Source organism: Pararoseomonas sp. SCSIO 73927 (assembly GCF_037040815.1).
Lineage (GTDB): Bacteria > Pseudomonadota > Alphaproteobacteria > Acetobacterales > Acetobacteraceae > Roseomonas.
Genome location: NZ_CP146232.1, coordinates 4,620,001 through 4,675,727, shown reverse-complemented (window position 1 = coordinate 4,675,727; position 55,727 = coordinate 4,620,001). Strand labels below are relative to the sequence as shown.

Below are 55,727 nucleotides of genomic sequence, written 5' to 3'. Positions count from 1 at the left end.
GCCGGCCAGCACCGATACGGAGCGCCTTGCCGTGAAGCGTACCTACCAGCCCTCCAAGCTCGTCCGGAAGCGCCGGCACGGGTTCCGCACCCGCATGGAGACGGTGGGCGGCCGCAAGGTGCTGGCCAACCGCCGCGCCAAGGGCCGCAAGAAGCTGTCCGCCTGAGGAACCCCTCCGGGGCGCCCTCTCCCATGCCCCGGACACGGACCTCCGCATGAAGCTGCCCCGGATGAAGAAGCGGCGCGACTTCCTTCGCGCCGCCCAGCGCGGCAAGCGCGCCGCCCGGCCGGGGCTGGTCCTCCAGGCTCTGCCGGAGACCGGCGGGCCGATGCGCCTCGGCTTCACCGTCACGAAGAAGGTGGGGAACGCCGTGGTGCGGAACCGCACCAAGCGCCGCCTGAGGGAGGCTGCCCGCCTCCTTCTCGGCGCCACGCCGCCCGAGGGCTGGGACATCGTGCTGATCGGCCGCGACGAGACGCGGGGCCGGCCTTTCGCGCAGCTCCAGGGAGACCTGCGCGGCGCGCTGAAGCAGGCGGGCGTGCCCCTATGACATCCCGTACAGTGGGCGGGCCGGGCATCGCCGCCGAGGCGCTGAAGATCGGCGTCCGTACCTACCAGTTCACGCTGCGCCCCTTCATCGGGGCGCATTGCCGATTCCACCCGCACTGCAGCGCCTACGCGATCGAGGCCCTGTCGGAGCACGGCGCGCTGCGCGGCACCGCGATGACCGCGCGCCGCATCCTCCGCTGCAATCCCTGGCACCCCGGGGGTTACGACCCGGTGCCCGCCGCCAAGACGAGCTGAACGCCGGACCGATGGACAACAAGCGACTCCTTGCCGCGATCGCGATCTCGATCGGCATCCTCCTGCTCTTCGACGTGTGGAACCGCCCCGCGCGCGAGGCGCAGCGACAGGCCGCCCAGAACGTCCAGCAGAGCCAGACCACCGGCCAGCCGCTGCCCCAGGCCAACACCGCGCTGAACCCGGCGGGCGTTGCCAGCACCGGCCCGGGCGACGGCGCGCCCACCACCCCGGCCCCGCGGATCCGGATCGAGAGCCCGCGCCTGGAGGGCAGCGTGAACCTGCGCGGCGCCCGCATCGACGACTTGGTGCTGCGCGACTACCGCGAGACCATCCTGCCGGGCAGCCCGAACGTGCGCGTGCTGGCCCCGCGGGAGGACAACGCCTCCTACTTCGCCCAGTGGGGCTGGACGGCCGCCGATGGCCGCACCGCCGTACCAGGCCCGAACACGGAGTGGGCGGCCGAGGGCACGCTGACGCCGACCAGCCCCGTGACGCTCCGCTGGGACAACGGGCAGGGGCAGCGCTTCGAGATCGCGCTCTCGCTCGACGCCAACTTCATGGTGACGGCCGACCAGCGCGTGGTGAACACCGGCGAGCAGCCGGTGCAGCTGCTGCCTTGGGCCCGGGTGCGCCGGGAGCACACGCCGCAGGTGGCCGGCTACTACATCCTGCACGAGGGCTTCGTCGGCGTGGTCGATGGCCGCCTGCGCGAGTGGAAGTACGACGACGCCCGGACGGAGGCCCAGCGCCGCAACGGGGCGCCCGCCTTCGAAGCGGACGGGCCCGGCGGCTGGGCCGGCTTCACCGACAAGTACTGGCTGACCGCCGTGCTGCCCGCCGACCAGGCCGCCCGCAGCCACGCCGCCTTCCGCGCGACGCAGGAGAACGGGCAGAACCGCTGGCAGGTGGACGTGGCGCCAACGGGTGCCGTCACCACCGCGCCCGGCGCCACCGCCGCCTACGGCACCCGCCTCTTCGCCGGCGCGAAGGAGGTGAAGCTGCTGGACGCCTATACCAACGACCTCGGCATCAAGGACTTCTACTCGGCCGTCGATTTCGGCTGGTTCTGGTTCCTGACGAAGCCGTTCTTCTACGCGCTGGACTGGCTGTTCGGCGTGTTCGGCAACTTCGGCGTGGCCATCCTGATCTTCACGGTGGCGCTGAAGGCCCTGTTCTTCCCGCTGGCCAGCAAGTCCTACCAGTCCATGGCGCGGATGAAGGCCCTGGGCCCGAAGATGCAGGAGATGAAGGAGCGCAACAAGGACGACCCTGCGAAGATGCAGCAGGAGATGATGGCGCTCTACAAGGCGGAGAAGATCAATCCCGCCGCGGGCTGCCTGCCGATCCTGATCCAGATCCCCGTCTTCTTCGCGCTCTACAAGGTGCTGTTCGTCACGATCGAGATGCGGCACGCGCCCTTCTTTGGCTGGATCCGCGACCTGTCCGCACCCGATCCCACGAACCTGTTCAACCTCTTCGGCCTGTTGCCTTTCACCCCGCCGGAGTTCCTGCACATGCCGGCCTGGGCGATCATCATGGGCATCACCATGTGGATCCAGTTCAAGCTGAACCCGACGCCGCCGGACCCGATCCAGGCGAAGCTGTTCAGCTTCATGCCGATCATCTTCACCTTCATGCTGGCCAGCTTCCCGGCCGGGCTGGTGATCTACTGGTCCTGGAACAACCTGCTCTCGGTCGCCCAGCAGTACTACATCAGCCGGCACGACCGTGAGACGCAGCGGCTGGAGAAGGCCGCGGCCCGGTCTTGAAGGAGGGGGTCGTGAGCGAGGGCACGGACGCGGCGGCCGAGGAGGCCGCCCGGATCGAGCGGGGGCGCCTCCTCTTCGCGCGCCCCGTCAACTTCTTCTTCGCCGCCCAGAAGCTGGAGGGGCTGCCCCCGGCCGAGGCGCCGGAAGTGGCCTTCTGCGGCCGCTCGAACGTCGGCAAGTCCTCCATCATCAATGCCATCGCCGGGCACCACGGCTTGGCGCGCGTGTCCCACACGCCCGGGCGCACGCGGCAGCTGAACTTCTTCGCGGCGGGGGAGGGGACGGAGAGCCCGCTCACCATTGTGGACATGCCGGGCTACGGCTTCGCCCAGGCCAGCAAGGCAGTGAAGGCGGATTGGCAGGGGCTGATGTTCGATTACCTGCGCGGCCGCCCCACGCTGCGCCGGGTGATCCTGCTGATGGATGCCCGGATCGAGACGAAGGACGGCGACCGCGCCGCCATGGATCTGCTGGGCGAGGCCGCGGTGCCTTTCCAGATCGTGCTGACGAAGTCCGACGACACCAAGCCCCTGTCGCGCCTGCAGAAGCGCCAGGCGGAGATGGCAGAGATCGTGCGCAAGCGCGTGGCGGCGCACCCGGTCGTCCTCACCACCTCCGCCAGCAAGGGCACGGGCATCCCTGAGCTCCGCGCGGCCCTGGCCGAGATAGCCGCCGGGGGCTAAGGGCGCTGGTTGCGGGCGCTCGGCGCCGCGCTTCCATGCGCTTGCGCGGGTTGACCGCGCCGGGGCGGCCCCCTTACGACCGCCGCCGATGCGCGCGGCCCCGGGAATGCCCGATGGGCTTCCCCGGGCCGGGCGCGACACCACGCGCCGCCTTCCGGGAACCGCCCATGACCGACCCGCACGACCAGATGGCGATCCTCGCCGGCGCGCTGCCCTACCTGAAGCGCTACGACGACCAGATCATCGTCGTGAAGTACGGCGGCCACGCCATGGGCGAGGAGGACACGGCGCTGCGCTTCGGGCGCGACATCGCGCTGCTGGAGCAGGTGGGCGTGAACCCCGTGGTGGTCCATGGTGGCGGCCCGCAGATCAACGCCATGCTCAAGCGCCTGAACGTGCAGTCCACTTTCGTGAACGGGCTGCGCGTGACGGACGAGCAGATGGTGGACGTGGTCGAGATGGTCCTGGCCGGCACGGTCAACAAGCAGGTGGCGGAGGCGATCACCCGGGCCGGCGTGATCGCGGTGGGCATATCCGGCAAGGACGGCAACCTCATCCGCGCCCGCAAGGCGGAGCGCACGGTGATCGACCCCGAGACGAAGCAGCCCCGCCCGCTCGACCTTGGCTATGTGGGGGAGCCGGCGGAGGTGGACACGAAGGTGCTGCGCCTGATGATCGGGGCGGACATCGTGCCCGTGGTGGCGCCCGTGGGCGTGGGCGCGGACGGCCAGACCTACAACATCAACGCGGATACCGTGGCCGGCGCCATTGCCGGCGCCCTGGGCGCCGCGAGGCTGCTGATGCTGACCGACGTAGCGGGGGTGCGCGGGCCGGACGGCAAGCACATTCCGGAAATGACCGTGGCCGATGTGCGGGCCGGCATCGCCGAGGGTTGGATCTCCGCCGGCATGATCCCGAAAGTGGAGACTTGCATCTACGCGATCGAGCGGGGCGTGCAGGGCGCGGTGATCCTGGATGGGCGCGTGCCGCACGCCGTCCTGGCCGAGCTCTTCACCGAGGGCGGCTCGGGCACCCTCATCAAGGCCTGATACCGGGCTTCAGGCGGGGCGTAGGAGCCCGGATACCAGGTCCTGCATCGCTTCCGGCCCCATGGACCAGTCCCCGCCGGGCAGGACCAGCAGCTCCTCCGGCGGGCTACCCGCAAGCCGCATCTGGGCGAAGGTGGCGGCACGGCCGGACAGCCCGGCCTTCCAGCACAGCGCGACGAGCAGCCGGGCGTCCCGGCCCTCCAGCGCGCGGGTGACGACGCCGCCGGGCAGCCCGCTGAGCGCCGCGAGGATCCGCGCGCATTCCGGCAGGCGGGACTGGCGAGCGGCCGTGATGAAGCCGTCCTCGTTCACCGGGCCGGGAAGCGGCCTTGCCGACACCTCGGCGCCCGCGCCCGCCGGCGGCCCCGCCGCCCCGGCCGCGGGGAGGTCCGGCCGGGAGAGGAGAATCCGCAGCGCCTCCCCCGCCACCACCTCCTGCAGCCCGCGCGCGACGGCGGCGCTGAGGCCGGGGCGGCGGACAAGGGCCGATTGCCAGCTGGGATGGGCGCCGCAGCGCGCGGTCAGCGCGAGGAGCGTGGCCTCCCGGATCCGGGCCGTCGCGTTCGCCAGCAGGGCGGCGACCGGGACCTCCTCCTCTCGCGCCGCAATGGCAGCCGAGGGCGCCTCGGGCAGGTGGGGGCGGCGCGCGATCGCGCCCAGCGTCTCGGGCACCGGTGGATCCGCGATGAGGCGGAGCAGGTCCTCCTCCTCCAGCACCGGGGAGCCGCGCAGCACCGGCTCCGCCACGGCCATGGCCGCGTCCCGCGCCAAGCGCAGGATCAGCGGGCGGGGGATATGGGCCAGTTCCGCCACCAGCTCCGTCACCGCCGCGCGCACGGCCACCGCGTCGTCCTCGCTGAGGAGGAGCAGCGCCTCCCAGGTGGCGCGGCGGTGCCGGTCCGTCGTCTCCGGATCGAGCATCGCCGCCTGGGTGGCGAGCTTCCGCGCCAGGACCCGCCGCACCCCCGGTTCCGAGTCCCGAGCGAGGACGTGGTCAGCCAGGGGGGGCGTCGCGGCGTTCGCCGCGATCGCCGCCCGCACCGCGATCGTGGGGTCGTTGGCCAGAAAGAACAGCATCTCCGGCGGGGTATCCGCCCGCTCCGCCAGCCTCGCCCGCGCGGCATCGTCCATGCGGCGGGGCAAGACGGCAGGTTCGGCTTCCATCACGGCCTCCAGCTCCGGGCAGTCCCGGGCCCCCGCTGCGGGAACCCTGCCCGTCACCCAGGCTGCACCGGCAAGGTTAGGGAATGCTGAATCCCGGAGCGGGGCGGGGATGACGTCGCGTTGACAGCCCGCGCCGCCCGCGCGATGGGTCCGCCACCCCTCGCCAGAGACGATCAGGACCTCGCCATGGAACTCGCCGCCCTCCAGCCCCGAATCGAGGCCCTCTGGGAGCGTCGGGCCGAGCTCTCCCCGGCGACGCAGGGCGAGGACCGGGGCGCGATCGAGGCGGCGCTCGAGGCGCTGGATTCCGGCCGTGCCCGCGTGGCGGAGCCGGATGGGGCAGGCGGCTGGCGCGTCAATCAGTGGCTGAAGCAGGCCGTGCTGCTCTCCTTCCGGCTGGAGGACAGCGCGCCGATGGATGTCGGCCTCGGCGCCTACGACAAGGTTCCGCTGAAGTTCGCGGGCTGGGGCGAGAACCGCTTCCGCGAGGCCGGGTTCCGCGCCGTGCCGGGCGCGGTGGTCCGCCGCTCCGCCTTCATCGGCAAGGGCGTGGTGCTCATGCCCTCCTTCGTGAACCTCGGCGCCTACGTGGACGAGAACACGATGGTGGACACCTGGGCGACCGTCGGCTCCTGCGCGCAGATCGGGAAGAACTGCCACATCTCCGGCGGCGCCGGGATCGGCGGCGTACTGGAGCCGCTGCAGGCAAATCCCGTGGTGATCGGCGACAACTGCTTCGTCGGGGCACGGTCCGAGGTGGCGGAAGGCGTGATCGTGGGCGAGGGCTCGGTCCTCGCCATGGGCGTCTTCCTCGGCGCCTCCACCAAGATCATCGACCGCGCGACGGGCGAGGTCTTCGTGGGCAAGGTGCCGCCCTACTCCGTGGTGGTGCCGGGCAGCCTGCCCGGCCGGCCGCTCCCGGACGGCACGCCGGGCCCGAGCCTCTACTGCGCGGTGATCGTGAAGCGGGTGGACGCCCAGACCCGCAGCAAGACGAGCATCAACGAGCTCCTTCGTGACTGACCTGGGGGACCGATGAGCACCGATCCCCTCCCCATCGCGCAGGCGCTGATCCGCTGCGCCTCCGTTACGCCCGCCGACGAGGGCGCGATGGCGGTGCTGGAAGGGGCGCTGGCGCCGCTCGGCTTCCAGTGCACGCGGCTGCGCTTCGGGGAGGTCGAGAACCTCTTCGCCATCCGCCGTTCCGGCGGCAACGGCCCGCACCTCTGCTTCGCCGGGCACACGGACGTTGTGCCGCCTGGCGGCGAGCGCCGCCCTGACGGTAGCTTCGAAGGCTGGACGCACCCGCCCTTCGGCGCCGAAGTGGCGGAAGGCGTGCTCTACGGCCGCGGCGCGGTGGACATGAAGGGCGGGGTCGCCGCCTTCGTCGCGGCGGCCGCCGATGCGGTGGCAGACGGCACCGCGGATCGCGGCACGCTCTCCTTCCTCATCACCGGCGACGAGGAAGGCGTGGCCACGGACGGCACCACGAAGGTGCTGGACTGGATGGCGGAGAACCACCTCGTCCCCGACATGTGCCTGGTGGGCGAGCCGACGAGCAGGGAGCGGCTGGGCGACACGATCAAGATCGGGCGCCGCGGCAGCTTCTCCGCCGAGTTCACGATCCACGGCATCCAGGGCCACGTTGCCTACCCCGACCGGGCGGACAACCCGATCCACCGCATGGCCCGCGTGCTCCACCGCCTGACCGCCGAGCCGCTGGACGGCGGGACGGAGTGGTTCCAGGCCAGCACGCTGCAGGTGACGACGGTGGACGTGGGCAATCCCACCAACAACATCGTCCCGGCCAGCGCCTTCGCGCGGCTGAACATCCGCTTCAACCCGACCCACACGGCGGCGAGCCTGGAAGCCTGGATCCGCGGCATCCTCGCCGAGGAGGCGCCGCGACACGAGGCGCGGTTCTCCTCCTCCGGCGACGCCTTCCTCACCCAGCCCGGCCCCTTCGTGGACGCGCTGCGCCGGGCCGTGTGGGCGGAGACGGGCGAGGAGGGCGCGCTGGACACGGGCGGCGGCACGTCGGACGCGCGGTTCATCACCCGCCTCTGCCCTGTCGCCGAGCTCGGCGCCGTGGGCACCACCATGCACAAGGTGGACGAGCGGACCCCGGTGGAGGAGCTTCGCCGCCTTTCCTCCCTCTACGGTGCCGTCATTCGGGAGTGCCTGGGCTGAGCGCGCCCGTGGTCACCCGCGGGGTCCAGATCGCGGCGGGGCTGCGCGCCGCCTTCCTGCTCGCTCAAGGGAAGGAGGACGGCCTCCGCTTCACCCTCCTCTCCATGGAGGGCGCCGCGCGCTCCTTCTGGGCGGCCGCCATCTGCCTCGTCCCCTTCCTTGCCATCCGGGCCATCGGGGAGGAAGGCTTCCCATCCGAAGGGCTGGGGGTGGAGCTGGTGGGCTACCTGCTGGGCTGGGTGGCCTTTCCGCTCGCCTCCGCGGCCCTGGTGGACGCCTCCGGCCGCGGGCCGCTCTGGCCTCTTTTCGTCGCGGCCTGGAACTGGAGCAACCTCGCCCAGTACGCGGCGCTGATGGCGGCCGTGCTGTTCGGGCGGCTGCTGCCCGGCGGGCTGGGCGGGATGCTCAGCCTGCTGGCCATCGGCTACGCGCTGTGGATGGAGTGGTTCGTCACCAAGTCGGCCCTGCGGATCAGCGGCGCCCGGGCCGGCATGTTCGTGCTGCTGGACCTCGCGATCGGGATCCTCATCGCCACGATGGTGGACCGGCTGTCCTAGCGCCGCGGGCCGATGCCGCGGCCCACCGCCACCGCCCCGTCCCCGAACTTGGCCCGCAGAGACTCCATCGCCGCCCACCGGGCGGCGCGGCGCGGGGCCTCGGGGTCCGCCAGGTCGCCGTGGTCGGCGGCCGCGGCCTCCACAAGCGGCTGGGCGCCGATGCCGATCAGGCGGAAGGCAGTGCCGTCCGCCTCCCGCGCCAGCAGGGGCCGGGCGGCGGCGAAGAGCGTCTCCGGCACCGCGCTCGGGCCGGGCAGTCGGGCGTTGCGGGTGCGCAGGGCGAAGCGCGCCGTCTTCAGCTTCAGGACCACGCCGCCCGCCGCGAAGCCCTTCTCCGCCAGCCGCCGCGCCAACCTCTCGCACAGGCGCCAGAGGAAGGGCTCCATCTCCTCCGGCCGGGCGATGTCGCGGTCGAAGGTGGTCTCGGCGGAGACGGACTTCGTCTCGCGCTCCGGCCGGACAGGGCGGTTGTCCTCGCCGCGCGCACGGGCCACCAGCGTCGGCCCGTCCTCCCCGAAGCGGCGCATCGCTTCCCGCGCGTCGAGGGAGGCGAGCTGGCCGAGGGTGGAGAAGCCCATGCCCCCGAGCTTCGCGGCGAAGGCCGGGCCCACCCCCGGCAGGATCGTCACCGGCTCCGGCGCCAGGAGGGCGGCGGCCTCGGCGGCGCCGATCACGGCCATGCCGCGCGGCTTGTCCCGCTCCACCGCGATCTTGGCCAGCAGCCGGTTCGGGGCGAGGCCCATGGAGACCGTTACGCCCACCTCCCGCTCGACCTGCCGGGCGAAGCGGGCCAGGGCCACGGCAGGCGGGGCGCCGTGCAGCGACTGGGTGCCCGAGAGGTCCAGCACCGCCTCGTCGATGGACATGGCCTGGACCAGGGGCGTGAGGGATTCCATCAGCGCCCGGATCCCGCGCGAGGCGGCCACGTACTTCGTGAAGTCCGGCTTGATCACCACGGCGTCCGGGCAGGCGGCCAGGGCCTTGAACATCGGCATGGCGGATTTCACGCCGCGCGTGCGCGCCAGGTAGCAGGCGGTGGAGACCACGCCGCGCTGCCCGCCGCCGATGATCACGGGCCGGGAGGCCAGCTCCGGCCGGTCCCGCTTCTCCACGCTCGCGAAAAAGGCGTCGCAGTCCACGTGGGCAATGGTGAGGGTGAAGAGTTCTGGGTGGGAGATCACGCGCGCGGAGCCGCAGGCGGCGCAGCGGCGCGGCGCCTCGGCGGCATGGGCGAAGCAGTCCCGGCAGAGGGAGGGCATGAGCCCATGCTAGCACGGAAGGGGAACAAGGGCCCGAGTCGTCAGGCCTTGTCCCAGAGGCGCGCGGCCCCGAAGACGCCGGAGCTGTCCCCGTGCCGCGCCCGGACGAGGTTCACCGCCTTGGCGTCGCCGAAGATGTAGGGGGCCATGAGCCCCGGCACCGCCGCGTAGAGCCGGGCGAAGTTGGAGACGCCCCCGCCGAGCACGATCACCTCTGGGTCCATGAGGTTCACCAGCGCCGCCAGGGCTCGGGCCAGCCGGTCCGCGTAGCGGTCCAGCGCGGCGGCGGCGGCCGCATCCCCGGCGGCGGCCCGCGCCTCCAGCCCGGTCGCGTCCCGCGCACCAGGCCCGTCCGCCTCCGCCGCCAGGGCGGGGCCGCAGAGGAAGGTCTCCAGGCAGCCATGCAGGCCGCACCAGCAGCGCGGCCCCGGGAACTCCTCCGGGCGCATCCAGGGCAGGGGGGTATGGCCCCATTCCCCCGCGACGCGGTTCAGCCCCTCCAGCGGCCGCCCCTCCACCACCCAGCCGCCGCCCACTCCGGTTCCCAGGATGGCGGCGAAGACACTGCGGTGGCCCGCCCCGGCGCCGTCGGCCGCCTCGCTCATCGCGAGGCAATTGGCGTCGTTCGTCACCCGCACCGGGCGGCCCAGCGCTGCCTCCAGGTCCCGGTCCAGCGGGCGGCCGTTCAGCGCCTGGCTGTTGGCGTTCCGCACCAGCCCTGTCAGCGGGCTGATGCTGCCGGGAATGCCCACCCCGACCGTGCCGGTGGCGCCCAGCCCGGCCTCCGCCTCACGCACCAGGGCGGCAATGGTCCCGACGACCGCCTCGTAGCCCGCCCCGCTCGGGCGGCGGCGGCGCAGCAGGACCTGCCCGCCCGGGCCCAGCGCCGCGATTTCCGTCTTCGTGCCCCCGAGGTCCACGCCCAGCCTGATCGTCATGCGGGGATAGATGCCGGTGCGCCGGGGACACGTCCAGCGGAGCATCGCGCGAGAGAGGGGCCGGGGTGCTGGACTTGCGGCGTTCCCGGTGGTGGATTGGCCGGCTCTATGGCAGCGCCGTCCGACACGTCCCCCGCCGGGACCACAAAAGAGACCCTGCTCGACGTCCAGGGCCTGACCTGTCCGCTGCCCGTGCTGAAGGCCAACAAGGCCCTGCGCGGGCTGGCGCCGGGCGCGCGCCTGACCGTGCTCGCCACGGACGCCGCGAGCGTGATCGACTTCCAGGCCTATTGCCGGGAGACCGGCCACGCCCTCGTCTCCTTCAGCGAGAGCGCGGGGGTCTTCAGGTTCACCCTGCGCAAGCGCGACGAGAAGTCCGACGCGCCGGGGAAGGGGGGCTGATGCTCCTCCTCACCCATCCCGCCTGCCTCCGGCACGAGAACGCGCCCTACCACCCGGAGGCGCCGGCGCGGCTGCGTGCGGTGATGCAGGTGTTGGAGACGCAGGAGTTCTCCACCCTCGTCCGGGCCGAGGCGCCGGAGGCGACGCGGGAGCAGTTGCTGCGGGTGCATCCCGAGTCCCATGTGGACCGCATCCTCTCCATCCGTCCGGCCGAGGGGGAGACGGTGCCCCTGGACGCCGACACGGCCATGAACGCCGGCACCGCCGAGGCCGCGCTGCGCGCCGCCGGCGCCGGAGTGGAGGCGGTGGACGCGGTGATGCGCGGCGAGTTCTCCCGCGCCTTCTGCGCCGTGCGCCCCCCCGGCCACCACGCCGAACCCGACACGGCCATGGGGTTCTGCTTCTTCTCCAGCGCCGCGGTCGCCGCGCGCCACGCCCAGGCCGCGCACGGGGTGGAGCGGGTGGCGGTGCTGGACTTCGACGTGCATCACGGGAACGGCACCCAGGCGGCCTTCTGGAACGAGCCTTCGCTGATGTTCGCCTCGTCCCACCAGATGCCGCTCTATCCAGGAACGGGCGCGGCCTCGGAGGTGGGGCGGGGCAACATCCTCAACGTCCCCCTGGCCGCCGGCACGGAAGGCCCGGCCTTCCGCCTGATCTGGGAGCGGGACATCCTTCCCGCCGTCGCGGCCTTCGCGCCGGGCCTCATCATCGTCTCCGCCGGCTTCGACGCCCACCGGGCCGATCCGCTGGCCGGGCTGCGCCTGACGGAGGAGGATTTCGGCCGGGTGACGGAAGCGATCTGCGAGACCGCCAACCGGGTTTGCGGCGGCCGGGTGGTCTCGTTGCTGGAAGGGGGCTACGACCTCGGCGCCCTCGCCCGATCGGTGGCCGCGCATCTGCGCGCCCTGGTCCGCGCCTGACCCGGAACCCGCCAGCCATGCCCGATACGATGACCGATGCAATGAACGAGTCCCTGGCCGAGGTTGAGAACCTCTCCTTCGAGGAGGCGGTGGCCGAGCTGGAGGCCATCGTGCGCCGGCTGGAGGGCGGGCAGGCGAAGCTGGAGGAGGCGATGGACTCCTACGCCCGCGGCACCGCCCTGCGCGCGCACTGCCAGCGCAAGCTGGACGAGGCGGAGGCGCGGGTCCAGGCCCTGGTGCCCGGCCCGGTGCCGGCCCTGCGGGACGTGGAGTAGGGGCGGCGATGAGCGGGACGATGACGGACGCGACCTTCGCGGAAGACCTGAAGTCGGCGATGGCCGAGGCCGCCTCCGAGGTGGACGAGGCGCTGGACGCGCTGCTGCCGAAGGAGGAGGGCGAGGAGCGCAAGCTTTTCGCCGCCATGCGTTACGCCACCATGGGCGGCGGCAAGAAGATGCGCGCCTTCCTCGTGCTGGAGGGCGCGCGGCAGTTCGGGGTAGGCCGCGAATCCGCCCTTCGCGTGGCGGCCGCGGTCGAAATGCTGCACGCCTACTCGCTCGTGCATGACGACCTGCCGGCGATGGACGACGACGACCTGCGCCGCGGCAAGCCGACCGTCCACAAGGCCTGGGACGAGGCCACCGCCATCCTGGTGGGCGACGCGCTGCAGACCCAGGCCTTCGCCACCCTGGCCGCGCCCGAGACGCACCAGGATCCGGCCGTGCGCGCCGATCTCTGCCTCGCGCTGGCCCTCGCCTCCGGCGCGCGCGGCATGGTCGGTGGCCAGATGCTGGACATCATGGCGGAAACCGCGACGACGCCGCCCGACGAGGCCGCGATCGTCCGGCTCCAGCAGCTCAAGACCGGCCGGCTGATCGAGTTCTCGGCCGAGGCCGGCGCCATCCTCGGCAAGGCGCCCGCCCATTCCCGCCAGTGCCTGCTCTATTATGGCCGCGAGATCGGCGCCGCCTTCCAGATCGCCGACGACCTGCTGGACCTCACGGCGACCCCGGAGGAGACCGGCAAGGCCACGGGCAAGGATGCCGGCGCGGGGAAGGCGACCCTTCTCGGCCTCCTCGGCCCCGAGCGCGCCCGCGCCCAGGCCGAGCGGCTGGTGGACCAGGCCAAGGCCCATCTTGAGAGCTTCGACGAGCGCGCGGGCCTTATGCGCGCGCTGGCCGACCACGTCATCCGCCGCCGGAACTAGGCGGCGATCGAGAGAGCACGACGCATGTCCCCACCTGTCACGCCCCTCCTCGACCGCGTCCGTCATCCCTCGGACATGCGCAACCTCTCCCCCGAGCAGCTGAAGCAGCTGGCGGAGGAGTTGCGGGCGGAGACGATCCACACCGTCTCCACCACCGGCGGGCACCTCGGCGCCTCCCTCGGCGTCGTGGAGCTGACCGTCGCGCTGCACGCGATCTTCGACACGCCGGACGACCGGCTGATCTGGGACGTCGGCCACCAGACCTACCCCCACAAGATCCTGACGGGGCGGCGGGACCGGATCCGCACGCTGCGCCAGGGCGGCGGGCTGTCCGGCTTCACCCGCCGCAGCGAGAGCGAGTACGACCCCTTCGGCGCCGCCCACTCCTCCACCTCCATCTCGGCGGGCCTCGGCATGGCCGTGGCGCGCGACCTCCTCGCGCCGCTGGGGAAGGGGAAGGGCGTCGGGCAGAACGTCATCGCCGTGATCGGCGACGGCGCCATGTCCGCCGGCATGGCTTATGAGGCGATGAACAACGCGGGGGCGCTGAAGTCCCGCCTCGTCGTGGTGCTGAACGACAACGACATGTCGATCGCGCGCCCCGTCGGCGCCATGTCGGCCTACCTCTCCCGCCTCATCTCCTCGCGCCCGTTCCTCTCCATCCGCGAGGTGATGGGGCGGCTGGCCCGGCGCTTCCCGCGGCCGCTGGCGCAGGCGGCCAAGCGCGCGGACGAGTACGCGCGCGGCATGCTGACGGGCGGCACCCTCTTCGAGGAGATGGGCTTCTACTATGTCGGCCCGATCGACGGGCACGACCTGGACCACCTGCTGCCCGTGCTGCGGAACCTGCGCGAGGCCGACGAGGGCGGGCCCATCCTGCTCCACGTCGTGACGCAGAAGGGTAAGGGCTACGCCCCCGCCGAGGCGAGCGCGGACAAGTACCACGGCGTGGTGAAGTTCAACGTGGTGACGGGCGAGCAGGTGAAGGCCCCGCCCGGCCCGCCGAGCTACACCAAGGTGTTCGCCCAGGCCCTGATCGCGGAGGCCGATGCCGATCCCACCGTGGTCGCCGTGACCGCCGCCATGCCCAGCGGCACCGGGCTGGACGCCTTCGAGAAGCGCTTCCCCCGCCGGACCTTCGACGTGGGCATCGCCGAGCAGCACGCCGTGACCTTCGCCGCCGGCATGGCGACGGAGGGGCTGAAGCCCTTCGTCGCGATCTACTCCACCTTCCTCCAGCGCGCCTACGATCAGGTGGTGCACGACGTGGCGCTGCAGAACCTGCCCGTGCGCTTCGCCATGGACCGCGCCGGGCTGGTGGGCGCGGACGGCGCCACCCATGCAGGCGCCTACGACGTCGCCTTCCTCGGCTGCATCCCCAACATGACGCTGATGGCGGCCGCCGACGAGGTGGAGCTGGTCCACATGGTCGCCACCGCCGCCGCCCATGATTCCGGGCCCATCGCCTTCCGCTACCCGCGCGGCGAGGGCACGGGGCTGGAGCTGCCGGCGCGCGGCACGGTGCTGCCGATCGGCAAGGGCCGCGTCCTGCGGGAGGGGAGCACCATCGCCATCCTCTCCTACGGCACGCGCCTGGCGGAGGCGATGAAGGCGGCCGAGGAGCTGGCCGCCCAAGGCCTTTCCTGCACCGTTGCGGATGCCCGCTTCGCCAAGCCGCTCGACACGGAGCTGGTGGAGCGGCTGGCCCGCAGCCACGCCGTGCTGCTGACGGTGGAGGAGGGCAGCGTCGGCGGCTTCGGCAGCCTCGTCGCCCAGCACCTCGCCCATGCCGGGCTTCTGGACGGCGGCCTGCGCTTCCGCCCGCTGGTTCTGCCGGACGCCTACATCGACCACGAAGCGCCGAAGAAGCAGTACGACCTGGCCGGGCTCAACGGGCCGCAGATCGCCCAGGCGGCGCGCGACGCGCTGGGGCGCGAGGTGGCCGTGCAGCCGGCCCGGGCCTGAAGCCGCCGTAGACAGGGGGAGGGCGATGGGATTCGCCCTCCCCCTGCTAACCCCGCCCTCATCTTCTCTCCAACGGCTGCTGTGAAACGCGGGAGCTTCGGCTTCCCTGGGGCATGGGCGCCCTGCGCCGGACAGGTCTCCCCGGCGAAAGCCCTAAGAGGGAAATCGGGGTCCGGGCGGTAGACCCTGCCAGCGCCTCCCGGCGTCGCCGAGCCCGCGACTTCCGCACGTCCCTGTTCCCCCACCGGGCGGCTGGGGCTGCTATCCTGGCCGGCCTTTCGCGGAGACGACGCCTTGCCACAGCCCAAGCCCGCCAAGCAGCGCGCCGACGCCGCCCTCGTGGAGCGGGGCCTGGCCGAGAGCCGGACGCGGGCGCAGGCGCTGATCCTGGCGGGGGTGGTGTTCAGCGGTGAGCGCCGGGTGGACAAGCCCGGGCAGGAGCTGCGGGAGGGCGACCCGCTGGAGGTGCGCGGCCAGGACCACCCCTGGGTGAGCCGGGGTGGGCTGAAGCTGGCGCACGGGCTGGAAGCCTTCGGGCTGGATCCCGCCGGCCGGGTCTGCATCGACGTAGGCGCATCGACCGGCGGCTTCACCCATGTGCTGCTGCACCACGGGGCGGCACGGGTCTACGCGGTGGATGTCGGCCACGGGCAGCTGGCCTGGAGCCTGCGGAACGACCCGCGCGTGGTGGTCCTGGAACGCGTGAACGCCCGCTACCTGGAACCGGCGCAGGTGCCCGAGCCGGTCGGGGCCGTGGTCTGCGATGCCTCCTTCATCGGCCTCTCCACCGTGCTGCCGGCGGCCCTGGCCATGGCGGCGCCCAGCGCCTTCGCCGTCGCGCTCATCAAGCCGCAGTTCGAGGCGGGGCCGGGCAATGTGGGAAAGGGGGGCGTGGTGCGCGACCCGAACGTGCATCGCGCCGTCTGCGCGAAGGTGACGGGCTGGTGGTCGGGCCTGGCGGGCTGGGAGGTCCTGGGTGTTACGGAAAGCCCGATCACCGGGCCCGAGGGAAATAAGGAGTTCCTGATCGGCGCCCGCAGGTCGGGCTAGCGCTGCGCGCCCGGTGCGGCGGTGCCCTGGGAAAGGCGGCCGGCCAGGGCCCAGACGCGAGCGGGGTCCATGCGGACCTCGGGATCGTTGAGCAGGCGGTCCAGCTCCTCCTGGGCTCTCTCGATCTCCGCGTCCGTCATGGCCGTCCTCGTTCTCTTGCGGTGCAGCATGGGCCTGAACGAAGAGGTGCGGCCATCGGTTTCCTTGATCCTCCCGTCCTTGTGAGGATCATGGCCGTTCTCTGGCCCGTGCTACGGCGTGGAGACGAGCGCCGGCAGAAGCGCCGTCTCACGCGCATGCGGGCGGGCGGGGTTGCGGAAGCGCAGCTCGCCCTCGGGCACCGAATCCGGCGGCGCCATGCCGAAGAGCTCCATTCGCGACGCGCAGGTGACGGCCGAAACCCGCCGCGCTTCCGGCGTGGTGAGGAAGCGGCGCACCGCGCCCTCGAGGTCCCGCCTGTCCCGCAGGCCGCGCCACTCCTGGCGACCGATGTCGTCCAGGAACATGGCGAGGACGCCCGCCCTCTCCCCGCCGAGCCGGCCGGCGGCGGAGACCATGCGGCGGCAGACGGCGCGGGCGATGTCGCTCGCCTGACCCGCGCGCGCCGCGAGGACGAGCATGTTGCCGCTGCCCTGCTGGGCGACGGCGAGCTGCGCCTCGGGCCCGAACAGCGCCCGCAGCGCCTGGGCCGGCACCGCCGCCTGTGCGCCCGCGAGCACCAGCGGGTCCAGCTTCAGCACGGCAGCGGTGTTCGAATCCTGTCGCCGACGGTCCCGCAGCATCTCCATGATCCGGCGCTGCAGGGCGGGGCCGTCCAGCGAGTCGCCGCCCAGCCCGTCGGGCAGCGTCATCTTCAGCACGTAGCGGCCGGGATGGGCGGCGAGCCAGGTTTGCAGGTCGGGGTTGATCCCGTCCACGAAGGCGCACCAGTCGCCGCGCAGAAGCGGCCGCCCCTCCTCCGCCGAGAGAGTCTCGCAGACCACCTCGGCCTCCGCGCCGCCGCGCGAGATGAGCAGGTCGTGCGGCGTGCCCTCGGCAAGGCCGGTGAAGCGCACCTCGAAGCCCTTGGCACGGTGCAGCTCGGCGACGCGGAGCAGGTGGAACATCGGGATGAGGTTCGCCTCACCCGTCAACCCGGCGAGGACCTGCGCGCAGAGCCGCCGGCGCGGCTCCTCGGGCAGCGTGTCCGCCAGCCGCGCCGCTGTCTGCGCCAGCGCCAGCAGCTCGCGCTCGGGGGCGCCGGCACCGGCCATGGCGCCCGGGGCGGAGAGGCGCTGGAGGGTCAGCTCGAGCGCGTGACGTTCCTGGGCGGCGCGGCCGGTCAGGGTGGCCGCCCGCGTCCGGCTCGCGATCTCGGCCATGCGCCCCTCCCAGGATCCTGGGCCGGCGAGGCCGAGGAAGCCGGTCAGGTTCTCGGCATCGCGGGGTGAGGGCGAGGAGGGGGCGGCTGAGGTCGGCATCGGGCACCTTTGGGCGCCCTAGAAGTAACCGAGTGCTGCGGTCGGATAAAGGAGAAGCCCGTTCAGTTTCTCGGGAGCCGGGTGGACAGCGGCGCGTCCCGCACCTGCGCCCGGTGTCGCAGGAGGGCGTCTGCCAGCACGCAGGCGACCATCGCCTCGCCGACCGGGACGGCGCGGATGCCGACGCAGGGGTCGTGCCGCCCCTTCGTGATCAGCTCCCGCTCCGCCCCGTGCCGGTCCACGGTGCGCCGGGGCACGAGGATGGAGGAGGTGGGCTTCACCGCGAAGCGCGCGACGATGGGCTGGCCGGTGGAGATGCCGCCGAGGACGCCCCCCGCGTGGTTGGCCAGGAACGCCACCGTGCCGTCCGGCGCCATCCGCATCTCGTCCGCGTTCTCCTCCCCCGTCAGGGCGGCGGAGGCGAACCCGTCTCCGATCTCCACCCCCTTCACGGCGTTAATGGACATGAGGGCGGCGGCGATCTCCGCGTCCAGCTTGCCATAGAGGGGGGCGCCCAGCCCGGGCGGCAGGCCCTCCGCCACCACCTCCACCACGGCGCCGACGGAGGAGCCGGATTTGCGGAGGGCCAGGAGGCGCTCCTCCCACCGCGCGGCGGCGGCGGGGTCCGGGCAGAAGAAAGGGTTCTCCTCCACCGCCGACCAGTCCCAGGCCGCGCGGTCCACCTCGTCCCCACCCATCGCCACCAGCGCCCCGCGGATCGTCACGCCCGCGCCCAGCACCCGCCGCGCCACGGCACCGGCCGCCACCCGCACCGCCGTCTCCCGGGCCGAGGAGCGGCCGCCGCCGCGGTAGTCCCGCACGCCGTACTTCAGATGGTAGGTGAGGTCCGCATGGCCGGGCCGGAAGCTCTCGGCGATCTCGCCATAGTCGCGGGAGCGCTGGTCAGTATTCTCAATTATCAACGAGATAGGCGTTCCGGTTGTCACGCCATCGAAGGTTCCGGACAGGATGCGGACCTGATCCGGCTCCTGCCGCTGGGTCACGAACCTGGATTGACCGGGACGGCGGCGATCGAGAAAAGGCTGGATGTCCGCCTCGGTCAGCGGCAGGCCGGGCGGGCAGCCATCCACCACCCCGCCGATCGCCGGCCCGTGGCTCTCGCCCCAGCTGGTGACGCGGAAGAGGTGGCCGAAGCTGTTGTGGGACATCAGCCCCTCTCGCCGGGTGCCTTCTCAATAGCAATGTCCGGCGCCTCCGGGTGCTTCATGCCGACGATGTGGTAGCCGCAATCCACGTGGTGGACCTCGCCCGTCACCCCGCCCGAGAGGGGAGAGAGGAAGTAGAGGCCGGCGCCGCCCACCTCCTCCAGGCCGACGTTGCGGCGCATGGGGGAGTTGTACTGGTTCCACTTTAGGATGTAGCGGAAGTCGCCGATGCCGCTGGCGGCCAGCGTCTTAATGGGCCCGGCCGAGACCGCATTCACCCGGATGCCGGAATCGCCGAGGTCGGCCGCCATGTAGCGCACGCTCGCCTCCAGCGCCGCCTTGGCCACGCCCATGACGTTGTAGTGCGGCGTCCAACGCTCCGCGCCGAGATAGGAGAGGGTAAGGAGCGAGCCGCCCGGCTTCATCATCGCGGCCGCGCGGCGGGAGACGGTGACGAAGGAGTAGCAGGAGATGTCGAGGGCCTGGAGGAAGGCCTCCTTCGGCGTGTCGAGGTAGCGTCCGCGCAGGTACTGCTTATCCGCAAAACTAATGGCATGGACGAGGAAGTCAATCCCGTCCCACCGCTCCGCGACCCGGGCGAAGGCCGCGTCGACGGCCGCCTCGTCCGAGACGTCGCAGGGAACCAGAAGGTCGGAGCCGATGGAGGCGGCGAGCGGGCGCACGCGCTTCTCCAGCGCCTCGCCCTGATAGGTGAAGGCGACCTCGGCCCCCTGCGCGGCGACGGCCTGGGCGATGGCCCAGGCGATAGAGCGGTCATTTGCCACGCCCATCACGATGCCGCGGCGGCCCTTCATCAGGTCGCCCTTCATCGGCAGCCCAGAGGGCAGCGCGGCGGCATCCGCCACGGCTTCGGCGTCATCCATGGGGTGTCCTCCACGCGGCGGGGCATCGGTTGCGACGGGGGCGGAGGGGTGGCACACCGCATGGAACGGAACAAGGGGCCGAACGCATGAGCCTGACCACCGAGGTTCCCGCCGGCGAGGCCCGCTCCTCCGGCATCCCCGACGCCGCCGAGCCCCTCGGCCTCTTCGCGGCCTGGTTCGCGGAGGCGGTCGCGGGAGAGCCGAACGACCCGAACGCAATGTGCCTCTCCACCGCCACGCCAGACGGCCGCCCCTCCTCGCGCATGGTGCTGCTGAACGGGCGGGACGACCGGGGCTTCATCTTCTACACCAACGAGGGAAGCCGGAAGGGCGGGGAGCTGCTGGCGAATCCGCGGGTGGCCCTGCTCTTCCACTGGAAGTCGCTGCGGCGGCAGGTGCGGATCGAGGGCGCGGCCGAGCGGGTGACGGAGGCGGAGTCGGACGCCTACTTCGCCTCCCGCCCCCGCGGGTCCCGCCTCGCCTCCGCCGCCTCGGACCAGTCCCGGCCGCTCCCGTCCCGCGCTGTCTTCGAGGCGCGGATAGCGGAGCTGGACGCGGCCTGGCCCGGCGACGCGATGGTCCGCCCGCCCCACTGGGGCGGCTTCCGCGTGGTGCCCGAGGCGATCGAGTTCTGGCAGGACATGCCCTTCCGCATGCACGACCGGCTGGTCTTCCGGCGCGAGGGCGAGGCGTGGCGGACGGAGCGGCTGTATCCGTGAGGACGGGGCCGTGAGCCTCCCCGCCGCCCAGGCCGGGGCGGCGGCGCTGCTCTCGCGGCTCACCGGCGGGGCGGCGCCCGTGGAGACCCACATCTCCGCCGTCTTCATCGGCCCGGACCGGGTGCTGAAGCTGAAGAAGGCGGTGGGCCTCGGCTTCCTGGACTTCACCGAATCCGCGTCACGCCACCGCTACGCGGCGCGGGAGCTGGAGATCAACGCGCCTGCCGCGCCGGGTCTCTACCGCGGCCTCCACGGTATCGGCGGCGCGGCGGACCGGCTGCTGCCGCCCGACGACCCGGCGGCGGTGGAATGGGCGCTGGAGATGGCGCCGGTCCCCGCGGACGACTTCCTGGACGCGGTGGCCGCGCGCGGCGGCATCGATGGACCGATGCAGGACGCGCTGGGCGACATGGCGGTGGCCCTGCGCGGGACTTACCCGGCCGGCGGGACGGGGACGGACGCGGTCGCCGCATTCCGGGCCGTGCTGCGCGGCAATGCCCGCGCCGCGTTGGGCGCCGGGCTGGAGCTGCACCGTGTCCTCGCCTGGCGGCGGGAGGCGGAAGGGGCGCTGCGGCGTCTCGCCCCCGTGCTGCGGGCGCGCGCGGCGGAAGGGCGGATCCGCCGCTGCCACGGGGACCTGCACCTCGGCAACGTCCTGCTCTGGCGCGGCCGGCCCGTCCCCTTCGACGCGCTGGAGTTCGACGAGGCCCTGGCGACGGTCGACACGGGCTACGACCTCGCCTTCCTCATCGCGGACCTGCTGCACCGCTGCGGCCGGGCGGCCGCCTGCCGCGCCCTGTCCCGCGCCGTGGGCACCGGGGGGGATGCCGGGCAGGTGGCGGGGCTGCCGCTCTGGCTCTCCACCCGCGCCATGATCCGGGCCCACTGCCTCGCCCGCATGGCGGGGCAGGGGGAGGGGGCGCTGGCCTTCCTGGCGGAGGCCGAAGGTTATCTCCGCCCGCCGCCGCCGCGCTTGGTGGCCGTGGGCGGGCTGCAGGGGACGGGGAAGACGAGGCTGGCGCGGCTGCTGGCGCCGCGCTTCGGCGCCGCGCCGGGCGCGCTGCACCTGCGGAGCGACGAGATCCGCAAGCGCCTGGCCGGGGTGCCGGCAGAGGCGCGGCTGCCGCCCGAGGCCTACACGCCGGAGGCGGGCGCCGCGGTCTATGCGGCCGTTCTGGCCGAGGCCGGGGAGGCGCTGCGCGGCGGGCACTCCGTTATCGCCGACGCGGCCTTCCTCCACCCGGCCCAACGCGCCGGGATCGAGGCCGTGGCGCGGCCGGCGGGCGTGCCGTTCACCGGCCTCTGGCTGGAGGCGCCGGCAGATCTGCTGCGTGCCCGCATCGCGGCGCGGCGGGGCGACGCCTCGGACGCGACGCCCGAGGTGCTGGACCGCGCCGCGGCGAGCCCCGCGGGCAACATCGCATGGAACCGGCTGGACGCTTCCGGGGACCCCCTGGCGGCGGCGCTTGCGGCCGCCCACCTGCAATCATGCTAGACCTGACCGCGCCGTGCCGGATTCGGGGCGGCAGGGGGGAGGGGGCAGAGCCGCCTCCGCCGGATCACGACGAGGTTCCGCCATGGCCTACCGCCGCATCCTACTGCCCCTGACCGGCACCTCCGCCGGCGAGGCCGCGCTACAGACCGCGGTGATGACCGCGCGGATCTGGCACAGCCATGTCCACTGCCTGCACGTGCGGGTGGACGCGCGCGACGTGGCGCCGCTGGCGGGCGAGGGTCTCTCCGGTGCCATGATCGAGGAGATGATGGCCGCGACGGAGCGGGAATCCGGGGACCGCGCCCAGCGCGTGCAGTCGCTGTTCGAGCGCTTCGTGGTCGGCAAGGAGGTGGTGCTGGCCAGCTCCGCGGAAGCCGCGGAGAAGGCGGACTCCGCCACCCTCTCCTTCGCTTCCGTCGCGGGGCGGGAGGAGGACCTGGTGGCGCAGCAATCGCGCCTCTACGACCTCGCGGTGGTGCCGCACCCCGACTCGCGGGAGGACGTCTCCTCCTCCGACGCGTTGCACGCCGTGCTCTTCGACAGCGGGCGCCCCGTGCTGATCGCCCCGCGCCTGCCGCCGGAGACGATCGGCACCCGCGTCTGCATCGCCTGGAACGGCACGGCGGAGAGCGCGGCCGCGGTGGCCGCCGCGCTGCCCTGGCTGCACCGGGCCGAGGCGGTTCGCGTGCTGCACAGCAAGGACTACCAGCGGCGGGGCCCGGACGTGCAGGGCATCCTCGCCTATCTTCGCTGGCACAGCATCGCCGCGGAGCCGGTGGAGTTCTCCCCCGTCACGCGGGAGGTGGGGGCGGGGCTGCTCGGCGCGGCGCGGGATTTCGGGGCGGACCTGCTCTGCATGGGCGCCTACAGCCACTCCCGCATCCGCCAGCTCATCCTCGGCGGCGTCACCCGGCACGTCCTGGACAACTCCGACATGCCGGTGATGATGTGCCGCTGAGCGGACGACCGGCCGCCTGAACTCACGGCCGGAGAGGCCGCCTCAGGAGGCGGCCTCGATCTCCTCCCGCCGCATCTCCAGCTCCAGCCAGCGCTCCTCCGCCTTTGCCAGCGCGTCCTGGCGGCCGGCGAGGAGCTCGCTCGCCTTGGCGAAGCGCGCGGGGTCGCGGGCGTAGAGCTGCGGGTCGGCCAGGATCTCGCCGAGCTTCGCGATCTCCGCGTTCAGCTTCTCCATCTCGCCCGGTAGCGTCTTCAGCGCCTGCATCTCCACCATGCTCAGGCGTGGGCGGGATGAAGCTGTGGGGACAGGGGCCTCGGCCGTTCGTCTCGGGGCGGGTAGGGGCGCCGCGGCCGCCGCCCGGGCGCGCACCCCGTGGCCGCGCTGCGCCACCATGTCCGAGTAGCCGCCGGCGTAGTCCTGCCAGCTGCCGTCGTTCCCCTCGGCGCCCTCGTAGGCGATGATGCTCGTTGCCACGCGGTCCAGGAAGTCGCGGTCGTGGCTCACCACCATCACCGTGCCCGGGTAGTCCGCGATCATCTCCTGCAGCAGGTCGAGCGTCTCGAGGTCGAGGTCGTTCGTCGGCTCGTCCAGCACCAGCAGGTTGCTCGGCCGCGCCATGGCGCGCGCCAGCATCACCCGCGCCCGCTCCCCGCCCGAGAGGACGCCGAGCGGCGTGCGCGCCTGCTCCGGGAGGAAGAGGAACTCCTTCATGTAGCCGATGACGTGCCGCGGGGAGCCGCCGACATGCACCATGTCGCCGCGCCCTTCGGTCAGCGCGTCCGACAGCGTCATGGAATCGTCCAGGCTCGCGCGGCGCTGGTCCAGCGTCACCATCTCGATCCCCGTGCCCAGCCGCACCTCGCCGGAATCCGGAGGCAGGACACCAGTCAGCATGTTCAGCAGCGTCGTCTTGCCAGCGCCGTTGGGGCCGACGATGCCCACCCGGTCGCCGCGCAGGATGCGGGTGGAGAAGTCCCGCACCACCTCGCGCCCGCCATAGGTCTTCCCGATCCGCTCCGCCGCGACGACGAGGGTGCCGGAGCCGTCCGCCTCGCTCGCCGCCAGCCGGACCCCGCCCTGCGGGCCGCGGCGCTGCCGGTGCTTCTCTCGCAGGGCCGCCAGCTCGCCCACCCGCCGCATGTTGCGCTTGCGCCGGGCGGTGACGCCGTAGCGCATCCAGTGCTCCTCCCGGACGATTTGCCGGGCGAGCTTGTGGTGCTCCCGCTCCTCCTCCTCCAGCACCTGGTCCCGCCAGGCCTCGAAGCCCGCGAAGCCCTGCTCGAGGCGCCGGGTGGTGCCGCGGTCCAGCCAGACCATGGCGCGGGAGAGGGATTCAAGGAATCGCCGGTCGTGGCTGATGAGGACGAGCGCCGCGCGCATCCCGGCCAGCTCCGACTCCAGCCACTCGATCGCCGGCAGGTCGAGGTGGTTCGTCGGCTCGTCCAGCAGCAGCACGTCGGGGGAGGGGGCGAGCACCGCGGCCAGCGCCGCCCGCCGCGCCTCGCCGCCGGAGAGCCGGGCCGGCTCCTCCTCGCCGGTCAGGCCCAGCTGTTCCAGGAGGTAATGGGCCCGGTAAGGATCGTCCCCCGGCCCGAGCGCCGCCTCCACGTAGGAAAGGGTGGTGGGGTAGCCGGAGAGGTCGGGCTCCTGCGGCAGATAGCGCAGCGTGGCGCCGGGCTGCAGGAAGCGCGTGCCGCCCTCCGGCGTGACGAGCCCGGCCGCCACTTTCAGCAGGGTGGACTTGCCGGAGCCGTTGCGCCCCACCAGCGCCAGCCGCTCGCCCTGCCCGACGGAGAGTTCCGCGCCGCTCAGCAGCGGGGTCTGCCCGAAGCCCTGCCGGATACCCTGGAGAAGGAGAATAGGGGGTGCCATGGGCCGCATATGGCATTCCCGTCGCGTCCTGGCACGGGGGCGCCCTTTGCCGGCGCGGCGAGCGAAGTTTCTGGCTTCGCGGGAACGTGATGCTATAAGCCGGCCGCCGGGCAGCCGCGGCGCCGGAGGGGCGCCAACGGACCGTTAAGCCCCGGCGTGCAGGCTCAGGGCATGCCGATCCATATCCCACGCCGATCCGCACTGTGTTTTCTCTCCGTCGCAGCGGCCGCCGCGATGCGGGGCGGGACCGCCATCGCCGCCGAGGAGGCGCGGGGCTGGGCCTCCTTCAAGGCCCGGTTCCTCTCCCCGGAGGGGCGGGTGATCGACAACAACAACAACAACCAGTCCCACTCCGAAGGGCAGGGCTGGGGCCTCTCCCTTGCTGAGCACTTCGACGACCGGGCTGCCTTCGACCGGATGCTGCTCTGGACCCGCCGGAACCTGCGGCGGGATTCGGACTTCCTGCACTCCTGGCGCTGGCTTCCGGACCGCCAGCCGCCGGTGCAGGACAGCAACAACGCCACGGATGGCGACCTGTTCATTGCCAGCGCGCTCCTCAAGGGCGGGCGGCGCTGGTCCGACCCGGCGCTGACGGAGGAGGGCACGGCGATCGCGCGCGACGTCCTCCGGCTGCTCGTCCGCCGTGCGGGCGGGCACCTCGTGCTGCTGCCCGGCGCCCGCGGCTTCGAGCACCGGGACCATGTTGTGCTGAACCCCTCCTACTACTCCTACCCTGCCATCGCGGCGGTGGCGGAAGCGGTGCCGGACCCGGCCTGGCTGCGCGTGGCGAGCGACGGGCTGCGGCTGCTGCGCTCGGCGCGGTTCGGCCGGTGGGGCCTCTCGCCGGACTGGCTGGCCGTGTCGCGGCTGAACGGCCGTGTGGCGCCCGCACCGGGCTGGCCGGCCCGCTTCTCCTACGACGCGGTCCGGGTGCCGCTCTGGCTTGCCTGGGCGGGCCTCTCGGACGAGGCCGCGGTGGCAGCACCCCTGAATTTCTGGTCGGACGCGTCCCTGCGCCAGATGCCGGCCTGGGCCGACCTCTCCAACGACAGCGTGGCGCCCTACGCTGCCGGCCCGGGCGTGCGGGAGATCGGGCGTTTCGCGGCCCTGCAGCGCGGCCTGCGGTGGGACCGCGGCGGGCCGGAGCCCGCCCACGACCGTGATTATTATGACACAGCCCTGGCGCTGCTCGCACAGATGGGCGCGGCCGAGAGGCGGGTGCGTCTCTAAAACCACTTCGGTAAACGAAAAAATAAGATACAGTCCGGTCCGGTCGGTGCCCCGATTCCGGCGCCACTGCGATTGGGGTGGTTGAATGGCGCAGGACACGGATGTTGCCCGGATGGCAGCCGCGCTGAGGACGCCCTCCATGCGCTACAGGAGCTTCGGCAACGAGGCGGTCAGGAACCCCGTTCCGCCCGCTGCTCCTGCGCCGACGGAGGATCAGGCCTTCAGCGCGCTGGGCGATGCGCTTTCCGGCGTGGAGGATCTGCCGCCCGACACGGTGATGGCGGAGACCGCGCCGGTCCCCACCGAGACGCCGATGCTGCCGGTGCGCGAATCCTACCCGACCTATCCGACGAGCTATCCGGACCCCCAGCCGACCGCACCGGATCCTTACGCTCTGCTTGAACGGGCGCCGCCCGCGCCCCTTCCGTCCCCGGTCGCGCCGCCGCAGCCGGTCGCCGTCCTGCCGGCCGTGCCGCCGGCCGCGGTGGTCCCGCCCGTGCCCACCCCCGCGCCCGTTCAACACCAACCCTACCAGCCGCCCCAGCCCGCCCCGATGGTGCCCCCAACCCGTCCGGTCGCGGCGCCGGAGCCGCCCGGCTCGAGCCTTCTCCAGGTTCTCCTCGGCGGCCCCGTCCCGCCGCGGGCGGCGGCTCCGTCACCCGCGCCCTCGTCGCCCCCGGTCGTGCCCGCGGCGCCGGCCGCCGCGGAGCCGGAGCTCGCCGCGTCCGCGCGGTCGGCTCCCGTGCTGCCGCACTCCGCGCCTGCCGCACCGGTGCAGCCCGCCCCCGCGCAGCCGACCCCGGTCCAGCCAGTGCCTGTGCAGCCCGCCGCCAGGGTCCCGGCCGCGCCGGTGGTGCCGCAGGCGGCACCGTTGCCGATGCCGATGCTGGCCGCGCTGCCGGCAGCGTCCTGGCCGCCGGCCGGCTTCTCCGGCGGCACCGGCTCCTCCCTGCTGGACACGCTCATGGGGGTGGGTGCCGGCCCAGCTGCGGGTACGATCCACTACCCCTTGCTGGATGCGCTCGGGGATGCGATGCGCGGCAGCGCGGCCGATCCGTCGCCCCGCCACTGGCCTGCCGCGCGGGTGGACATCGCGCTGCCGGAACTTCTCCGGCGCATCGCCGCCGGCGTCCGATTCGCCAGAACTGCCGCCTGAGTTCAGGAGCAACCCCGTGCCGCTGATCTGCTTCGCGTCGCCCAAGGGTGGGGTCGGCAAGACCACGCTCACCGCCAATCTCGCCGACGCGTTGCAGCGCCTGGGCCATCGTGTGCTCGCGGTGGACCTGGACGCCCAGAACGCCCTGCGCCTGCACTTCGGCGTGCCCCTGACGGACCGGAGCGGCTTCGTCTCCGACCTGCTGCAGGGCAGTTCCGACTGGCGCGCCCACCTGCGCCAGACCCCTTCCGGCGTGCTGCTGCTGCCGCACGGGGCGATGGACCTGCGCGGCGCGCTGGACCTCGCTGTCGCGCTTGACCGCGACCCCGAGCTACTCGGCAAGCCGCTGCGCGAGATGCTGGCCGAGCCGAACCTCGTCGTGCTGGCCGATCTCCCGCCCGGTCCCTCCCAGGCGCTGGCGCTGCTGGCGCCGCTCGCCACCATGGTCATCGGCGTGCTGCAGGCCGAGGCGATCAGCGCGGCGCTGGTGCCGGAGATCGAGAGCGGGCGCTTCCTCGGCACCGGCACGATGGCCGCGCTGCTGGCCGGGCGGCTGCGCGTGGTGCTGAATGGGGTGGACCTCTCCTCCCGCCTCTCGCGGGCCTCGGCCGAGGCGGTGGCGCGGCACCTGGGCTACCGGATGATCGGCGCGATGAGCCGCGAGGAGACGGTGGCCGAGAGCCTGGCCTGCCAGCGCCTGCTGCTGGAGCACGCGCCGGAGAGCCGGGCCGCGTCGGACCTGAAGGAGGTGGCGCGTCTGATCTCGGCGGCGCTGCCGCCCGCCGTCGCGGCCACACCGCCCGCCCCGGACCCCATCCCGGAACCCGCGGTGTCGCCCGAGGCGGCGCCGCTCCCCCAGCAGCCGACGGTTGAGGCGAGCCGATGAGAGGTTTCAGGCGCGCGCTGGGCGGGAGTGCTTGGCTGGCGCGGATCGCCGTGCTGCTCGGCTTCATCATCGCTCTGCCCTTCATCGTCGCGCCGCTTGAGGCGGAGCAGCAGGCCTGGGTTGCCGTCGGCGGCCTGCTGGTCTTCGTGATCTGCGGACTGGTTCCGGGGAAGGGCTCGCTCGTCTTCCTGGCGCTGCTCTCCGGCGTGATCTCGTCCCGCTATATCTACTGGCGGATCACGGACACGCTGGACTACACGAACTTCTTCTCGACCTTCCTCGGCACCGGCCTGCTGCTGGCCGAGATCTACGCCGTCGTCGCGCTGCTGCTCTCCTACCTGCAGTCGCTCTGGCCGCTCGACCGCCGCCCGGCGCCGCTGCCGGACGACCCGGAGGAGTGGCCGACCGTCGACGTCTTCATCCCGACCTACAACGAGCCGCTGGACGTGGTGAAGCCCACCATCTACGCGGCGCTGGCGATGGACTGGCCGCGCCACAAGATGAACGTGGTGCTGCTGGACGACGGCCGGCGCGAGGAGTTCCGCGCCTTCTGCGAGATGGTCGGCTGCGGCTACATGATCCGCCCGGACAACAAGGGCGCGAAGGCCGGCAACATCAACCACGCGCTGTCCCGCACGGACGCCGAGTACATGCTGATCTTCGACTGCGACCACGTGGCGACGCGCGCCTTCCTGCAGATGACCATGGGCTGGCTGATGCGCGACGCCGGGCTGGCGATGGTGCAGACGCCGCACCACTTCTACTCGCCCGATCCCTTCGAGCGTAACCTCGCCTCCGGCACGCGCGTGCCGAACGAGGGCCTGCTCTTCTACGGCCTGATCCAGCAGGGCAACGACCTCTGGAACGCGGCCTTCTTCTGCGGCTCCTGCGCCGTGATCCGGCGCACGGCGCTGGAGCAGATCGGCGGCGTGCCGACCGAGACGGTGACGGAGGACTGCCACGCCTCCCTCAAGATGCAGCGCCTGGGCTGGCGCACCGCTTATCTCCGCCTGCCGCTGGCGGCAGGGCTCGCGACGGACCGCCTGATCGCGCATATCGGCCAGCGCATGCGCTGGGCGCGCGGCATGGTGCAGATCTTCCGGATCGAGAACCCGCTGCTCGGGCCGGGGCTGAACCTGACGCAGCGGCTCTGCTACGTCGCCTCCATGTGGCACTTCCTCTTCCCGGTGCCGCGCTTCATCTTCCTCACCGCGCCGCTCGCCTTCCTGCTCTTCGGGCAGAACATCATCGCGGCCTCCCCGCTGGCCATCATCGCCTATGCGGGGCCGCACGTGGTGCACGCGGTGCTCACCAACTCGAAGCTGCAGGCGCGGGTGCGCCACTCCTTCTGGTCCGAGATCTACGAGACGGTGCTGGCGCTCTACCTCCTGCCCGTCGTGATGACGACGCTGCTGGACCCCAAGCGCGGCAAGTTCAACGTGACGGACAAGGGCGGCACGCTGGAGGAGGGCTACTTCGACTTCCGCGCGACGGGGCCGAACTTCATCCTCGCCATTATCCTCGTGCTTGGCCTGCTGTCCGGCATCTACGGCATGGCCGCGAACCCGCCCGAGAGCCTGGACTTCCAGGCCTATGCCCTCAACAGCGTCTGGGTCGTGCTCTCGCTGCTGACGGTGCTGGCGGGCCTGGCCGTGGGGCGCGAACGGCGCCAGGTGCGCGAGCGCGCTCGCGTCGGCGCCATCATGCCGGTGAGCGTCGTGCTCCCGGACGGTCGGCTCGTGCCCGGCGAGACGCTGGATCTTTCCCTCGGTGGCGTGGCCGTGGCCGCGCCGCGGCCGGACGGCCTCTCGGAGAACGTGCTTGTGACACTGGAGATCGACTTGGGTCCGGAACGCGTCGCCATCCCCGCCGAGGTGCTGCGGTGGCAGAACGACCGCCTGCAGATGCGCTTCATGCCGCAGGACGCCCGTGACGAGGGCAACATTACCCGTGTGGTTCTCGGCCGCGCCGACGCCTGGGTGGACTGGGACGACGTCCGCCACGACCGGCCGATGCGCTCCCTCGGCGAGGTGGTCCGCAGCATCGGCGGCCTGTTCCGCGGCGACAGCCAGTTCTCGCTGCGCGCCCGCCGGGCCCGTCGCCAGGCGGCTGCCCGCGCGGCGCGCGCTGGCGCGCCCCGGCCCGCCGCTCCGGCCGTGCCCCAGCCGGGCCGCGGCGCGGAGGCCGCCTCCCGCCGTGCCGCGGAGCGCGCGCGCCGCTCCGCGGCCGTCCTGCTCGTCCTCGGGCTGGGCCTGCCTGTGACGGCGACGGCCCAGACGGCGGCCCAGGGCAGCTTCACTCCGCCGCCGCTGCCGGGCGGGGGCCCTGCCGCCCCGTCCGCCGCGCCCGCCGCTCCGCCGGCCTTCTCGCCCACCCCGCCCGTGCCGATCCAGCCGGCCCCGAGCGCGACGGCGCCCGTGCCGCAGTACGCGCCTTCCCCGGTTGCGCCCGCCGCGGCGCCGCCCCTCTCGGCTCCCCCGGCCGCGGCGCCTTCGGCTTCCCTGACGCCGGCGCAGGTCGCCCCTTCCGCCCCCGTGACCTTCGGCGGGGAGACGACGCCCGGCGTCGGCTCCCGCACGGAGACACGGACGCTGCGGCAGCTCGGCCTGCGCAGCCCCATGCAGCTGCGCGGCCTGGCCGACCTGCAGGGCATCCTGTTCGGCATCCGCTCGGACGAGGTGGTGACGGGCGCGAGGCTGACGTTGCAGGGCGCCACCAGCCCGGCGCTGATTCCCGAGCTGTCGCAGATCGCGATCACCATCAACGAGCAGTTCGTCGGCACCATCACCCCCGACCGCGCCCGCCCGGCCTTCGGCCCGGTGGAGTTCCAGATCAACCCCGTGTTCTTCGCGGACAGCAACCGGCTGAACTTCCGCTTCACCGGCCGCTACGCGGTGGAGTGCAACGACCCGCTCTCCGGCCTGCTCTGGTCCACGGTCTCCGACCTTTCCACCCTTCAGCTCACGCTGGAGCGGCTGCCGCTGAACCGCGACCTGGCCCGCCTGCCGGAGCCCTTCTTCGACCCGCGCCTGCTGCGCGAGCCGCTGGTGCTGCCGGTGGTGATGGCCGAGGGCGCGGGGAACGACGCGGTGCGGGCGGCGCTCGTCGCCTCCTCCTGGTTCGCCGTGCAGGCGGACTACCGCGGCTCCAGCTTCCCCGTCAGCGCCGTGCTGCCGGCGCGGGGCAACGCCATCGTCATCGCGACGGGGTCGGACTCGGTTCCCGGGCTGACGCTGCCGCGCATGGACGGGCCGACGCTCGCTATCCTGCCGAACCCGAACGACCAGAACTCCGTGCTGCTGCTCGTCGGCGGCCGGTCCGGCGCCGAGGCGGCGACCGCCGCGCAGGTGCTGGCCACCGCGAAGGAGGGCCTCTCGGGCGAGACGGCGACCGTGCAGGTGCAGAACCTGCCGGCCCGCGAGCCTTACGACGCGCCGCGCTGGATCCGCAACGACCGCCCCGTGCGCTTCGGCGAGCTGGTGGACCCGGCGGAACTGCAGTCCTACGGCTACGCGCCGGGCCCGGTCTCCATTCCCTTCCGCACGGCGCCGGACCTCTACACCTTCCGCGACCGCAACCTGCCGGTGGATGTGCGGTTCCGCGCCCCGCCGGGCCCGATCCTGGACCTCGCCGTCTCCCGCCTCGATGCGGCGCTGAACGACGTCTACCTGAAGTCCTTCCCACTGCGTGAGGGCGATCCGGGCTGGCCCTGGAACTGGGTGTACCGCACCGTCGGCAGCACCGGCTCCGAGCGGGGCGAGGGGACCTTCGGCCTGCCGCCCTACCTCGTCTTCGGCCTGAACGAGCTGCAGTTCCGCTTCGACCTGCGCCCGCTGCACCGCGGCGACTGCGTGAGCGTGCCGGGCGACATCCGCTCCTCGATCGATCCGGACAGCACGATCGACCTCTCCGCCGCCTACCGCTTCACGGAGCTGCCGAACCTCGCCTACTTCGTGGGCTCGGGCTTCCCCTACACGAGGATGGCCGACCTCTCGACGACGGCGGTGGTCCTGCCGGACCGCGCCTCGGCGCTGGAGGTTTCCTCCGCGCTGAACCTCATCGGGCGGATCGCGGCCATCGTCGGCTACCCGGCCACCCGGATCGACGTGGCGCGGCCGGGCGGGCTGGAGGCGGTGCGCGACCGCGACCTGATGGTCATCGGGCCGCTCAACCGGCAGCCGGCGCTGGCCCAGCTGCTGCGCGACGGGCCCATCACGGTGGACGGCAACCGCGTGACGGTGGCGCTGCCGGACGCGCTGGAGGGCTTCCGCAACATCTTCATCTCCGATGACCGCCGGCTCGAGCGGGAGCGGCTGACGGCGACGCTGGGCGGCCAGGGCGGGGAGGGGAGCGGCCTGCTGATCGGCTTCCAGAGCCCGCTGAACGGTGATCGCTCCGTCGTCGCCCTCACCGGCTCCAGCCCGCAGGGGATGGAGGCGATGCTCGGCGCGCTGCGCGATCCCGACCAGCAACCGCGCATCCAGGGCGACGTGGCCACGATCACCAACGGCCGCGTGGAGGCCTTCAAGGTGTCGCGCAACTACGGGGTGGGCAGCCTGCCCATCACCCTGCTGCCGCAGCGCTACCTGACCACCCGGCCGGACCTGATGCTCGGCCTGCTGGTGGTGGCGGCGCTGATCATCGCCATCCCGCTCTACTGGGCGCTGCGCCGCCGGGCGATCCGCCGGCTGAGGATCCGGACATGACCTCGCTTCGCCATCGCCTCCTCGCCGCGGCCGCGACGGCGGCCGTGACGGCGGCCCCGCTGGCCGCGGTGCCCGCACTGGCGCAGGCCACCGGGGTACAGGCGCTGATGGAGCAGGCCGGCTACTGGCGCGCGCAGGGGCAGCCCTCGCGGGCGGTCGCCGCGCTGGACCGGGCCCTGGCCTCCCAACCCTCGAACCCGGATGTGCTGGCAGCCGCGGCCCTGCTCCAGGTGGAACTAGGCCAGCCCGCGACCGCGCAGGACCTTCTCGGGCGGCTCCGCGGGGCCGCGCCGGACGACGCCAGGATCGCGAAGGTCGAGGCGGCCCTGAACCTTGTGCGGGAGCGGTCCGCGCCGGCCGTCGTCGCGCAGGCGCGCGAGGCCGGCCAGCAGGCCATGGAGACCGGCGATCCGGCGCGGGCCGCGCGCGCCTTCGAGGCCGCCCTGGCCCGGGATCCCGCGGATGCCGCCGCGCTGGGCGGGCTCGGCGTGATCCGCCTGCGGCAGGGGCGGGCCGACGAGGCCGCCGGGCTTCTCGGCCGCGCCGCCGCCGTGTCCCCGGTGGAGGCGCGCCGCTGGGCCGCCCCGCTCGAGGAGGCCGCCTTCGCGGCGGAGCTGGCCGCGGCGCGGCGCTATCTCGGGCGCGGCGAAGCGGAGCGCGCCGAGGCGGTGCTGCTGCGCGCGAGCCGGCGCGAGGCGATGGACCGCGCGGAGGCCGAGGCCCTGCTGGGCGAGATGGCCCTGCGCGCCGGCGACCTCGCGGAGGCCGAGTTCCGCTTCCGCGGCGCCCAGCTGCGCCGCCCCGCCCTGCCCACCGCCCGCGATGGGCTGCTGGAGACGCTGCGCCGCGCCAATCGGATCGCCGAGGCCGACGCGCTCGGCCGGCGGGCTGCCACCGAGGCCTCGCCGCGCGCCGAGGCGCTGCGGGCCGAGGCGGCGCGCACCGAGGACCCCGAGGCCGCGGTCGCGCTGCTGCGAAAGGCCGCGGAGGCCTCGACCACCCCCTGGGCGAGGCTCGACCTCGCCCGGCTTCTCGCCCGTCAGGGGCGCGGGGCAGAAGGGCGGGCGTTGCTGGAAGGCGGCCTGCCCGCCAGCCCGGCGCCGGAGGTCGTGCTCGCCGCCGCCCTCTTCGCCTCGGATGAGGGGCGCGTCGCCGATGCCATGCGTCTCCTGGACCGCGTGCCGGACCGGGTGCGCGGCCCGACCGGGACCCGTCTCCTCCGATCCCTCCGCTGGCAGGTGGAGGTCGCATCGGCGCTGTCCCTCGATCCGGCGGGGCAGCGCGCCGCGCTCCTCGCCATGGCGGGCCGGCCCGACCCCACCGGGGAGGCCGCGCTGCTGGCCCTGCGCGGTCTGCTGCGCGCGGGAGACCGCGACGGCGCGGCGGAGGCGGCGCGCCTGGCGCTGGCCGGGAACCGCGGGGGCGACGCCGCAACCCGGATCGCGCTGGCCGGGGCCATGGCCGATGCCGGCCTGACGCGCGAGGGCGCGGAGCTCTTGATGCCGCTCGCGGCCGATGCCGGCGTCTCGCCGGCGCAGCGCCGGCAGGTGGTGGCGTTGGGCGGGCCTGCCGGGCCGCGCCTTGCCGCCGCGGCGCCGCCCGCGCCGATCGAGGCCGAACCGCCGCGGATCTACCAGGGCGCGCGCGATCCGCGCGTGGCCGGGCGGATCGCCGAGGCGGTTCTCCGGCGCGATCCGCGCAACGTGGAGGCCCGGCTCGGCGCGACCGAGGCCGCGCTGCTGCGGCGGGACGTCAGCACCGCCGAGGCACTGGTCGCCGAGGGGCGGTTCCTGAACGCCAGCGACCCGCGCATCTCCATGGCGGAGGCCGGGCTCGCCCGCGTCACGGGGGATCGGCGCCGGGCGCAGACGGCGCTGCAGCTCGCGGCCGACCAGCGCCGCGCGCAGATCGGGGCCGCCGCGCCCTACCGGCGCACGGTCCTGGCGGGCTCCACGGCCGGGGACGGGCAGGGCTCCTCCTTCGTTCCGCTCGACTCCAACCCGGCGAGCGCTGCCCGGATCGGCGTGACGCCGACCCAGCTGCGCGAGTCCGACGATCCGCTGCTCAGCGAGATCGGCCGGCAGCTGGCCGAGGTGAACCAGGAGACGACCGGGCGGGTGGTGCCCAACTTCGCCTTCCGCTCCCGCACCGGCGAGCGCGGCCTGGAGCGGCTGCGCGAGTACGGCGGCGGCGTCGAGGCCGGGATGCCCCTGCCGGGCATCGGCGGCGAGCTGAGCGCCCGCGTGCAGGCCGTGACCCTTGATTCCGGCAGTGCCGGCAGCTCGCTGAACCGCGCGCGGCGCTTCGGCACAAGCGCCGTGGCCCTGCCGGGCTTCGGCGCGGACATCCCTTCCGAGCAGATCAGTGAGCAGGCTGCTGCGATTGCCGCCGGCCAGGCTGCCGCGCTGCGGCCGCGCGACAACTCGGCCACGGGCACCAGCATCGGTATCGCCTACGCGCGGAGCGGGGTGACGGTGGACATCGGCTCCACCCCGCTCGGCTTCCGGGAGAGCACGGTGCTCGGCGGCGTGGAGGTGACGCCGCGCCTGGCGGAGAACCTGCAGCTCCGCCTGCGGGGCGAGCGGCGCTCAGTGACCGACAGCATCCTCTCCTGGGGCGGCGTGCGGGACCCGCTGAGCGGGAACACCTTCGGCGGCGTCACGCGGAACACCGGCGTCGTGCAGCTGGAGTACTATCCCGGGCGGTTCGGCGGCTATGCCGGCGGCGGCTACTCCTACATCACCGGCAATGGCGTGGCGGACAACCAGCGCTGGCAGGCGCAGGGCGGCGTGAGCTACGCCATCGTCCGCAACCCCGAGCAGGAGCTCGTGACGGGGCTGGACCTTCTCTACTTCGACTACCAGAAGAACCTGCGCTACTTCACGCTCGGCCACGGCGGCTACTTCAGCCCGCAGACCTATGTCGCCGCCTCCGTTCCCCTGGACTGGCGCGAGCGGCGCGGCAACTTCGCCTACCGCCTGGGTGGCAGCGTCGGCGTGGGCTACTTCCGGGAGCGGGGCGAGGCCGTCTTCCCGGACAACCCCGCCCTCCAGAGCCTGCTGGTGCAGCAGGCCGCCGCAGCCCCCACAAACACCAGCGTCGCCACGCGCTACGGCGGCCAGAGCTCTACGAACTTCGTCTGGGGCGTGCGGGGTGATCTCGAGTACGCGCTCACGCCCACGCTGCGCGTGGGCCTCTCGGGCCGTTACGACAAGTCCGCCGATTTCCAGGAGGGGCGGGCCCTTGTCTACGCCCGCTACCGCTTTGACCCGTGAGGAGGCGACGCGCCTGATGACTGCCAAGGCCGACTCCCGTCCGGACTGGGAGGCCTTCCTGCGCGCCCTGCTGGACACGCTGGACGCGCACATGCCCGCCGAGGAGCGCGCGGTGCTGCTGCGCGCGATCGGCGCGCAAATGGCCGCGCTCTCGCCGATCCCGCCGGAGGACACGCTCTCCGGGCTCGAGGCGCGGATCAACGAACGGCTGTCCGAGCCGCGCTGGGGCACCGTCTCCATCGCGCTCGACTCCAGCGGGCCGGCCCTTGTGCTGACGCACGAGACGGCGCCGCTGCTGGAAACCGGGCAGGACAGCGGGAGCGGCTGGATAGGCCCCGTCCTCGAGGGCCTGCACGCCGGCTGGATCGCGGCCCAGCCGGGCGCCGAGCCCGAGGTTCAGGCGCAGCTCGTCAGCGCGGAGCGGGACCGCTTCGTCCTCCGCTACGGCGCCTGAGGCTGCCCCGGCGGTTCAGCCGGGGCGCTCGCCCGTCTTCCTCTCCACCGTGCCGAGAGCGTCCGCGAGCCGGGCGGTCGCGCTGCCCCGGCGCGCGGCCTTCGGCTGGTCGGGGCCGGGGCTCCATCCCGTCAGCGTGAGCAGCCTGAGGGTGGCCGGCACGCCCTGCGGGCCGGCCGGCAGGGCGGCGAGCGCCGTCGGGAAGAGCGCGCGGGGCGGCACGCGTCCGTCGCGCGCGAGCACGGCGTTGCCCTCCCCGGCTGCCTGAAGGTCACGCAACAGCAGGAGCGGGTCCCGGTAGGCGAGGGCGATCTCCTCCAGATCCGCCACGGGCAGGGCGAAGCCCGCGCGCTGGAGGAGGGCCGCGCCGTCCCGCAGCTCGGGGAAGGGCGAGACGCGGGGCGCCGCGCCGCCGCGCAGGGCGGAATCCGCGGCGGTCAGGGCCTCCCGCAGGGGCTGCAGCGTGCCGAGCGCCGGCAGGCTGGCCAGGAAGAGCCCGTCGGGGGCCATGGCGCGCCGGATCTGGGCCAGGGCTCCCGGCAGGTCGTTCACCCAGTGGAGCGAGAGGCTGGCGACCACGAGGTCGAAGCCGCCCGGCGCGAAGGGCAGCCACTCCTCGTCCCCGGCCACCGGCAGCCCTCCGGCGCCGGCCGCCTGGCGTCGGGAGAGGTCCATCGAGACGACGAGATCCACCCCGCGGGCGCGCAGGACCGGCGCCACGATGCCGCGCCCACCGATGTCCAGCGCTCGGGCGAAGCGGCGGGTCGTGTCGTCCAGCCGGTCCAGCAGCCGCTCCGCCGCGGCCTCCAGCACCGGGGCAACCCGGTGCTGCGTGGCGGCGGCGCGGTCGCGCCGGCGGCGCAGCAGGGCGCGGTCGAAGACGAGGTGGGGCGATCCGCTCATCGCCGGGATATGTCGTGCCGGCGCCCCCGCCGCCAGTGGGCGTTGCGGCCGGGCTTGCAGCGGGCCTTCCACGCCCTGCCGCGGCCTGCGATGGTTCGGCGAGGCGGGAGAGGGAAGGGGGCATGCAGGCCCTGTCGGGCGCGTTGCGCCGGGGTGTGACGGGGCTGCTGGACGCGGTCCTGCCGCCGCAATGCCTTTCCTGCGACGAGCCTGTGCTGGAGCAGGGGGCGCTCTGCCCCGCCTGCTTCGGCGGCCTGCACCTGATCGTCGCGCCGATGTGCCGGGTCTGCGGCGTGCCCTTCGAGCATGACGGCATCGGCGAGGGCGGGCTCTGCCCGGCCTGCACGGCCCGTCCGCCGCTGTTCACCCGGGCCCGCGCGGCCTTCGCCTACAACGACGCGGTGGCCCGGCTGGTGCTGCCCCTGAAACACGCGGACCGGACGGAGCTGGCCCTCCCGCTCGCCCGGCACATGGCCGCGGCCGGCACGGCGCTGCTGGACAGGGCGGAACTGCTGGTGCCCGTGCCGATCCACCGGCGGCGCCTCCTGGCCCGGCGCTACAACCAGGCAGCGCTGCTGGCCATGCGGCTGGGCCGGATCGCGGGACGTCCCGTGCTGCCGGACGCGCTGCGCCGTGTGCGGCCCACCCCGCCGCTCGGGAGCCTGAGTGCCGAGGCGCGGCGGGCGGCCCTGGCCGGGGCGGTGGAGGCCCTGCCCCGAGCCCGGCCGTGCCTGGAAGGCCGGCGGGTGCTGCTGGTGGACGACGTGCTGACCAGCGGCGCGACGGCCGAGGCCTGTGCCGCAGCGCTGCTGAAGGCCGGCGCGGCCGGGGTGGAGGTGCTGGCGGCGGCCCGTGTGGCCGACCCCCGCCTGTCGGATCGGCTCGCCTCCGGCAAGTCGGTGCCTTGAAGCGCGCCCTTCCGTTACCGAGATGCGCGGGATGCCCGAGATCGAGATCTACACCATCCCCTTCTGCCCCTATTGCGATCGCGCCAAGGCGCTGCTGACGCGCAAGGGGGCATCCTTCCAGGAGATCGACGCGCCGGGCGGCTCCGCCGCGCGCAAGACGGCGATCGAGCGCTCCGGCGGGCGCACCACCGTGCCGCAGATCTTCATCGGCGGGCAGGCGATCGGCGGCTCGGATGATCTGGCGGCGCTGGAGCGCGCCGGCAAGCTGGATGCCCTGCTCGCCGCCTGATCCGGCGTCACGCAGCCGTCACGAGGCTGGCACTTCCATCCCGGGAGTGCCAGAAGGGCGCGACGTGCGCCCCAGACCAGCAGATACGAGATGATCCACTACCAGCTTCGCTGCAGCCAGGACCACGGCTTCGACGGGTGGTTCAAGGACAGTGCCGCCTTCGACAAGCTGGCCGCCGCCGGGATGGTCGATTGCCCGGTCTGTGGCGACACGCGGGCGCGGCGGGACCTGATGGCGCCCGCCATCGCCAAGCTGCGGGCGGAGCCCGTGCCCGCCGCATCCCCGGCCGAGCCGCCCCCCGTTCCCCAGGAGCGCGCGGCGACGGCCGGGCCGATGCCTGCCCAGCTCATCGCGCTGCTCCAGCGCATGCGGGCCGAGGTGGAGAAGAATTGCGACCATGTCGGGCGCGACTTCGCCGAGGAGGCGCGCAAGATGCACCGGGGCGAGAGCGAGCGCCGCGGCATCTACGGCGACGCGACGCCCGAGGAGGCCGAGGCCCTGGCCGATGAGGGCATCGAGATCGGCAGCATCCCCTGGGTGCCTCGGGCCGACGGGTAGGGCGGTTCAGCCCTTCTCCGCCATGGCGATGTAGTTCACCGCCAAGTCCCGGCTCTCCCGCCACCGGCCGGAGAGGGGATCGAAGCTCATCCCGGCAATGTCGGCCACGCGCAGCCCCGCCTGGCGGAGCCCGGCGCCCAGTTCGGCCGGCGTCACGAACATCTTCCAGTCATGCGTGCCGCGCGGCAGCAGCCGCAGCACGTACTCCGCCCCGAGCTTCGCGATGAGGAAGGACCGGGCCGTGCGATTAAGGGTGGAGAGGAACACCGCCCCGCCCGGGCCTGTGACCCCGGCCAGGGAGGCCAGGAACCTGGCCCGTTCCTCCACGTGCTCGATCACTTCCAGCGAGACCACGGCGTCCCAGGTGCCGGAAAGGTCCTCCGGCCGGCCCTCCCGGTAGTCGATGGTGAGGCCGCCGGCCTCCGCATGGGCGCGGGCGGCGGCAAGGGCGGCGCCCGCCGCGTCCAGCCCCGTCACCTCCGCGCCGAACCTAGCCAGGGCCTCGCTTGCCAGCCCGGCGCCGCAGCCCACGTCCAGCACGCGCAGGCCGGAGAGATCGCGCCCCGTACGGCCATGGCGGGCCGCCAGCCTCTCCGCGATCCAGCCGGTGCGGAGGGGGTTCATGGCGTGCAGCGGGGCCATGGGGCCGCGCGGCTGCCACCACTCGGCCGCCAGGGCGTCGAACTTGGCCACTTCGCTGGCCCGGACGGTGCCCTGCTGCATCGCTGATCCCCTGAAAGCCGGCCGAGGTTGCCCATGGGGGCCGGGGCCGGTATCTGTGCCGCCCCGCGCCGGGGCGCAACCCGCGCGCGCTCCATCTCGCCCACAGACACGGCAGTCACCCAGCACCCGATGGCCCGCATCGTCATGAAGTTCGGCGGCACCTCCGTCGCCGACCTGGACCGCATCCGCAACGTCGCCACCCGCGTGAAGCGCGAGGTGGAGGCCGGCCACGAGGTGTCGGTCGTCGTCTCCGCCATGTCCGGCGTCACCAACCAGCTGGTGAAGTGGTGCTCCGACCTGTCGCCGCTGCACGACGCGCGGGAGTACGACACGGTGGTCGCCACCGGGGAGCAGGTGACCATCGGGCTGCTCTCCATCGCGCTGCAGACGATCGGCGTGGAGGCCCGCTCCTGGCAGGGCTGGCAGATCCCGATCAGCACGGACGGCGCGCACGGCAAGGCGCGGGTGGAGGAGATCGACGGCTCCCGCCTCGTCGCCGCCATGGGGCGCGGCCAGGTGCCGGTCATCGCGGGCTTCCAGGGCATCGGGCCGGAGGAGCGCGTGGCCACCCTCGGCCGCGGTGGGTCCGACCTCTCGGCGGTCGCGATCGCGGCGGCGGTGAAGGCCGACCGCTGCGACATCTACACGGACGTGGACGGCATCTACACGACCGATCCGCGCATCGTGCCGCGGGCGCGCAAGCTGCAGGCCGTGGCGTATGAGGAAATGCTGGAACTGGCCTCGGTCGGCGCGAAGGTGCTGCAGACCCGGTCGGTCGAACTGGCGATGAAGCAGAAGGTCCGGGTCCAGGTCCTCTCCTCCTTCGAGGACAGGCCGGGCTCGATGGTGGTGGACGAGGACGAGATCGTGGAACAGCCGCTGGTGACGGGTGTCGCCTATTCCCGTGACGAGGCGAAGGTCACGCTGCGCCGGGTGCCGGACAAGCCGGGCATCGCGGCCACGGTGTTCGGCCCGCTGGCGGACGCCAACGTGAACGTGGACATGATCGTGCAGAACCTGGCCTCGGACGGCACGACGGACATGACCTTCACCGTCGGCAAGGCCGACGTGCCGCGCGCCCGCGAGGTGCTTGAGAAGGAGCGCGCGAGCATCGGCTACGCCGAGGTGCTGGCCGACCCGGAGGTGACGAAGATCTCCATCGTCGGCATCGGCATGCGCAGCCATGCGGGCGTGGCGGCGACGATGTTCAAGACGCTGGCGGAGAAGGGGATCAACATCCAGGTCATCTCCACCAGCGAGATCAAGACGAGCGTGCTGGTCGGCGCCGAGTACACGGAGCTGGCGGTGCGCGCCCTGCACACCGCCTACGGGCTGGACGCCCCGGCCTGATGGGCATCGAGCTGGACGTCTCCCGGGTTCCGCCCGCCCAGGGCGATACGCCCGGCACCCGCGCGGCGGAGACCGCGGGCGGGCCGGTGCCGCCGCCCCCGGCCGGTCCCTCAAATGAGGCCGCCCGCGCCCGCTTGCGGGCGCTGATGGCGCGCGGCGCGGCCTTCCTGGGCAGCGATGTCGCCGTCATGGGCGGTGCCATGTCCTGGATCAGCGAGCGCAACCTCGTCGCCGCCCTGTCCAATGCCGGCGCTTTCGGGGTGATCGCCTGCGGGGCGATGGAGCCGCCGCGGCTGGCCGAGGAGATCGCGGCCACCCAGGCGCTGACGGACCGCCCCTTCGGCGTGAACCTCATCACCATGCATCCCATGCTGGACGCGCTGGTGCAGACCTGCCTCGACGCGAAGGTGGGCCATATCGTCTTCGCCGGCGGCATCCCGCCCACCCCCGCCATCCGCAACGCGAAGGAAGGCGGCGCGAAGGTGGTGTGCTTCGCCCCGGCGCTGGCGCTGGCGAAGAAGCTCGTCCGCTCCGGCGCGGACGCGCTGGTGATCGAGGGGTCGGAGGCGGGCGGCCATATCGGCCCCGTTTCCCTCAACGTGCTCGCGCAGGAAATCCTGCCTGCCATGGCCGCCGAGGTGCCGGTCTTCGTCGCCGGCGGCATCGGCCGGGGGGAGGCGATGGTCTCCTACCTCGAGATGGGCGCGGCCGGCGTGCAGATGGGCACCCGCTTCGTCTGCGCGGCGGAGAGCATCGCGCATCCCCGGTTCAAGCAGGCCTTCCTCCGCGGCGCGGCGCGCGACGCGCTGCCGACCGTGCAGCTGGACGAGCGCTTCCCCGTGATCCCCGTCCGCGCGCTGCAGAACGAGGGCACGAAGCAGTTCCTCGTGCACCAGGCCGAGGTGATCCGCCGCCACCAGTCCGGCGAGCTGGACAGGACGGCGGCGCAGCTGGACATCGAGCACTTCTGGGCCGGCGCCCTGCGCCGCGCCGTGATCGACGGCGACGTGGAGAACGGCTCCCTCATGGCCGGGCAGAGCGTCGGCATGGTGACGAAGGAGGCCCCGGTGGCCGAGATCCTGGCCGAGCTGACGGCCCAGGCCGCCGCCGTGCTCGCCGCCCGGGCGGGCTGAGCGCCGGCACGCCCCGCCGGCAAGGCCTGAAATTCCCGTTCCGGCCCCGCGCAGCGCCGCCGCGGCGCTCCGGACCGGGCCGAGACAACGTGATGCGGTAGGGTGACGGGGTGGGGCTTCCGCCCCCCCGCCCCGCGCGTTACGACTGCCCCGTTCCACCCCGAGAAGTCCCGTTTCCCCGATGGTAAGGCCCGAGATGATGACGGCGGAGGCGGCCCGCGTGGGCGAGGAACTGCGTGACGCCCGCCTTGCCCTGGGCGCCACGCTGGAGGAGGTGGCGGACAGCCTCCGCATCAACCGCCGCTACCTCGCCGCGCTGGAGGAGGGTCGCAGCCGCGACCTTCCCGGCCCTGCCTATGCGGTGGGATTCGTCCGCACCTATGCCCGCGCGCTGGGACTGGACGCCGACGACATGGCCCGCCGCTACCGCGAGACGGGCGCGCCGGGGCGGGGCAGGGACCTTGTCTTCCCCGAGCCAGTGCCGGAGCGCGGCATTCCCGCCGGGGTGGTGCTGCTGCTCGGCGCCGTCATCATGGTCGGCGCCTACGCCGCCTGGTGGCGCTGGAGCGGCTCGGCCGACCGCACGGTGGACGGGGTTCCGCCCGTCCCCGCCCGGATCGAGCAGGCGGCGCGCGACGCGCGGCAGGCCGCCGGGCTGCCCCCGGCCGAGACCGCCCCCGTGCTGCCCCCCACGCTCGGCCAGGCGACGCCCGGCGCCGCGGCGGGCCGGCCGGGGGTGACCCCGCCCGCGCCCGGCGGCCCGGCCGGGGCGCAGATCGTGGCCCCTGCGGCGCCGCCCGCGGCCGGGACCGCCCTGTCGGCAGGGCCCGGCCCCGCCGGCGCCGCCCCGTCCGGCTTCCGCCCGCCCGCCCTGCCCGGGCAGGCGCCATCAACGGCCCCGGGCATCGGACCGGGATCAGCCCAGGGCTCCGTTCCCGGTCCGGGACCCGTCGCCGCCGCGCCCGCTGCCCCGGCCCCCCCGCCGCCGACCACGCCATCGGCCCCCGCTGAGCCGCCCAACCGCCTGACGCTGCGCGCCACGGACGAGTCCTGGGTTCAGCTCCGCGACCCCCGCTCCGGGCAGACGGTGCTGAACCGCGTGCTGCGCCCCGGCGAGACCTACGCCGTGCCGCGGGAGGGACTCGTGCTCACCACCGGCAAGGCCCAGGGGCTGGAGATCGTGGTGGACGGCCAGCCGAGCTCGGTACTGGAGGGGCGAACCGGCGTGGTGCGCGACGTCCAGCTCGTCCCCGACCAGCTGCGCCAGCCCCGCCCCGCGCCGGCCGGGCGGTAGCGCCCCGGCCTTCCGCCGGACGCGGGAAGGCCGGTCACCCGATCATCCCTTGGCCGGCGGCCCAACGCCTGCCATATCGGGGAGACACTTCGGGAAAGTCCCGTCCATGTCGTCCTATCGCCCCTACCAGCACATCGAGCGCCGGAAGTCCCGCCAGATCATGGTGGGAAAGGTCCCCGTGGGCGGGGATGCGCCGATCACCGTCCAGACCATGACGAACACCCCGACCGAGGATGCCGAGGCGACGATTGCCCAGATCCGCCGGGCGGAGATCGCCGGGGTGGACATTGTCCGCGTCTCCTGCCCGACCGAGGAGTCCACCGCCGCCCTGGCCGAGATCGTCCGGGAGGTGAACGTCCCGGTCGTGGCGGACATTCACTTCCACTACAAGCGCGCGATCGAGGCCGCGAAGGCCGGCGCCGCGTGCCTGCGCATCAATCCCGGCAACATCGGCTCCGCGGAGCGGGTGAAGGAGGTGGTGAAGGCCGCGCGCGACCACGGCTGCTCCATCCGCATCGGCGTGAACGCCGGCAGCCTGGAGAAGCACCTGCTGGAGAAGTACGGGGAGCCCAACCCGGAGGCGCTGGTGGAGAGCGCCCTGTGGCACGCCGACCACCTGCTGCAGAACGACTTCGACCAGTTCAAGATCAGCGTGAAGGCCAGCGACGTCTTCCTGGCCGTGGCCGCCTACCAGCAGCTGGCCGAGGCCTGCGACCACCCCCTGCACATCGGCATCACCGAAGCGGGCGGCAAGCGCGCCGGCACCGTGAAGTCCTCCATCGGCCTGGGCAACCTGCTCTGGGCCGGGATCGGCGACACGCTGCGCGTCTCCCTCTCCGCCGAGCCGGAGGAGGAGGTCCATGTGGGCTGGGACATCCTGAAGTCGCTCGGCATCCGCCACCGCGGCGTGAAGATCATCTCCTGCCCCTCCTGCGCGCGGCAGGGCTTCAACGTCATCAAGACCGTTGAGGCACTGGAGGAGAGGCTGGCGCATATCGAGCAGCCCATCACCCTCTCCATCATCGGCTGCGTGGTGAACGGGCCGGGCGAGGCGCTGATGACGGATATCGGCCTCACGGGCGGCGGGTCGGGCACGCACATGGTCTACTCGGCCGGCAAGACCAGCCACACGACGAAGACGGGCGACATGGTCGATCATATCGTTGGGCTGGTGGAGGCCCGGGCCGAGAAGCTGGCGGCGGAGAAGGCGGCCGCGAAGGCCGCCGAGGCGGTCGGCGACATCCCCCTCGCGGTCCAGGCGGCCGAGTGATGCCCAGCGCGGAAGAAGGGGAGCAGCACCCCGTCCTGGCTGCCATGGAGCAGGCCATCCTCGACCTCCTGGAGGAGTTCGAGGAGGGTCACGGCCCTCTGGACGAGTCGGACGCGGAGGTGTTCGAGGCCGCCAGGGAGCACCTTCGTCGCGCGGTGACGGTGCTGCGGGAGGGTTAGCCGCCCACCCTTCGGGTCAGTGCCACCTCGGCTGCAGGATCAGCAGCATCAGGATGAACACGCCGTAGAGGGTGGCGGGCACGGCCAGCACCAGCAGGAGCAGCGCCGAGAGGACCATATAGCCCGCAGACCGGAGCATGGCGCCTCCGGCGGGGATCCCGGCGGCGGCGGCAAGGATCGCGAGCCAGATGCCGATGTTGTAGCTGCTGACCGACCCGTCCGAGACGCCCCAGGCGAAGAACAGGGCCGCCACCAGGGCGGCGATCACGTTTATTCCGAACAGAATCCGCCAGAACACCATCCCCGGACCCTAGCCGGTTCGGATCGATCACAGAATGGAATTCGTGGCGAAGGCGCGGGGCGGGCGGCTCCGGCGATGCGCCCCTGCGGTAGCTGCGCCCCACTCCCTGCCTCAAGACAACGGACCGCCAAGCTGCTAATCCGCCCGCCACCATGGCCAAGCCCGATCTTCAGCCCGCCCGCGGCACGCACGACCTGATCGGCGAGGAGTTCCGGCGGCACCACCACGTCATCGACACCGCCCGGCGCATCGCCTCCCTCTACGGCCTCGAGGAGTGGTCCACCCCGATCTTCGAGGACACCCGTGTCTTCTCCCGCAGCCTCGGCGAGACCTCGGACGTCGTCTCGAAGGAGATGTACACCTTCCAGGACCGGGGCGGTGAGAGCGTGACGCTGCGGCCGGAGGGTACGGCGGGAGCCTGCCGGGCTTTGGTGACGAATGGGCTCACCCAGTCCAACCTGCCCCGCAAGGTGTTCTACGCCGGCCCGATGTTCCGCTACGAGCGGCCGCAGAAAGGCCGCTACCGCCAGTTCCACCAGATCGGCGCCGAGGTGATGGGCGCGGCCGAGCCGCTGGCGGACGCGGAGGTGATCGCCTGCGGCTGGCACATTCAGGGGGCGCTCGGCATCACCGAGGGCACGGTGCTGGAGATCAACACCCTCGGCGACGCGGAGAGCCGCGACGCCTACCGCGCCGCCCTGGTCGCCTATTTTCAGGCGTCGGTGGACAAGCTGTCCGAGGAGAGCCGCGGCCGGCTGGAGAAGAACCCGCTGCGGATCGTGGACAGCAAGGACCCCGGCGACCGCGCCCTGGTGGCGAATGCCCCGACCATTCACCAGCACCTAACGGAGGGCGCCGCCCGGCACTACGCCGAGGTGCGGCGCGCGCTGGAGCGCTTCGGCGTGCCCTTCCGGGAGAACCCGCGCATCGTCCGCGGCCTGGACTACTATAGCCACACCGCCTTCGAGTTCGTGACGGAGCGCCTGGGCGCCCAGGGCACGGTAATGGGCGGCGGCCGCTACGACGGGCTGGTGGAGGAGATGGGCGGCCCGCCCACGCCCTCCGTCGGCTGGGCGGCGGGCGTCGAGCGCCTCTCCATGCTGCTGGAGGCTGCGCCCACCCCGCCGCGCCCCGTGGCCGTGATCCCCGTCGGCGAGGCGGCCGAGGGCGCCGCGCTGGACGCCGTGCAGGCGCTCCGCCGCGCGGGCATCACGGCCGAGGTCGCGTACAAGGGCAACCTCAAGCGCCGGATGGAGCGGGCCAACCGCCTGAACGCCCGCGCGGCGGTGATCATCGGGGACGAGGAACTGGCGGAGGGCACCGCGCAGCTGCGCGACCTAGACGCCGGCACGCAGGAGAGGGTGGCCCTGGCGGATCTGGCCGCCCGGCTGGGCTGATGGCGCTTCCCGCGAAGCTGGACCGCCTCCTCACCCGCGCGGAGGAGCTGCGGCACGAGCTCGGCACGGCCGACGGCAGCCGCTTCGGCGCGCTGTCGAAGGAGCTGGCCGAGATCGAGCCCGTGGTGGCGAAGGTCACGGAGCTGCGCGAGGCCGAGCGCGCCCGCGACGACGCCGAGGCGATGATGGCCGATCCCGAGATGCGGGAACTGGCCGAGTCCGAGTTTTACGAGCAGCGCGACCGCGTGCCCGCGCTGGAGCACGAGATCCGCATCATGCTCCTGCCGCGCGACGCGGCGGATGAGCGTTCCGCCATTCTGGAGGTGCGCCCTGCCGCGGGCGGGGACGAGGCCGGCCTGTTTGCCGCCGAGCTGTTCCGTGGCTACCAGCGCTACGCGGAAGGGCAGGGCTGGCGCTTTGAGCTGCTGGAGTGGGACGAGAGCGAGGCGGGCGGCATCAAGGGCGCCTCCGCCTCCATCACCGGCCGCGGCGTCTTCGCGAAACTGAAGTTCGAGAGCGGCGTGCACCGCGTCCAGCGCGTGCCAGCCACCGAGACACAGGGGCGCATCCACACCTCCACCGTTACCGTCGCCGTGCTGCCGGAGGCGGAGGAGGTGGACGTGCAGATCAACGAGAGCGACCTGCGGATCGACACCTACCGCGCTTCCGGCGCCGGCGGGCAGCACGTGAACAAGACGGACAGCGCCGTCCGCATCACCCACATCCCCACCGGGACCGTGGTCGCGATGCAGGAGGAGAAGTCCCAGCACAAGAACCGCGCCAAGGCGATGAAGGTGCTGCGCGCCCGCATCTACGAGGCGCAGCGCCAGGCCCTGGCCGGCGCCCGCGCGGCCGACCGCAAGGGCCAGGTGGGCACGGGCGACCGCAGCGAGCGGATCCGCACCTACAACTTTCCCCAGGGCCGCGTGACCGACCACCGGATCGGCCTGACGCTGCACAAGGTGGAGCGGGTGATGATGGGCGAGTTCGAGGAGATCTTCGACGCCCTGATGGCCGAGGACCAGGCCGCCCGCCTGGCCGCCGAGGAGGCGTGACGGGCTGCGAGCCCTCGGGGTCTGAACGGGGCTCGACGGTGGGGGCCTTCCTCTGCCAGGCCGGGCAGGTGCTGCGCGCCGCGGGGATCGAAGGGCCGCGGATGGAGGCGCGCCTCCTCCTCGCCCACGCCATGGGCTGCCGCCAGGAGGACCTGCTGCGCGATCCGCGCGCGGCCGTGCCGCCCGCCGCACAGGCCACCTTCCGGGAAGGGTTGGCCGCCCGTGCGCGGAACGTGCCCATGGCTCGGCTGCTCGGCCATGCCGGTTTTTGGACGCTGGACCTGCTGGTGGACGGCTCCACCCTCATCCCCCGGGCTGACACGGAAACCCTGGTCGAGGCCGCCATGGACGCCTTCCCCGACCGGGGCGCCGTACACCGGGTGCTGGATCTCGGTATGGGGACGGGGGCTCTTCTCCTCGCCGGCCTGTCGGAGTTCCGCGCGGCCTTCGGGGTCGGGGTGGACCGGCAGCCCGCCGCGGCCGCGCTGGGACGGGCCAACGCCGCCCGGAACGGGCTGGCGGGCCGCGCCGCCTTCCTGGCCGGCGACTGGGCGGAAGCCCTGTCCGGCCGCTTCGACCTCGTCCTCTCCAACCCGCCCTACATCGAGTCCGCCGCCATCCCGAACCTCATGCCGGAGGTGGCGCTGCACGAGCCCGCCCTGGCGCTGGACGGCGGGGCGGATGGGCTGGACGCCTACCGTCGCCTGGTGGTGGCGCTCCCCAGCCTTCTTGCCCCGGGTGGGCGGGCGGTTCTGGAGCTGGGGCAGGGGCAGGAAGAGGCCGTTGTAGCCCTGGCGCGCGCTGCCGGGCTGCGCCGGATGGAATGCCGCCCCGACCTGGGCGGGGTGCCGCGCGCCCTGGTTCTGGCAGGGCCGTAAAAAACCATTTGGCGGAATCGCGCGGGCTCACTACGTTCCCCCTTGCGGCCCCCATCGCGCGATGCGCGGCGGGTCCGCCGGAGCCCTTGCCCCTCCTCTGGGATACGTGGCGCGTCCGGCGCGTCGCCAGGCACAAACATTCCCCGGTCGGGGGACAGCACCCGCCATCCGGTCCCGCAGGGCGCAGGGCGCCCTTCGAGCAGGCCGGCAGCGCGAGCATGGAAGTGCGAACCAGATCCAGATGAACATGAAGCGTATGCGCGGCCGCGGGAACTTCCGGCAGGGTGGCCACAACGGTGGCGGCGGTGGTGGCGGCGGTCCTCGCCCCCAGCACAACGGCAACCAGCCGATGAACCGGAACCACGTGTTCGACTCGATCGGGCCGGACATGCGGATGCGCGGCACTGCCCAGCAGCTCTTTGAGAAGTACCTCCAGCTCGGCCGCGACGCGACCGGCTCCGGCGACCGGGTGATGGCGGAAGGCTACTTCCAGCACGCGGAGCACTACTTCCGCATCCTGAACGCGATGAACCAGGCCCAGCAGCAGCAGAACGGCGGCGGCGCCGGCCCGCAGCACGGCGGCCGCCGCTACCAGGGCGGCGACAATGGCGGGGACGGCTTCGCGGAGCCCGAGGGCGAGGCGCAGATCACTGCCCCGTCTGGCTATGACGGCAACGACGGCGAGATGCGGGAGACCCTCCAGTAGGGGTTCCGTCGCGCCTTGGGATGCCGGCCCGTTCGCGGCCGCCACCCCGGGCCACCATCCCGGCGGTCAGGTGATGACCGCCACCTCCACTTGGCCGCGGCGCCGCAGCACGTTCAGCGAGACGCCGCCATCGGCGTCGTGCCGCCGTAGCCGCACGTCCACCGTGGCGTTGCCCAGCCGCAGGTTCTCGATCCGGAGCTCCTCCAGCCAGGCTGGCAGGAAGGGGCGCAGGAAGCGGATCACCCCCTCCTCGGGCCGGAAGGACACGCCGAGCATCGCGCCGAGCGAGGCGTAGACGGTGGCCGCCGCCCAGGCCTGCGGAAGGCAGGCCACGGGGTAGGAGGTCGGGACCTCGCCGTGGCGGCGGGGGAAGCCGCAGAACAGCTCCGGCAGCCGGTACATGTCCACCGCCAGCGCCGAGTCGTAGATCCCGGTCAGCAGGCGCTCCAGCTGGGCGTTCAGCCCGTAGCGCTTCATCCCCAGCGCGATCAGCCCGTTGTCGTGCGGCCAGACCGAGCCGTTGTGGTAGCTCATCGGGTTGTAGCGGCCCTCGCCCTCCGCGATCGTGCGGATGCCCCAGCCGCAGAAGCTCTCCGGCGCCATCAGCGTCTGCGCCACCCGCCGCGCCCGGTCGGGGGAGGGGAGCCCCGTCAGCAGCGCGTGCCCGGCATTAGAGGAGCGCACGCGGCAGGGCCGCTTTTCCCCGTCCAGCGCCAGGGCGTAGGTGTTCAGCTCCTCGACCCAGAAGGCGTCCTCCACCCGAGCGCGCAGGGCGTCCGCGCGGTCGGTCCAGAGCGCGGCCTCGTCCTCGTGCCCCAGCGCCTTCGCCAACCGCCCGGCGCCGCGCCAAGCGGCCTCGCCATAGGCCTGCACCTCGATGAGGGCGATGGGCGCCTCGGCCAGCCGGCCGTCGGCGTGGAATACGCTGTCCCAGCTGTCCTTCCAGCCCTGGTTCACGAGGCCGTTCACGGATTGCCGGTCGTACTCCAGCAGCCCGTCGCCATCGATGTCGCCGTGGCGCTCGATCCAGCCGAGCGCCGCGACGATGTTCGGCCAGGTCTCCCGCACCAGATCCAGGTCGCCGGTGCGCTCCGCGTACTGCGCCGCGAGGACGACGAAGAGGGGCGTGGAGTCCACCGAGCCGTAGTAGCGCCCGAAGGGCACCTCCCGCAGCGCGGCCATCTCGCCGCTGCGGCTCTCGTGCAGGATCTTCCCGGGCTCCGCGTCCCGCGCCGGGTCCAGCTCCGTCGCCTGCAGCTTCGCGTGGTAGCGCAGCACCCCGCGCGCCAGCTCGGGATCGGCCCAGAGGCACTGGATGGCAGTGATGAGGCTGTCCCGCCCGAACGGGCAGGAGAACCAGGGGATGCCGGCATAGGGGAAGGGGCCGGCCTCCGTCTCGGTGGTCAGCATCGCGAGGTCGGAGGCGGAGCGCGCGAACCAGTCGTTGAAGGCCTGGTTGGAGGAGATGACGGCCGCCCGCTGCCTCTCCCGCGCGCCGCCCCAGTTGCGGATGTCGGCCAGCAGCGCGTCGAAGCCGGGCGGGGAGGGGGCATCGGCCGCCTCCGGCCCGGTCTCGCAGAGGATCGTCACCTCGATCACCGCGTGCTCACCGGGCTCCAGCTCCACCGGCCAGCGGTTGTCGCGGGCGGGGGTGCCCAGGGGCGGCGGGTCGAAGCGCAGGCGGGTGCGGCGCTCCACCTCGTCCAGCCCGCGATAGCCGAAGACGAGGCTCCCGTCCGGGCGGACCTCGGGCGCGCGCCGCTCGCCGCGCCGGGCGCGCTTCTGGCCGCGCACCTCGAAGATGTCAGCGAAGTCCGCCGCGACGGAGAGCGAGATCTCCGTGGAGAGGCGGGCATCCCCGAAGTTCCGCACGGAGATGCGCTCCCGCAGCAGGCCGGTGCCGAGCACCATCTGCCGCTCCACGTGCACCGTGTCCCGCAGCAGCTTGCGGTCCGGCGCCACGGTGAGGTCAGGATTGGTCAGGTTCACCGTCAGCACGGCGTTGTCCGCGCTCACCGCCGAGGAGAGCAGCAGCGGCCGCAGCCCGGCGACCCGGAGCGAGAGGCGGGAGACGAAACGGGTGTCGTCGTGGAACAGCCCTTCGGCGGTGGAGCCGATCGCCTGGGCGTCGCCGAAATGATCCAGGACCAGGAAGGAGCTGCCGTTCTTCAGGGTCCGCGGGCGGTACAGGGCAAGGGCAGTGGCGGCCGTGGCGGCGACGCTCCAGCCGCCCTCATCCTCGGCCCGCGGCGGGGCCGCGCCTTCGTCATCCATGCAACATTCCTCTGCCGCGATGCTCCGGGCCTCGTCCCCGGAAGGCCGTCATCCCAAGGCGATTACCCTTAGGTATCGCCCGGGGTGAATGCCGCGCCGGCCCCATGGTTGCCGCCGCCGCGATCCGCCACCTCAGACAGCGCGCAGGATGGCGGTGCGCTCCTGCCCGAGCAGGCGGCGGTAGAGGGCCAAGTGGTCCTCCGCCATGCGGCGGGCGGTGAAGCGGGCCTCGAACTCCTGGCGCACCCGGGCGCGGTCCATGGCCTGCACCTTCTTCAGCGCGGCCAAGGCGCCCACCTCGTCCTCCACGATGAAGCCGGAGACGTCGTCCTCGATCACCTCCGGCACGGAGCCGCGGTTGAAGGCGATGACGGGGCTGCCGCAGGCCATCGCCTCGATCATTACCAGCCCGAAGGGCTCCGGCCACGCGATTGGCGTGAGGAGGCAGAGGGCGTTGCCGAGGAATTCGGCTTTCTGGTGCTCGTTGATCTCGCCGATGAACTCCACCCCGGGGAGGGAGAGCATGGGCTGCACCACCTCCTCGAAGTAGGCCTGATCGGCGCGGTCCACCTTCGCGGCGATGCGGATCGGGATTCCGGCGGCCTGGGCAATGCGGATGGCCGCGTCCGGCCCCTTCTCCGGCGAGATGCGGCCGAGGAAGGCGATATACCCACCCTGGCGCGCGCTGAAGGGCAGCAGGTCCCGCGGCAGGCCGTGCAGCACCGTCCCGGCCCAGTTGACGTCGACGTGGTGGAGCGGCCGGCGCTGGCTGTCGGAGATGGAGATGAAGGGGGCGTCCGGGAAGGCGGAGAGGAGGGGTTCGATCTCCGGCAGGTCCAGCCGGCCATGGAAGGTGGAGACGAAGGGCAGGCCGCGCCCGCGCATGGCCGGCAGGTGCAAGTGGTCGATGTGAAAGTGGACGATGTCGAAGCGCGCGGAGAGGTCCAGAACCCGCTGCACCATCAGCATGTGCGGGGCGGTGGCGTCGCGGATGGAGGGGTCCAGGCGGATGGCCTGGGGTAGCATCACCTCCAGCTCCGCGGAGGTGAGGCTGTCACCGCTGGCGAAGAGGGTCACCTCGTGGCCGAGGGCGACCAGCTCCTCCGTGAGGTAGGAGACGATGCGCTCCGTACCGCCGTAGAGCTTCGGCGGGACGGCTTCGGCGAGGGGCGCGACCTGGGCGATGCGCATGGGATGGGGCTTCTCCAGGCTTCCGACCTCCCCGCCGGCCCCGGCCGGCGCCCCGGTCGGGGCCGGGGCTACAACTTACAAATGTTGATCCGGTTGCGGTGCAGCATCGGATCAGGCCGGCTCCAGCGCGTCTCCCACCGCCACGCGGCCGCTCTCGGCCACCGTGGCGTGGACACCAAGGTCCATGTGGCCGAAGTGCTCGCGCAACAGGCGCGGCAGGTCCACGTCCCGCTCGCCCGTCTCCAGGTCCACCTGCGTCGCCGGGCAGCGCACCGTGCGCTTGAAGACGGAGATGCGGGCCCCGCCCAGCAGCACGTCCCGTCCCACCCATTCGTGCTCCGCCCAGGCCGGCAGGCCGGAGAAGTAGACGTTCGCCCGGAAGCGCAGCGGGTCCAGCCGCCGCCCGATCGCCTTCTCGACCTCCGCCAGGCTTGCGAGGTTGAGGAGGGAGATGCCCTTGAGCCGCTGGTCGGTGAAGGCGTGGCCGGGCGCCTCCGTGAAGCGGGGCGGGCGGGGGGTGCCGTCCGGTGCCGTGCCGTGGCGCGCCTCCTCGCCGAGGAAGCGGATCAGCCAGTTGCCGAGCGCCGCCTTGCCCTCCGGCGTGCCGGTGCGGGCGACCATCGGCTCGTGCCCTTCCGCCGAGAGGGCGAGGGTGCCGTCATGCGGGTCGAAAGCGGCGCGGACGAGCACGACCCGGCCATTCTTCATCATGCAGGCGAAGTTCTGCTTCGGCAGGAAGGCCGGCGCCGCCTCGTCGAAGGGGGAGTCGCCCTGGGCCAGGGCGAAACGGCGGTCGTGGGGGATGGTCTGGCCCGGGGTGAGCTGGACCTCCTCCAGCGCCTCGGCCGTCAGCCCCTTCACCGGGTAGCGGTAGAGACGTTCGACCCGCATCCTCAAATCCCCTGGAAACCAACCCCTTGAAGGGCGCGGAAGAGAGTTACCACATCCCTCTCAAACGCCGAACCCGTCGCCGTCAGGGGCGGGTGGGGCGGTCGCCTCCATGAGGGACACAGAGGACAGATGGATATCGAGAAGCTCACCGAACGGGCGCGCGGCTTCCTCCAGGCCGCGCAGACGATCGCGATCCGTGAGTACCACCAGCGCGTCACCGCCGAGCACCTGCTGAAAGCCCTGCTCGACGACGAGGAGGGCGCGGCCGCCGGCCTGATCCGTGCCGCCGGCGGCGATGCCGCCTCCGCCAAGCGCGACGTGGATGCCGAGGTGGGGCGCAATCCCCGCGTCTCCGGCGGCGGGGCCGGGCAGCCGCAGGTCACGCCCGACTTCGTGCGCGTGATCGACGCGGCCGAGAGGCTGGCGACGAAGGCAGGCGACAGCTTCGTGGCCCAGGACCGTCTGCTGGTGGCGATCGCCGCGAGCGACACGCCGGCCGGCCGGGTGCTGGTGAAGGCAGGGGCCACGGCGCAGAAGCTGGAAACCGCCGTCGAGGCCGTCCGCAAGGGCCGTAAGGTGGACAGCGCGAGCGCCGAGCAGCAGTTCGACGCGCTGAAGAAGTACGCGCGCGACCTGACCGAGGCGGCGCGCGACGGCAAGCTGGACCCGGTGATCGGCCGCGACGAGGAGATCCGCCGCACGATCCAGGTGCTGGCCCGCCGCACGAAGAACAACCCCGTGCTGATCGGTGAGCCCGGCGTCGGCAAGACGGCGATCGTCGAAGGGCTGGCGCTGCGCATCATCAACGGCGACGTGCCGGAGGCGCTCAAGAGCCAGCGCGTGCTAGCGCTCGACCTCGGCGCGATGGTGGCCGGCGCGAAGTACCGCGGCGAGTTCGAGGAGCGCCTGAAAGGCGTGTTGACGGAGATCGAGTCCGCCAACGGCGAGATCATCCTCTTCATCGACGAGATGCACACCCTGGTGGGCGCGGGCAAGGCGGACGGCGCCATGGACGCCTCCAACCTGCTCAAGCCCGCCCTGGCCCGCGGCGAGCTTCACTGCATCGGCGCGACCACGCTGGACGAGTATCGCAAGCACGTGGAGAAGGACGCGGCGCTGGCCCGCCGTTTCCAGCCGGTCTTCGTGGGCGAGCCGAGTGTGGAGGACACGGTCTCCATTCTGCGCGGCATCCGCGAGAAGTACGAGCTGCACCACGGGGTGCGGATCGCGGACAGCGCGCTGGTGGCGGCGGCGACCCTCTCGAACCGCTACATCACCGACCGGTTCCTGCCGGACAAGGCAATCGATCTCGTGGACGAGGCGGCGTCCCGGCTGCGCATGGCCGTGGACAGTAAGCCGGAGGAGCTGGACGCGATCGACCGCGACCTCATGCGCTCCCGCATCGAGCGGGAGGCGCTGAAGCGCGAGACGGACGCCGCCAGCCGCGACCGGCTGGAGAAGCTGGAGCGCGAGATCGCCGCGCTGGAGGAGAGCTCGGCCGCGATGACGGCGCGCTGGCAGGCGGAGAAGAACCGGCTCGGCGAGGCGCAGAAGGCGAAGGAGGAACTGGACCGCGCGCGCACCGAGGTGGAAGCGGCGCAGCGCCGCGGCGACTACGCCCGCGCGGGCGAGCTGACCTATGGCGTCATTCCCGAACTGGAGAAGAGGATCGCGGAGGCGGCCGATGATGGCGGCCGGCTGGTGAACGAGGCGGTGACGGAGGAGGGTGTGGCCGCCGTCGTCTCCCGCTGGACCGGCGTGCCGGTGGAGAAGATGCTGGAAGGCGAGCGCGCCAAGCTCATCCGCATGGAGGACGAACTGCGCCGCCGCGTCGTCGGCCAGGAGGAGGCGCTGGAAGCGGTTTCCAAGGCCGTGCGGCGTGCCCGCGCCGGGCTGCAGGACCCCTCCCGCCCAATCGGCAGCTTCCTCTTCCTCGGCCCGACGGGCGTCGGCAAGACGGAGCTGACCAAAGCGCTGGCAAGCTTCCTGTTCGACGACGAGCGGGCGCTGCTGCGGATCGACATGTCCGAGTACATGGAGAAGCACGCCGTCGCCCGCCTCATCGGCGCCCCGCCGGGCTATGTCGGTTACGAGGAGGGCGGCGCGCTGACCGAGGCGGTGCGGCGCCGGCCCTACCAGGTCATCCTCTTCGACGAGGTGGAGAAGGCGCATGACGACGTCTTCAACATCCTCCTCCAGGTGCTT

The 55,727-nt window shown here is 72.9% G+C and carries 51 protein-coding genes (1 of these 51 running past the window's edge); 37 read left to right on the top strand and 14 right to left on the bottom strand.

The genetic code is table 11. The annotated features are described in order from the left end of the window. Positions 1–31: 31 nt before the first annotated feature. The 6 genes from rpmH (at position 32) to argB (ending at position 4,306) form a co-directional block, all read left to right on the top strand. Entirely contained in the window at positions 32–166 is a 135-nt protein-coding gene (gene rpmH, locus VQH23_RS22115) for a 50S ribosomal protein L34 (RefSeq protein ID WP_257716152.1), read from the top strand. 49 nt (positions 167–215) lie between these two features. Beyond that, a complete protein-coding gene (gene rnpA / locus VQH23_RS22110) occupies positions 216–551 on the top strand; it encodes a ribonuclease P protein component (protein ID WP_338662826.1) in 336 nt (111 codons plus the stop codon). Then, positions 548–805 (top strand): membrane protein insertion efficiency factor YidD, encoded by a 258-nt coding sequence (yidD, locus tag VQH23_RS22105; RefSeq protein ID WP_338662825.1) that lies wholly within the window; start codon positions 548–550, stop codon positions 803–805. The genes rnpA and yidD overlap by 4 nt, the downstream gene beginning before the upstream one ends. 11 nt (positions 806–816) lie before the next feature. Next, the gene (gene yidC / locus VQH23_RS22100) at positions 817–2,574 is read left to right on the top strand and encodes a membrane protein insertase YidC (protein WP_338662824.1); all 1,758 of its coding nucleotides are present in this window, start codon (positions 817–819) and stop codon (positions 2,572–2,574) included. A gap of 11 nt (positions 2,575–2,585) precedes the next feature. Then, a complete protein-coding gene (yihA, locus tag VQH23_RS22095; RefSeq protein ID WP_338662822.1) occupies positions 2,586–3,257 on the top strand; it encodes a ribosome biogenesis GTP-binding protein YihA/YsxC in 672 nt (223 codons plus the stop codon). 167 nt (positions 3,258–3,424) lie between these two features. Continuing rightward, the gene (gene argB, locus VQH23_RS22090; RefSeq protein WP_338662821.1) at positions 3,425–4,306 is read left to right on the top strand and encodes an acetylglutamate kinase; all 882 of its coding nucleotides are present in this window, start codon (positions 3,425–3,427) and stop codon (positions 4,304–4,306) included. A 9-nt stretch (positions 4,307–4,315) separates the two neighbouring features. On the opposite strand, the gene VQH23_RS22085 is transcribed toward argB, so the two are convergent. After that, positions 4,316–5,470 carry a DUF2336 domain-containing protein gene (locus tag VQH23_RS22085; RefSeq protein ID WP_338662820.1) on the bottom strand — a complete coding sequence of 385 codons (1,155 nt, stop codon included), beginning with the start codon at positions 5,468–5,470 and terminating at the stop codon, positions 4,316–4,318. A 186-nt stretch (positions 5,471–5,656) separates the two neighbouring features. Between VQH23_RS22085 and dapD the strand changes: the two genes are divergently transcribed. Genes dapD through VQH23_RS22070 form a run of 3 tightly spaced genes read left to right on the top strand, consistent with a single transcriptional unit; the run spans position 5,657 to position 8,217 of the window. Beyond that, the gene (dapD, locus tag VQH23_RS22080) at positions 5,657–6,493 is read left to right on the top strand and encodes a 2,3,4,5-tetrahydropyridine-2,6-dicarboxylate N-succinyltransferase (protein ID WP_338662819.1); all 837 of its coding nucleotides are present in this window, start codon (positions 5,657–5,659) and stop codon (positions 6,491–6,493) included. A gap of 12 nt (positions 6,494–6,505) precedes the next feature. Next, the gene (gene dapE, locus VQH23_RS22075; protein WP_338662818.1) at positions 6,506–7,660 is read left to right on the top strand and encodes a succinyl-diaminopimelate desuccinylase; all 1,155 of its coding nucleotides are present in this window, start codon (positions 6,506–6,508) and stop codon (positions 7,658–7,660) included. Further along, a complete protein-coding gene (locus VQH23_RS22070; protein ID WP_338662817.1) occupies positions 7,648–8,217 on the top strand; it encodes a hypothetical protein in 570 nt (189 codons plus the stop codon). Before dapE ends, VQH23_RS22070 begins: the two co-directional genes overlap by 13 nt. Here the strand turns inward: VQH23_RS22070 and VQH23_RS22065 are convergent. Both VQH23_RS22065 and VQH23_RS22060 read right to left on the bottom strand, forming a co-directional pair. Further along, a complete protein-coding gene (locus VQH23_RS22065; protein WP_338662815.1) occupies positions 8,214–9,476 on the bottom strand; it encodes a DNA polymerase IV in 1,263 nt (420 codons plus the stop codon). The two genes, VQH23_RS22070 and VQH23_RS22065, sit on opposite strands and share 4 nt — an antisense overlap. A gap of 41 nt (positions 9,477–9,517) precedes the next feature. Next, complete coding sequence (locus VQH23_RS22060) at positions 9,518–10,414, bottom strand: ROK family protein (RefSeq protein ID WP_338662814.1); 897 nt, start codon at positions 10,412–10,414, stop codon at positions 9,518–9,520. Positions 10,415–10,522: 108 nt separating this feature from the next. On the opposite strand from VQH23_RS22060, the gene VQH23_RS22055 reads away from it, so the two are divergent. The 6 genes from VQH23_RS22055 to VQH23_RS22030 all read left to right on the top strand — a co-directional run bounded on the left by VQH23_RS22055 (position 10,523) and on the right by VQH23_RS22030 (position 15,961). Further along, entirely contained in the window at positions 10,523–10,816 is a 294-nt protein-coding gene (locus tag VQH23_RS22055; protein WP_338662813.1) for a sulfurtransferase TusA family protein, read from the top strand. Continuing rightward, a complete protein-coding gene (locus VQH23_RS22050) occupies positions 10,816–11,739 on the top strand; it encodes a histone deacetylase family protein (protein WP_338662812.1) in 924 nt (307 codons plus the stop codon). Before VQH23_RS22055 ends, VQH23_RS22050 begins: the two co-directional genes overlap by 1 nt. Before the next feature lie 17 nt (positions 11,740–11,756). Continuing rightward, entirely contained in the window at positions 11,757–12,014 is a 258-nt protein-coding gene (locus VQH23_RS22045; protein ID WP_338662810.1) for an exodeoxyribonuclease VII small subunit, read from the top strand. A gap of 20 nt (positions 12,015–12,034) precedes the next feature. Further along, the gene (locus tag VQH23_RS22040; protein WP_338662809.1) at positions 12,035–12,946 is read left to right on the top strand and encodes a polyprenyl synthetase family protein; all 912 of its coding nucleotides are present in this window, start codon (positions 12,035–12,037) and stop codon (positions 12,944–12,946) included. A gap of 24 nt (positions 12,947–12,970) precedes the next feature. Continuing rightward, positions 12,971–14,911 (top strand): 1-deoxy-D-xylulose-5-phosphate synthase, encoded by a 1,941-nt coding sequence (gene dxs, locus VQH23_RS22035; RefSeq protein WP_338662808.1) that lies wholly within the window; start codon positions 12,971–12,973, stop codon positions 14,909–14,911. Between the two features lie 294 nt (positions 14,912–15,205). Next, a complete protein-coding gene (locus VQH23_RS22030) occupies positions 15,206–15,961 on the top strand; it encodes a TlyA family RNA methyltransferase (RefSeq protein ID WP_338662807.1) in 756 nt (251 codons plus the stop codon). Here the strand turns inward: VQH23_RS22030 and VQH23_RS22025 are convergent. The 4 genes from VQH23_RS22025 to fabI all read right to left on the bottom strand — a co-directional run bounded on the left by VQH23_RS22025 (position 15,958) and on the right by fabI (position 19,471). Then, positions 15,958–16,101 (bottom strand): peptide chain release factor 1, encoded by a 144-nt coding sequence (locus VQH23_RS22025; protein ID WP_338662806.1) that lies wholly within the window; start codon positions 16,099–16,101, stop codon positions 15,958–15,960. The two genes, VQH23_RS22030 and VQH23_RS22025, sit on opposite strands and share 4 nt — an antisense overlap. A 111-nt stretch (positions 16,102–16,212) precedes the next feature. Further along, a complete protein-coding gene (locus VQH23_RS22020) occupies positions 16,213–17,421 on the bottom strand; it encodes a hypothetical protein (RefSeq protein WP_338662805.1) in 1,209 nt (402 codons plus the stop codon). A gap of 62 nt (positions 17,422–17,483) precedes the next feature. After that, positions 17,484–18,590: a chorismate synthase gene (gene aroC, locus VQH23_RS22015; RefSeq protein ID WP_338662804.1), complete on the bottom strand. Its 1,107-nt coding sequence runs from the start codon at positions 18,588–18,590 to the stop codon at positions 17,484–17,486. Then, positions 18,590–19,471 (bottom strand): enoyl-ACP reductase FabI, encoded by an 882-nt coding sequence (gene fabI, locus VQH23_RS22010; RefSeq protein WP_338662803.1) that lies wholly within the window; start codon positions 19,469–19,471, stop codon positions 18,590–18,592. Before fabI ends, aroC begins: the two co-directional genes overlap by 1 nt. An 86-nt stretch (positions 19,472–19,557) precedes the next feature. Here fabI and pdxH point away from each other — a divergent pair, with 86 nt between their 5' ends. The 3 genes from pdxH to VQH23_RS21995 all read left to right on the top strand — a co-directional run bounded on the left by pdxH (position 19,558) and on the right by VQH23_RS21995 (position 22,643). Then, positions 19,558–20,190, top strand: a complete 633-nt coding sequence (gene pdxH, locus VQH23_RS22005; RefSeq protein WP_338662802.1) for a pyridoxamine 5'-phosphate oxidase — start codon at positions 19,558–19,560, stop codon at positions 20,188–20,190. Positions 20,191–20,200: 10 nt separating this feature from the next. Next, on the top strand, positions 20,201–21,685 hold the full coding sequence (locus VQH23_RS22000; RefSeq protein WP_338662801.1) for an AAA family ATPase: 1,485 nt from the start codon (positions 20,201–20,203) through the stop codon (positions 21,683–21,685). An 82-nt stretch (positions 21,686–21,767) separates the two neighbouring features. Then, positions 21,768–22,643: a universal stress protein gene (locus VQH23_RS21995; RefSeq protein WP_338662800.1), complete on the top strand. Its 876-nt coding sequence runs from the start codon at positions 21,768–21,770 to the stop codon at positions 22,641–22,643. Between the two features lie 42 nt (positions 22,644–22,685). Here the strand turns inward: VQH23_RS21995 and VQH23_RS21990 are convergent, their stop codons facing one another. Further along, on the bottom strand, positions 22,686–24,515 hold the full coding sequence (locus VQH23_RS21990) for an ABC-F family ATP-binding cassette domain-containing protein (protein WP_338662799.1): 1,830 nt from the start codon (positions 24,513–24,515) through the stop codon (positions 22,686–22,688). Positions 24,516–24,686: 171 nt separating this feature from the next. Here VQH23_RS21990 and VQH23_RS21985 point away from each other — a divergent pair, with 171 nt between their 5' ends. From VQH23_RS21985 to bcsD, 6 genes are all read left to right on the top strand, one after another. Beyond that, positions 24,687–25,745 (top strand): glycosyl hydrolase family 8, encoded by a 1,059-nt coding sequence (locus tag VQH23_RS21985; protein WP_338662798.1) that lies wholly within the window; start codon positions 24,687–24,689, stop codon positions 25,743–25,745. A 139-nt stretch (positions 25,746–25,884) separates the two neighbouring features. After that, entirely contained in the window at positions 25,885–26,901 is a 1,017-nt protein-coding gene (locus tag VQH23_RS21980) for a hypothetical protein (RefSeq protein WP_338662797.1), read from the top strand. Positions 26,902–26,917: 16 nt separating this feature from the next. Continuing rightward, positions 26,918–27,787 (top strand): cellulose synthase operon protein YhjQ/BcsQ, encoded by an 870-nt coding sequence (locus VQH23_RS21975; RefSeq protein WP_338662796.1) that lies wholly within the window; start codon positions 26,918–26,920, stop codon positions 27,785–27,787. Further along, positions 27,784–32,493 carry a UDP-forming cellulose synthase catalytic subunit gene (bcsA, locus tag VQH23_RS21970; RefSeq protein ID WP_338662795.1) on the top strand — a complete coding sequence of 1,570 codons (4,710 nt, stop codon included), beginning with the start codon at positions 27,784–27,786 and terminating at the stop codon, positions 32,491–32,493. The genes VQH23_RS21975 and bcsA overlap by 4 nt, the downstream gene beginning before the upstream one ends. Next, complete coding sequence (locus VQH23_RS21965; protein WP_338662794.1) at positions 32,490–35,768, top strand: cellulose synthase subunit BcsC-related outer membrane protein; 3,279 nt, start codon at positions 32,490–32,492, stop codon at positions 35,766–35,768. The genes bcsA and VQH23_RS21965 overlap by 4 nt, the downstream gene beginning before the upstream one ends. 16 nt (positions 35,769–35,784) lie before the next feature. After that, positions 35,785–36,222 carry a cellulose biosynthesis protein BcsD gene (bcsD, locus tag VQH23_RS21960; RefSeq protein WP_338662793.1) on the top strand — a complete coding sequence of 146 codons (438 nt, stop codon included), beginning with the start codon at positions 35,785–35,787 and terminating at the stop codon, positions 36,220–36,222. Between the two features lie 15 nt (positions 36,223–36,237). On the opposite strand, the gene VQH23_RS21955 is transcribed toward bcsD, so the two are convergent. Then, positions 36,238–37,125, bottom strand: coding sequence for a methyltransferase domain-containing protein (locus VQH23_RS21955; protein WP_338662792.1), 888 nt, complete (start codon positions 37,123–37,125; stop codon positions 36,238–36,240). Positions 37,126–37,247: 122 nt separating this feature from the next. On the opposite strand from VQH23_RS21955, the gene VQH23_RS21950 reads away from it, so the two are divergent. The 3 genes from VQH23_RS21950 (at position 37,248) to VQH23_RS21940 (ending at position 38,880) form a co-directional block, all read left to right on the top strand. Next, a complete protein-coding gene (locus tag VQH23_RS21950) occupies positions 37,248–38,033 on the top strand; it encodes a ComF family protein (protein ID WP_338662791.1) in 786 nt (261 codons plus the stop codon). Between the two features lie 31 nt (positions 38,034–38,064). Further along, positions 38,065–38,322, top strand: a complete 258-nt coding sequence (grxC, locus tag VQH23_RS21945) for a glutaredoxin 3 (protein ID WP_338662790.1) — start codon at positions 38,065–38,067, stop codon at positions 38,320–38,322. 90 nt (positions 38,323–38,412) lie between these two features. After that, the gene (locus VQH23_RS21940; protein ID WP_338662789.1) at positions 38,413–38,880 is read left to right on the top strand and encodes a DUF1178 family protein; all 468 of its coding nucleotides are present in this window, start codon (positions 38,413–38,415) and stop codon (positions 38,878–38,880) included. A gap of 6 nt (positions 38,881–38,886) precedes the next feature. Here VQH23_RS21940 and ubiG read toward each other — a convergent pair whose 3' ends face one another. Further along, the gene (gene ubiG / locus VQH23_RS21935) at positions 38,887–39,603 is read right to left on the bottom strand and encodes a bifunctional 2-polyprenyl-6-hydroxyphenol methylase/3-demethylubiquinol 3-O-methyltransferase UbiG (protein WP_338662788.1); all 717 of its coding nucleotides are present in this window, start codon (positions 39,601–39,603) and stop codon (positions 38,887–38,889) included. Between the two features lie 129 nt (positions 39,604–39,732). Between ubiG and VQH23_RS21930 the strand changes: the two genes are divergently transcribed. The 5 genes from VQH23_RS21930 to VQH23_RS21910 all read left to right on the top strand — a co-directional run bounded on the left by VQH23_RS21930 (position 39,733) and on the right by VQH23_RS21910 (position 44,829). Continuing rightward, on the top strand, positions 39,733–40,953 hold the full coding sequence (locus tag VQH23_RS21930) for an aspartate kinase (protein WP_338662787.1): 1,221 nt from the start codon (positions 39,733–39,735) through the stop codon (positions 40,951–40,953). A 146-nt stretch (positions 40,954–41,099) separates the two neighbouring features. Next, positions 41,100–42,086 (top strand): nitronate monooxygenase, encoded by a 987-nt coding sequence (locus VQH23_RS21925; protein WP_338666143.1) that lies wholly within the window; start codon positions 41,100–41,102, stop codon positions 42,084–42,086. 181 nt (positions 42,087–42,267) lie between these two features. Beyond that, entirely contained in the window at positions 42,268–43,380 is a 1,113-nt protein-coding gene (locus VQH23_RS21920; protein ID WP_338662786.1) for a RodZ domain-containing protein, read from the top strand. Positions 43,381–43,486: 106 nt separating this feature from the next. Then, positions 43,487–44,650, top strand: a complete 1,164-nt coding sequence (gene ispG, locus VQH23_RS21915; RefSeq protein ID WP_338662785.1) for a flavodoxin-dependent (E)-4-hydroxy-3-methylbut-2-enyl-diphosphate synthase — start codon at positions 43,487–43,489, stop codon at positions 44,648–44,650. Then, positions 44,650–44,829, top strand: a complete 180-nt coding sequence (locus tag VQH23_RS21910; protein ID WP_338662784.1) for a hypothetical protein — start codon at positions 44,650–44,652, stop codon at positions 44,827–44,829. Before ispG ends, VQH23_RS21910 begins: the two co-directional genes overlap by 1 nt. A 16-nt stretch (positions 44,830–44,845) precedes the next feature. On the opposite strand, the gene VQH23_RS21905 is transcribed toward VQH23_RS21910, so the two are convergent. Next, a complete protein-coding gene (locus VQH23_RS21905) occupies positions 44,846–45,097 on the bottom strand; it encodes a hypothetical protein (protein WP_338662783.1) in 252 nt (83 codons plus the stop codon). A gap of 185 nt (positions 45,098–45,282) precedes the next feature. On the opposite strand from VQH23_RS21905, the gene hisS reads away from it, so the two are divergent. The 4 genes from hisS (at position 45,283) to VQH23_RS21885 (ending at position 49,166) form a co-directional block, all read left to right on the top strand. After that, complete coding sequence (hisS, locus tag VQH23_RS21900) at positions 45,283–46,527, top strand: histidine--tRNA ligase (RefSeq protein ID WP_338662782.1); 1,245 nt, start codon at positions 45,283–45,285, stop codon at positions 46,525–46,527. Continuing rightward, positions 46,527–47,582 carry a peptide chain release factor 1 gene (prfA, locus tag VQH23_RS21895; protein WP_338662781.1) on the top strand — a complete coding sequence of 352 codons (1,056 nt, stop codon included), beginning with the start codon at positions 46,527–46,529 and terminating at the stop codon, positions 47,580–47,582. The genes hisS and prfA overlap by 1 nt, the downstream gene beginning before the upstream one ends. 38 nt (positions 47,583–47,620) lie before the next feature. Continuing rightward, positions 47,621–48,460, top strand: coding sequence for a peptide chain release factor N(5)-glutamine methyltransferase (gene prmC / locus VQH23_RS21890; RefSeq protein WP_338662780.1), 840 nt, complete (start codon positions 47,621–47,623; stop codon positions 48,458–48,460). 241 nt (positions 48,461–48,701) lie between these two features. Further along, positions 48,702–49,166 carry a DUF4167 domain-containing protein gene (locus tag VQH23_RS21885; RefSeq protein WP_338662779.1) on the top strand — a complete coding sequence of 155 codons (465 nt, stop codon included), beginning with the start codon at positions 48,702–48,704 and terminating at the stop codon, positions 49,164–49,166. Between the two features lie 66 nt (positions 49,167–49,232). On the opposite strand, the gene VQH23_RS21880 is transcribed toward VQH23_RS21885, so the two are convergent. The 3 genes from VQH23_RS21880 to VQH23_RS21870 form a co-directional block, all read right to left on the bottom strand. Then, positions 49,233–51,440, bottom strand: coding sequence for an amylo-alpha-1,6-glucosidase (locus VQH23_RS21880; protein WP_338662778.1), 2,208 nt, complete (start codon positions 51,438–51,440; stop codon positions 49,233–49,235). A gap of 132 nt (positions 51,441–51,572) precedes the next feature. Continuing rightward, positions 51,573–52,631: a glycosyltransferase family 4 protein gene (locus VQH23_RS21875; protein WP_338662777.1), complete on the bottom strand. Its 1,059-nt coding sequence runs from the start codon at positions 52,629–52,631 to the stop codon at positions 51,573–51,575. 111 nt (positions 52,632–52,742) lie between these two features. After that, a complete protein-coding gene (locus VQH23_RS21870; protein ID WP_338662776.1) occupies positions 52,743–53,522 on the bottom strand; it encodes an MOSC domain-containing protein in 780 nt (259 codons plus the stop codon). A 129-nt stretch (positions 53,523–53,651) separates the two neighbouring features. On the opposite strand from VQH23_RS21870, the gene clpB reads away from it, so the two are divergent. Continuing rightward, on the top strand, positions 53,652–55,727 hold the 5' portion of the coding sequence (gene clpB / locus VQH23_RS21865; RefSeq protein WP_338662775.1) for an ATP-dependent chaperone ClpB. Its footprint extends 516 nt past the window's final position; 2,076 of the gene's 2,592 nt are visible here — the first part of the coding sequence; its start codon is at positions 53,652–53,654; the stop codon falls past the right edge of the window.

Coding starts and splice junctions, on each gene's coding strand:
- VQH23_RS21870 (WP_338662776.1), bottom strand. CDS start 53,522: ATGCGGGTCGAACGTCTCTACCGCTACCCGGTGAAGGGGCTGACGGCC.
- VQH23_RS21930 (WP_338662787.1), top strand. CDS start 39,733: ATGGCCCGCATCGTCATGAAGTTCGGCGGCACCTCCGTCGCCGACCTG.
- bcsA (WP_338662795.1), top strand. CDS start 27,784: ATGAGAGGTTTCAGGCGCGCGCTGGGCGGGAGTGCTTGGCTGGCGCGG.
- prfA (WP_338662781.1), top strand. CDS start 46,527: ATGGCGCTTCCCGCGAAGCTGGACCGCCTCCTCACCCGCGCGGAGGAG.
- yidD (WP_338662825.1), top strand. CDS start 548: ATGACATCCCGTACAGTGGGCGGGCCGGGCATCGCCGCCGAGGCGCTG.
- VQH23_RS21985 (WP_338662798.1), top strand. CDS start 24,687: ATGCCGATCCATATCCCACGCCGATCCGCACTGTGTTTTCTCTCCGTC.
- VQH23_RS22040 (WP_338662809.1), top strand. CDS start 12,035: ATGACGGACGCGACCTTCGCGGAAGACCTGAAGTCGGCGATGGCCGAG.
- VQH23_RS22050 (WP_338662812.1), top strand. CDS start 10,816: ATGCTCCTCCTCACCCATCCCGCCTGCCTCCGGCACGAGAACGCGCCC.
- aroC (WP_338662804.1), bottom strand. CDS start 18,590: ATGTCCCACAACAGCTTCGGCCACCTCTTCCGCGTCACCAGCTGGGGC.
- grxC (WP_338662790.1), top strand. CDS start 38,065: ATGCCCGAGATCGAGATCTACACCATCCCCTTCTGCCCCTATTGCGAT.
- VQH23_RS21925 (WP_338666143.1), top strand. CDS start 41,100: ATGGCGCGCGGCGCGGCCTTCCTGGGCAGCGATGTCGCCGTCATGGGC.
- VQH23_RS22025 (WP_338662806.1), bottom strand. CDS start 16,101: ATGACGGACGCGGAGATCGAGAGAGCCCAGGAGGAGCTGGACCGCCTG.
- bcsD (WP_338662793.1), top strand. CDS start 35,785: ATGACTGCCAAGGCCGACTCCCGTCCGGACTGGGAGGCCTTCCTGCGC.
- ubiG (WP_338662788.1), bottom strand. CDS start 39,603: ATGCAGCAGGGCACCGTCCGGGCCAGCGAAGTGGCCAAGTTCGACGCC.
- VQH23_RS21910 (WP_338662784.1), top strand. CDS start 44,650: ATGCCCAGCGCGGAAGAAGGGGAGCAGCACCCCGTCCTGGCTGCCATG.
- dapE (WP_338662818.1), top strand. CDS start 6,506: ATGAGCACCGATCCCCTCCCCATCGCGCAGGCGCTGATCCGCTGCGCC.
- VQH23_RS21885 (WP_338662779.1), top strand. CDS start 48,702: ATGAACATGAAGCGTATGCGCGGCCGCGGGAACTTCCGGCAGGGTGGC.
- VQH23_RS21965 (WP_338662794.1), top strand. CDS start 32,490: ATGACCTCGCTTCGCCATCGCCTCCTCGCCGCGGCCGCGACGGCGGCC.
- VQH23_RS21995 (WP_338662800.1), top strand. CDS start 21,768: ATGGCCTACCGCCGCATCCTACTGCCCCTGACCGGCACCTCCGCCGGC.
- VQH23_RS22045 (WP_338662810.1), top strand. CDS start 11,757: ATGCCCGATACGATGACCGATGCAATGAACGAGTCCCTGGCCGAGGTT.
- dapD (WP_338662819.1), top strand. CDS start 5,657: ATGGAACTCGCCGCCCTCCAGCCCCGAATCGAGGCCCTCTGGGAGCGT.
- rnpA (WP_338662826.1), top strand. CDS start 216: ATGAAGCTGCCCCGGATGAAGAAGCGGCGCGACTTCCTTCGCGCCGCC.
- VQH23_RS22085 (WP_338662820.1), bottom strand. CDS start 5,470: ATGGAAGCCGAACCTGCCGTCTTGCCCCGCCGCATGGACGATGCCGCG.
- VQH23_RS21875 (WP_338662777.1), bottom strand. CDS start 52,631: ATGCGCATCGCCCAGGTCGCGCCCCTCGCCGAAGCCGTCCCGCCGAAG.
- dxs (WP_338662808.1), top strand. CDS start 12,971: ATGTCCCCACCTGTCACGCCCCTCCTCGACCGCGTCCGTCATCCCTCG.
- VQH23_RS21950 (WP_338662791.1), top strand. CDS start 37,248: ATGCAGGCCCTGTCGGGCGCGTTGCGCCGGGGTGTGACGGGGCTGCTG.
- pdxH (WP_338662802.1), top strand. CDS start 19,558: ATGAGCCTGACCACCGAGGTTCCCGCCGGCGAGGCCCGCTCCTCCGGC.
- VQH23_RS21980 (WP_338662797.1), top strand. CDS start 25,885: ATGCGCTACAGGAGCTTCGGCAACGAGGCGGTCAGGAACCCCGTTCCG.
- VQH23_RS22055 (WP_338662813.1), top strand. CDS start 10,523: ATGGCAGCGCCGTCCGACACGTCCCCCGCCGGGACCACAAAAGAGACC.
- VQH23_RS21940 (WP_338662789.1), top strand. CDS start 38,413: ATGATCCACTACCAGCTTCGCTGCAGCCAGGACCACGGCTTCGACGGG.
- fabI (WP_338662803.1), bottom strand. CDS start 19,471: ATGGATGACGCCGAAGCCGTGGCGGATGCCGCCGCGCTGCCCTCTGGG.
- yidC (WP_338662824.1), top strand. CDS start 817: ATGGACAACAAGCGACTCCTTGCCGCGATCGCGATCTCGATCGGCATC.
- hisS (WP_338662782.1), top strand. CDS start 45,283: ATGGCCAAGCCCGATCTTCAGCCCGCCCGCGGCACGCACGACCTGATC.
- VQH23_RS22060 (WP_338662814.1), bottom strand. CDS start 10,414: ATGACGATCAGGCTGGGCGTGGACCTCGGGGGCACGAAGACGGAAATC.
- VQH23_RS21920 (WP_338662786.1), top strand. CDS start 42,268: ATGGTAAGGCCCGAGATGATGACGGCGGAGGCGGCCCGCGTGGGCGAG.
- VQH23_RS21990 (WP_338662799.1), bottom strand. CDS start 24,515: ATGGCACCCCCTATTCTCCTTCTCCAGGGTATCCGGCAGGGCTTCGGG.
- VQH23_RS21880 (WP_338662778.1), bottom strand. CDS start 51,440: ATGGATGACGAAGGCGCGGCCCCGCCGCGGGCCGAGGATGAGGGCGGC.
- ispG (WP_338662785.1), top strand. CDS start 43,487: ATGTCGTCCTATCGCCCCTACCAGCACATCGAGCGCCGGAAGTCCCGC.
- argB (WP_338662821.1), top strand. CDS start 3,425: ATGACCGACCCGCACGACCAGATGGCGATCCTCGCCGGCGCGCTGCCC.
- VQH23_RS22065 (WP_338662815.1), bottom strand. CDS start 9,476: ATGCCCTCCCTCTGCCGGGACTGCTTCGCCCATGCCGCCGAGGCGCCG.
- VQH23_RS21955 (WP_338662792.1), bottom strand. CDS start 37,125: ATGAGCGGATCGCCCCACCTCGTCTTCGACCGCGCCCTGCTGCGCCGC.
- VQH23_RS22020 (WP_338662805.1), bottom strand. CDS start 17,421: ATGCCGACCTCAGCCGCCCCCTCCTCGCCCTCACCCCGCGATGCCGAG.